This window comes from Nostoc sp., assembly GCF_036919895.1.
Lineage (GTDB): Bacteria > Cyanobacteriota > Cyanobacteriia > Cyanobacteriales > Nostocaceae > Nostoc.
The window spans coordinates 1-41357 of record NZ_JBALBW010000057.1 but is presented as its reverse complement, the minus strand read 5'-3'; the positions used below and the strand labels follow the sequence as shown (position 1 = coordinate 41357).

At 41.2% G+C, this 41357-nt stretch carries 32 protein-coding genes, 1 tRNA gene, 1 pseudogene and 1 riboswitch; of the genes and pseudogenes, 17 read left to right on the top strand and 17 right to left on the bottom strand.

Annotated features, from left to right (window positions below; translation table 11 throughout):
- Positions 1–45: 45 nt before the first annotated feature.
- On the bottom strand, positions 46–954 hold the full coding sequence (gene rnhA, locus V7K55_RS10705) for a ribonuclease HI (RefSeq protein ID WP_334830970.1): 909 nt from the start codon (positions 952–954) through the stop codon (positions 46–48).
- A gap of 427 nt (positions 955–1381) precedes the next feature.
- Between rnhA and V7K55_RS10700 the strand changes: the two genes are divergently transcribed.
- From V7K55_RS10700 to V7K55_RS10665, 8 genes are all read left to right on the top strand, one after another.
- Complete coding sequence (locus tag V7K55_RS10700; protein ID WP_334830968.1) at positions 1382–2566, top strand: esterase-like activity of phytase family protein; 1185 nt, start codon at positions 1382–1384, stop codon at positions 2564–2566.
- Positions 2567–2852: 286 nt separating this feature from the next.
- Complete coding sequence (locus tag V7K55_RS10695) at positions 2853–4475, top strand: serine/threonine protein kinase (protein WP_442949083.1); 1623 nt, start codon at positions 2853–2855, stop codon at positions 4473–4475.
- 102 nt (positions 4476–4577) lie between these two features.
- Positions 4578–6101 carry a serine/threonine protein kinase gene (locus V7K55_RS10690; protein ID WP_334830964.1) on the top strand — a complete coding sequence of 508 codons (1524 nt, stop codon included), beginning with the start codon at positions 4578–4580 and terminating at the stop codon, positions 6099–6101.
- A 110-nt stretch (positions 6102–6211) separates the two neighbouring features.
- A tRNA-Asp gene (locus V7K55_RS10685) sits at positions 6212–6285 on the top strand.
- Positions 6286–6420: 135 nt separating this feature from the next.
- On the top strand, positions 6421–7866 hold the full coding sequence (gltX, locus tag V7K55_RS10680; RefSeq protein WP_334830962.1) for a glutamate--tRNA ligase: 1446 nt from the start codon (positions 6421–6423) through the stop codon (positions 7864–7866).
- 220 nt (positions 7867–8086) lie between these two features.
- Complete coding sequence (locus tag V7K55_RS10675) at positions 8087–8581, top strand: hypothetical protein (RefSeq protein WP_334830960.1); 495 nt, start codon at positions 8087–8089, stop codon at positions 8579–8581.
- Between the two features lie 368 nt (positions 8582–8949).
- Positions 8950–10836, top strand: a complete 1887-nt coding sequence (gene ftsH2, locus V7K55_RS10670; RefSeq protein ID WP_334830958.1) for an ATP-dependent zinc metalloprotease FtsH2 — start codon at positions 8950–8952, stop codon at positions 10834–10836.
- A gap of 209 nt (positions 10837–11045) precedes the next feature.
- The gene (locus V7K55_RS10665; RefSeq protein WP_334830956.1) at positions 11046–11336 is read left to right on the top strand and encodes a hypothetical protein; all 291 of its coding nucleotides are present in this window, start codon (positions 11046–11048) and stop codon (positions 11334–11336) included.
- 167 nt (positions 11337–11503) lie between these two features.
- Here V7K55_RS10665 and V7K55_RS10660 read toward each other — a convergent pair whose 3' ends face one another.
- Positions 11504–12814, bottom strand: coding sequence for an aminopeptidase P N-terminal domain-containing protein (locus V7K55_RS10660; protein WP_334830954.1), 1311 nt, complete (start codon positions 12812–12814; stop codon positions 11504–11506).
- 939 nt (positions 12815–13753) lie between these two features.
- On the opposite strand from V7K55_RS10660, the gene V7K55_RS10655 reads away from it, so the two are divergent.
- Positions 13754–14995 carry an FG-GAP repeat domain-containing protein gene (locus V7K55_RS10655; protein WP_334830951.1) on the top strand — a complete coding sequence of 414 codons (1242 nt, stop codon included), beginning with the start codon at positions 13754–13756 and terminating at the stop codon, positions 14993–14995.
- Between the two features lie 68 nt (positions 14996–15063).
- Here V7K55_RS10655 and V7K55_RS10650 read toward each other — a convergent pair whose 3' ends face one another.
- The 13 genes from V7K55_RS10650 to V7K55_RS10595 all read right to left on the bottom strand — a co-directional run bounded on the left by V7K55_RS10650 (position 15064) and on the right by V7K55_RS10595 (position 30135).
- Entirely contained in the window at positions 15064–15831 is a 768-nt protein-coding gene (locus V7K55_RS10650; RefSeq protein WP_334830949.1) for an MBL fold metallo-hydrolase, read from the bottom strand.
- A 3-nt stretch (positions 15832–15834) separates the two neighbouring features.
- Positions 15835–16434 carry an anthranilate synthase component II gene (locus tag V7K55_RS10645; protein WP_334830947.1) on the bottom strand — a complete coding sequence of 200 codons (600 nt, stop codon included), beginning with the start codon at positions 16432–16434 and terminating at the stop codon, positions 15835–15837.
- Between the two features lie 237 nt (positions 16435–16671).
- Entirely contained in the window at positions 16672–17127 is a 456-nt protein-coding gene (locus V7K55_RS10640; protein WP_334830945.1) for a diacylglycerol kinase family protein, read from the bottom strand.
- 152 nt (positions 17128–17279) lie between these two features.
- A complete protein-coding gene (ybeY, locus tag V7K55_RS10635) occupies positions 17280–17807 on the bottom strand; it encodes an rRNA maturation RNase YbeY (protein WP_334830974.1) in 528 nt (175 codons plus the stop codon).
- Between the two features lie 113 nt (positions 17808–17920).
- The gene (locus V7K55_RS10630; protein ID WP_094329633.1) at positions 17921–18076 is read right to left on the bottom strand and encodes a DUF3285 domain-containing protein; all 156 of its coding nucleotides are present in this window, start codon (positions 18074–18076) and stop codon (positions 17921–17923) included.
- A 229-nt stretch (positions 18077–18305) separates the two neighbouring features.
- Positions 18306–19428, bottom strand: a protein-coding gene (prfB, locus tag V7K55_RS10625) for a peptide chain release factor 2 (RefSeq protein WP_334830943.1) whose coding sequence is annotated in 2 segments (ribosomal slippage) — positions 18306–19355 and positions 19357–19428 — 1122 coding nt in all. Because the reading frame shifts where the segments join, the coding sequence is not laid out codon by codon here.
- A gap of 126 nt (positions 19429–19554) precedes the next feature.
- On the bottom strand, positions 19555–20565 hold the full coding sequence (locus V7K55_RS10620) for a PCRF domain-containing protein (protein ID WP_334830941.1): 1011 nt from the start codon (positions 20563–20565) through the stop codon (positions 19555–19557).
- A gap of 9 nt (positions 20566–20574) precedes the next feature.
- The gene (locus V7K55_RS10615) at positions 20575–21216 is read right to left on the bottom strand and encodes a transposase (protein ID WP_334830939.1); all 642 of its coding nucleotides are present in this window, start codon (positions 21214–21216) and stop codon (positions 20575–20577) included.
- Complete coding sequence (locus V7K55_RS27520) at positions 21135–21521, bottom strand: helix-turn-helix domain-containing protein (RefSeq protein ID WP_442949082.1); 387 nt, start codon at positions 21519–21521, stop codon at positions 21135–21137. Before V7K55_RS27520 ends, V7K55_RS10615 begins: the two co-directional genes overlap by 82 nt.
- Before the next feature lie 343 nt (positions 21522–21864).
- Positions 21865–22593, bottom strand: a complete 729-nt coding sequence (locus V7K55_RS10610) for a Bax inhibitor-1/YccA family protein (protein WP_334830936.1) — start codon at positions 22591–22593, stop codon at positions 21865–21867.
- Positions 22594–22704: 111 nt separating this feature from the next.
- A complete protein-coding gene (locus V7K55_RS10605) occupies positions 22705–25464 on the bottom strand; it encodes a pPIWI_RE module domain-containing protein (RefSeq protein WP_334830934.1) in 2760 nt (919 codons plus the stop codon).
- On the bottom strand, positions 25457–28933 hold the full coding sequence (locus V7K55_RS10600; protein WP_334830932.1) for a hypothetical protein: 3477 nt from the start codon (positions 28931–28933) through the stop codon (positions 25457–25459). Before V7K55_RS10600 ends, V7K55_RS10605 begins: the two co-directional genes overlap by 8 nt.
- Entirely contained in the window at positions 28933–30135 is a 1203-nt protein-coding gene (locus tag V7K55_RS10595) for a restriction endonuclease-related protein (RefSeq protein WP_334830929.1), read from the bottom strand. The genes V7K55_RS10600 and V7K55_RS10595 overlap by 1 nt, the downstream gene beginning before the upstream one ends.
- Positions 30136–30847: 712 nt before the next feature.
- On the opposite strand from V7K55_RS10595, the gene V7K55_RS10590 reads away from it, so the two are divergent.
- The gene (locus V7K55_RS10590) at positions 30848–31633 is read left to right on the top strand and encodes an RNA polymerase sigma factor SigF (RefSeq protein ID WP_334830927.1); all 786 of its coding nucleotides are present in this window, start codon (positions 30848–30850) and stop codon (positions 31631–31633) included.
- Positions 31634–31666: 33 nt separating this feature from the next.
- Here the strand turns inward: V7K55_RS10590 and bchD are convergent, their stop codons facing one another.
- Positions 31667–33703, bottom strand: coding sequence for a magnesium chelatase ATPase subunit D (gene bchD / locus V7K55_RS10585; RefSeq protein ID WP_334830926.1), 2037 nt, complete (start codon positions 33701–33703; stop codon positions 31667–31669).
- Positions 33704–33794: 91 nt separating this feature from the next.
- On the opposite strand from bchD, the gene V7K55_RS10580 reads away from it, so the two are divergent.
- From V7K55_RS10580 to rnc, 3 genes are all read left to right on the top strand, one after another.
- The gene (locus V7K55_RS10580) at positions 33795–34382 is read left to right on the top strand and encodes a Uma2 family endonuclease (RefSeq protein ID WP_334830925.1); all 588 of its coding nucleotides are present in this window, start codon (positions 33795–33797) and stop codon (positions 34380–34382) included.
- Between the two features lie 41 nt (positions 34383–34423).
- Positions 34424–35032, top strand: coding sequence for a hypothetical protein (locus V7K55_RS10575; protein ID WP_334830923.1), 609 nt, complete (start codon positions 34424–34426; stop codon positions 35030–35032).
- A 73-nt stretch (positions 35033–35105) separates the two neighbouring features.
- Positions 35106–36299, top strand: a complete 1194-nt coding sequence (gene rnc, locus V7K55_RS10570) for a ribonuclease III (protein ID WP_334830921.1) — start codon at positions 35106–35108, stop codon at positions 36297–36299.
- A 58-nt stretch (positions 36300–36357) separates the two neighbouring features.
- Here rnc and V7K55_RS10565 read toward each other — a convergent pair whose 3' ends face one another.
- On the bottom strand, positions 36358–37548 hold the full coding sequence (locus V7K55_RS10565; protein WP_334830919.1) for a sensor histidine kinase: 1191 nt from the start codon (positions 37546–37548) through the stop codon (positions 36358–36360).
- Between the two features lie 403 nt (positions 37549–37951).
- Here V7K55_RS10565 and V7K55_RS10560 point away from each other — a divergent pair.
- The 4 genes and pseudogenes from V7K55_RS10560 to V7K55_RS10545 form a co-directional block, all read left to right on the top strand.
- Positions 37952–38263, top strand: a pseudogene (locus V7K55_RS10560) (ABC transporter ATP-binding protein); the annotation flags it as partial.
- 17 nt (positions 38264–38280) lie between these two features.
- Positions 38281–38416: riboswitch (cyclic di-AMP (ydaO/yuaA leader) on the top strand.
- A 176-nt stretch (positions 38417–38592) separates the two neighbouring features.
- Entirely contained in the window at positions 38593–39213 is a 621-nt protein-coding gene (locus V7K55_RS10555; protein WP_334830972.1) for a universal stress protein, read from the top strand.
- A gap of 222 nt (positions 39214–39435) precedes the next feature.
- Entirely contained in the window at positions 39436–40749 is a 1314-nt protein-coding gene (locus V7K55_RS10550) for an amino acid permease (RefSeq protein ID WP_334830917.1), read from the top strand.
- A 61-nt stretch (positions 40750–40810) separates the two neighbouring features.
- Positions 40811–41284 (top strand): RNA 2'-phosphotransferase, encoded by a 474-nt coding sequence (locus tag V7K55_RS10545; protein WP_334830915.1) that lies wholly within the window; start codon positions 40811–40813, stop codon positions 41282–41284.
- Positions 41285–41357 lie beyond the last annotated feature (73 nt).

The window sequence follows — 41357 nt, the reverse complement described above, 5'->3', positions numbered from 1 at the left end:
AATTCAGTCCCCAGTCCCCAGTCCCCAGTCCCCAGTCCCCATTTTCTACTCCTCTTCACCTCCTACTTGATCCCCACGTTCCAGTTCCCAAAGAATTTGATTTCCTTCACGGCGTACCCGTGACACTATCCAGTTTCGCCAGCGCCATTGATCTCCCCGACTGGTAACAGCGCTGGCGTGGACATCCATCAAGTCTGCTAACTCAGAACTGGTGATTAAGTAGCCTTTTTCTGAAATTTCGTCAGCGATATGCAGAGTTTCGACCAAGCTGCGGAGTTGCAAAACCCTCATTTCTGGAGGTTTTTCTTCGATTGCGGCCGCACTTGGCCCAGTTGATGGTTCCATAACGGTTATTTGTGGTGCAGAAGTACTGATTTCTTGCAGATTTTGGTTAATTATTCGAGACTTTTTTTCATAATCAGCTACTTTTGCTACATTTAGTTCATTTGTGGAAGGTAAAGATTGATAAAAATTTGCAGGAGTTAGTTGTTGTAGGGAAGGGATTTTGCCACTGGCATAAGTGCGAGCGATCGCATCACAACGTTCGTTACCTATGTTACCAGAATGTCCCCGGACGTGTTGCCATTTTACCTGTTGGGTATTGAGTTCATCAAGAGTTTCCAAAAGCTCTTGGTTTTGGACGGGTTTACCATCTGACTTTTTCCAGCCTTTCTTTTTCCAGCCTTTCACCCACTTGGTAACGCAGTTAATCAGGTATTCACTATCGGTATGGAGCGTAATTGGTTCAGCTTGTTGAGATGTTTGCAGGAATTGGAGGGCTGCGATCGCAGCTTGCATTTCCATTTTATTATTGGTGCTATGAGAGGATGCATCGCCCATTTCGTGGATTGAGCCATCGCTGAAGTAGACGACAACTCCCCAACCGCCAGGGCCAGGGTTCCCGGTACAAGCGCCATCGGTATATATGCTTTGGATTATAGGTTGAGTGGACATGGTTTAGAATATCGAACCGCAAAGGACGCTAAGGCAAGAGTGATTAGCTGCGAATTTTTTAAAGAATATCCAGGCTATTATACCGATTCGCACTCCAGCAACAACGCTCCATTAGAAGGCTGTTGTGACGAAAAATGGTGTTTGGCTATTGTAGTGGGTATTGAGCAACCAACACTGAAGATCCTATTTGGCTGGCTACTAACCCCATATCTGCGTTACTGATGAATGTTTTCTATGTTGCGATCGCTTTTTGCTTGGCAAGTGTGAATACTACCTTAAATTGCACTAATTAAATTTTGCTTTGCAGTCGGGTTAAGTAGGGGCTAAGGTTGATGTAATCTGTTTATATTTGCATGATTCCTATAGCACTCCTCTTCTGTTACGACACTAAAATCAAGATTGTATTCAAACTTTAACAAAAACATCTATGCAAATAATTAAAAAAATCTCCCCTATTCTACGAATATTTTTATTATCAGTTATAGTTTTAGGCATCATTTTTTTATTTAATAAATTATCGTTAAATTCTGTTGAAATTAGTAGCATAGAGTTTATTGGTGAAGCCACTTTGCCCAAAGGTTTAATTTTAAAAAAAACTGAATTAGGCGGTTTATCTGGAATTACATATAATGCAAAAAATAACCTTTATTATGCTATTTCTGACGATCGGGGACAAAAAGCTGCTGCCCGTTTCTACACCCTGAAAATAGACTTAAGTAAGGGTTATCTGCAAAAAGGTGGAGTTATTCCTGTCAATGTTACCACATTATTAAATGACAAGGGTCAAATATTTCGCCCTGGTGAAACTGATACAGAAGGTATTGCCTTAACTAATAAATCAACTGTATTTATTTCTTCTGAAGGAGATGCAGCAAAACTAATTAATCCTTTTATTAAAGAGTTTTCACTATCTTCTGGCAAAGAAATTACAACATTTACCATCCCAAACAAATTTTTGCCAGATAAAAGTGGTAAACAAGGTATCCGCAACAATTTAGCTTTTGAAAGCCTTACTATCACACCCGATAAAAACCATCTATTTACAGCCACTGAAAATGCTTTAATTCAAGATGGTATTGCCGCCAAACCTCACATCGGTAGTCCTTGCCGCATTTTGCAATATAACTTGCTTAATAACCAGCCAGAAAAAGAATTCCTTTACCAAACAGAAGCCGTATCACCATTTTTAAATCTGACTGGCAAATTCGCTAGTGGATTACCTGATTTACTTGCTCTCGATAATCAAGGAAACTTCGTAACTTTAGAACGGTCTTTTACTGGTTTAGGATTTGCTATTTCCTTGTTTCAAGTTTCTTTAGAAGGATCTGATGATATTCACAATATTGATAGCCTTTTAGCAGTTGACTCGAAAAATATTAAACCAGTTCATAAAAAACTACTGTTAGATTTGAGAAGCCTAGATGTACTGCTAGACAACATTGAAGGCTTAACTCTTGGCCCCAAACTACCCGATGGTCAACAATCATTAATTCTTGTCAGTGATAACAATTTTAACTCACTGCAACGAACTCAAATACTAGCCTTCAAAATGAAAATTGAAACACCACTGAGTAGATTAATTCGGCGATTACTACCGAATCTCAACCGCTAACTGTACAGAGATATCGCACCTTTAATACTATTTACTTATTCTCCTGTGTATTCACGGAATCTATTAGGCAACTTTATCTAGCCTATTCATAGTTTCCGTGTAATTTCTCAGCCGTATTCCTTAATAAATATGTTACATAATGTTTAGGAAATTTTGCAGACAGATTAACCTTGATGGTGGTGGATGATTAATCTCCTACAAATTATGATATTTTTTAGATTTAAATTAGTGCCTAACTATACTTATTAAAGTAATTTGCCAACAATATTTTTCATAAATGATTTTTATGCCACAAAAAAAAACTGAGAATATGGTAGGGCAAAAAGCAGAATTAGACGATTATATTGGGCAATTTTTAAATAATCGCTATTTAATCAGGGATTTGATCGGTAAAGGGGGGATGGGGAGAGTTTATTTAGCAGAAGATAGTGCTAAAGGTGCTATGCCGATCGCAATCAAAATTTTATCACTCAGTTTGGCAAATCAGCAAATGTCCCAACGCTTTGCCAGAGAAATTTTTATTGGCGCTCAATTGGGGCGTAAAAGTAAACATATTGTTCGCATTTTAAGTTATGGCGTTACTGAAGATAAAACCCCTTTTTTTGTAATGGAATACCTTCAAGGAAAAAATCTCAAACAAATTCTCAAAATTAAACCCTTAACAATACCCAAGTTTTTGGAGATTTGTAATCAAATTTGTTTAGGCTTACAATGCGCCCACCAAGGTATCAGCCTCAAAGGAGAGATTTATCCCATTGTTCACAGAGATATAAAACCCGAAAATATATTCCTTAGCGAAGATAGTAAACAAGGAGAAATTGTTAAAATACTAGATTTTGGCATTGCCAAATTTTTAACAGAACGAAGTGGGATGACTCTGACAGATTCTTTTATTGGCAGTTTACCTTACTGTTCTCCAGAACACATGGAAGGGCGTAAATTGCTAGATGTACGCTCTGATATTTATAGTTTGGGAGTACTAATGTTTGAAATGCTGACAGGAAAACATCCATTTCAGACAAAAAGTAACTCTTTTGGTACTTGGTATCAAGCGCATCGCTTTCAACTGCCACCTACAGTTGAAGAAGTGAATCCGCAAGTTAAAATACCGCAAGGATTAGAAAAATTATTGATGAGTTGTTTAGCGAAAGAAGTAAGCGATCGCCCGCAAAATATTAACCAAATATTAGAAGAATTAGAAAAGGTTAATAATCAGATTAAGGATGTTATTCCTAACAAGAGTAGTGAGATTATTAAACTCTCACTTCCGGTTCAATTAGTCCCTGCAACTTTATTGTCAGAACAAGAGTGTTTGCAGAAAAACTGGCCTAAAAATAAGCCAATTGGTGCGATTGGTTTTCCCCATTTACTACAAACTCCTCAAAGACCTATACCAACTTTTTGGGCAATGTTGCCCAAACAAGAAATTACAAAATTTTTGGATAAAGTACATGGCACTGAATTTATTAGTCAAATTAACGTGTACCCGATGCTATTGTGGGTAACAGTCCTATACAATGCCCAGCCTTCTATGACTAAGTGGCTACCTTATTTTCTAGATTTGAAAGATAATAAAGGGCAGAACATAGCACGAAGTTTAGCAGAGGTAGGATATTATCATCTACTATTTTTTCCCCTAGAAGATCCAAACCGTTGCTCTCATGTAACGACTTTAAGCCTCACAGCCAATCAGCGCCAGCAACTTCTAGATTGGCTAGATATGAGTCAACAGTCAAATGAATTAATTTTGTCTAATCAAGCTAAAACTCTTCTAAAAACAGAGTACGACAAATTGAAATTAGACATTTTACAAAAGTTAGCCGCAGATCAAAAAGCTGAGAAAGAAGGTTTAAAAAATTGGATGGCTAAATTTTTGGAGATTTTTTTTAAGCTTTTATCACATTCTTGAAAGTTTGCGGCTCAAAATCAAAAAGCTTACCACCATTACCTAAGCATATTCTTATGTGTGTATTGCTATCTTTAAATAGACTCAGTAGCAGAGGTGAATAAAGTGAATCAAAGCCCATTTATATCTCCAAATAGTACGGGCTTGCTTGCTAATCGTTATCAACTCAAGCAATTAATTGGTAGCGGTGGTATGGGTGAAGTTTTCTTAGCAAATGATATTTTGTTAGGAGGTATACCAGTTGCTATCAAGTTTTTGACTCAGACTGTTGTCGATAGCAAGATGCAACAAGATTTTGCTCGTGAAGCTTTAATGAGTGCGGCTTTGAGTCAAAAGAGCTTACATATAGTGCGGGCGTATGATTATGGTGTAAATGAAAAAGGAAAACCATATTATGTCATGGAATATCTAAGTGGTAAGAGTTTAAAAGATTTAATTCCGCTACCATTATCGATGTTTTTGACTCTCTCTCGCCAAATTTGTTTAGGCTTACAGTGCGCCCATCAAGGTATTAATATTGATGGAAAAATTTGTCCGTTAGTTCATCGAGATATAAAGCCTGCCAATATATTAGTTATTCCCGATCCAATATTGGGTCAGTTAGTTAAAATCCTCGATTTTGGAATTGCTAGATTTTTAAATTACGCATCAACAGCCAGCACAAGTAGAGGATTTAATGGCACTTTGCCTTACTGTTCTCCAGAACAGCTAGATGGGGAAAAATTAGATAGTCGTTCTGATATTTACAGTCTGGGTGCAATGATGTTTGAAATGCTCACAGGGAAAAAACCCTGGGAACCCGAAACGGATTACTTTGGTGCTTGGTATAAAGCACATCACTTTGAAGCACCAAAAACGATCGCAGATGTTAAACCTACTCTGAAAATACCTCAGAAGCTAAATAATTTAATTATGTCTTGTCTTGCAAAAAAGGCAAGCGATCGCCCACAAAATATCGCTCAAATTTTGCAAGTATTAAATAGTTTAGAACAGTCAGATTGTCCTGGCTTACCTACAGATTTAGCTTCTAATTCTATCCTTAGTCGTCCCTTAGATTCGGGATTAGCAATCACAGTAGAACAAAGCTGTCGGCAACTTTTGTGGCCTCAAAATAAACCAACTCAAGAAATTGTTTTTCCCCAGCTTATAGATACTCCACAAGGATCTATAACAGCACTATGGTTAATGTTACCTAAACAAGAAATCAAAAACTATACGGTTTCTAACCGTTATAACCAGTTTATCTTCATGACATCCCCTCACCCAATGCTGTTGTGGGTGACTGTACTCTACAATCGGCAATTGGCTCCTAAGTGGCTACCGTGCTACCTAGATATGCAAAATCCTCAAAATCTTAAACTGGTGAGTTTGCTGGCTGAAAATGAACACTATCCTTTGATTTTCTTTACTCTGCAAGCACCACATTCCTGTACCTGCGTTCTCAGCAGTCCTATTGAACTAACTCAGCGACAAATGTTGAAAACCTGGGTGCAACAGGCTCATTGTCTACCACCAACTTCTCAGCCCCAATTGAGCAAACAGCTATTAAAACAGCAGTATAAACAAATGCAATCCCGGATATTGCAACATCTGGAATCCAAGCCCCAGGTTGTTTTATCAAGGTTTTAACGGTAAATTCGCACCTGAGAGAGACGGGGCAAAAATGATTCTTAATTTCCCACTCAAAAACACTTGACAAGTTAGAAAAAAATAGTGATAATAGCAAAGTTGACAAACAAGGGACTGTAGTTCAATTGGTTAGAGCACCGCCCTGTCACGGCGGAAGTTGCGGGTTCGAGCCCCGTCAGTCCCGTTATAAATTTATAGATAGTGAATCACCGAAATAAACTTCGGTGATTTTGGATTTTGAATTCAAAGGGATTGACTCAGAATTCAGGGTTTGAATATAAGCTACATTTATCATGCTTTGCAAAAGAGAGAATTAACTGTGACTGTTAGAGTCCGTATTGCGCCGAGTCCAACCGGAAATTTACATATTGGTACAGCTAGAACGGCTGTATTTAACTGGCTATTTGCCCGTCACCACGGCGGGAAATTTATTCTGCGAATAGAAGATACAGACCTAGAGCGATCGCGTCCCGAATACACCGACAATATTCTTGAAGGATTGCGTTGGCTGGGACTGAACTGGGATGAAGGGCCATTTTTCCAATCTCAACGCCTGGATCTTTATAAAGAAGCAGTACAAAAACTGCTAAATCAAGGATTAGCCTATCGCTGCTACACTACTTCCGAAGAACTAGATGCGCTAAGAGAAGCCCAAAAAGCTAGAGGCGAAGCTCCCCGCTACGATAACCGTCACCGCAACCTCACCCCAGAACAACGCGCAGCTTTTGAAGCAGAAGGTCGTTCTTCTGTAATTCGCTTCAAAATCGAAGATGGGCGGGAAATTGTCTGGAACGACCTAGTAAGAGGAAAAATGTCTTGGCGAGGTAGCGATTTAGGTGGTGATATGGTTATCGCCCGCGCCTCAGAAGAGGGTAGCGGTCAACCTCTATACAACTTTGTCGTTGTAGTGGATGACATCGACATGCAAATCACTCATGTCATTCGCGGAGAAGATCACATCGCCAATACCGCCAAGCAAATTCTGCTGTATGAAGCAATGGGTGCAATAATCCCAGAGTTTTCCCACACACCGCTAATTTTGAATATGGAAGGACGCAAGCTTTCTAAGCGAGATGGTGTTACTTCTATTTCTGAATTTCAGAAAATGGGCTTTACTCCTGAAGGCTTGGTGAATTACATGACATTGCTCGGTTGGTCGCCACCAGATTCAACTCAAGAAATATTTACCTTAGAAACAGCAGCTAAGGAGTTTGGCTTTGAACGGGTAAATAAAGCGGGTGCAAAGTTTGACTGGGACAAGCTAGATTGGTTGAACAGTCAGTATCTCCACAATACGCCAGTAGATAAACTCACAGATTTACTCATACCCTTTTGGGAAGCGGGTGGGTATAAATTTGATGGTGGAAGAGATCGCGCCTGGTTAGAACAGCTTGTAACTTTAATTAGCCAGAGTTTGACTCGTTTAGTAGATGCAGTAGCTCAAAGCCAACTGTTTTTTAGCGACACGGTTGAATTTAGCGAAGAAGGTAGTACGCAACTGAAACAAGAAGGTTCTACTGCTGTCCTTGAGGCGATTGTTACAGCTTTAGAAAATCAGCCGCAACTGTCGGAAGCCGCCGCCCAGGATATTATTAAACAAGTGGTGAAAGAGCAAAAAGTCAAAAAAGGCTTGGTGATGCGATCGCTCCGAGCAGCCTTAACTGGAGATGTTCATGGCCCCGACCTCATTCAATCTTGGTTACTACTAAATCAGATTGGTTTAGACAAGTCGCGTTTGAATAGAGCAATAACAGAAGCTAATTAGCAATTACCTCCAGATTTTAGAAATATTTTATTTAGGGGCGCACAAACCTGCGCCCCTATCCATAAGCTAGAGCAACTATAAGAACAAAAAATCATTGACTAATTACTAATGAATTATCCTTAATTTTAAATCTAAAATAGGTAGTCAATTCTCCTCATGTTGGGAACTTGGTGTGTAAAATTCATGTCTTCAGAAACACTTAGAAGCGAACGTAATTACAATGCCGACAAAAGCGCTCAATAGAGGGATGAGATTATCGTTGATGATAGTTACGCTCTTCATCACATCGACAGTTAACGCTGTGACGGATGCTCAGGAAACGCCAACGATATTTGGAGATGTCACCATTAGCCCTCAGTTTTCGCCAGACCCCTTGACAGTTCGCGGGATGAGTGGTGGTTCAATATCTGGGAGTAAAGTCGGTGGGAGAATCGAAACAGCCACTGGCCCTTGTACCGGATTTGTTGATGAAACACCAGACCACACATTAGCACTAACAAGTAAATTTGACTACCTGAAGTTGCAAGTCCAAAGTCCTGAAGACACCACGATCGTTATTAAGGGGCCGGGTGGTACTTGGTGCAATGATGATTTTGATGGCAAAAATGCTGGCATTATTGGTGAATGGCTGGCTGGAAGTTACCAAATTTGGGTTGGTTCCTACGAAAAAGGTAAGTACCTTCCTTACACTCTAAAAATTACAGAAGTTAAGTAGGGAATGGGGAATAGGGCAATAATCAATTGCTTCTGTAGAAACGCGATTAATCGCGTCTCTACCCCTAAATATGATGATTGTGAGGGGTTGAAAGGACATGAGGAGCCTTCTGGATAAATTCTCTGTGGCTTTGCATCCTGTTGCGCTCCCTTTTCTCGTGCGATATTGTATTAAAATTAAGTTAACTTTGATTAAGATTCTTGTTGGCATTGCCATAATGCTCTTATTGCCTTATGGCAGTGCATATAAGAGATCAAATTAAACAAAATGGATTTATAGGCATCCGTTTAACAGCTTAGAGTGACAGAGTGATTAACATTCGGTTGCTCAGGCTAACGAGTTGTATAGGCATCTAGAGGCAAATTAAGATGAAATTCTCTTGGAAAGTCGTAGTACTCTGGACATTGCCGGCTTTGGTAATTGGCTTTTTCTTCTGGCAGGGGGCTTTTGCAGGCGCTCCTACTGACATGAACAAGAATACAGCCAATACCCGCATGACTTATGGTCGCTTTCTAGAATACTTGGACGGCGATCGCGTCAGCAGTGTAGATCTGTACGAAGGTGGTAGAACAGCTATTATCGAAGCCCGCGATCCAGATATCGAAAATCGTGTCCAAAGGTGGCGGGTAGATTTGCCTATTAACGCTCCTGAGTTAATTAGCAAGCTCAAAGAAAAAGATATTAGTTTTGATGCTCACCCCATGCGGAATGATGGCGCAATCTGGGGATTGTTGGGTAATCTCGTGTTTCCAGTTTTATTGATTACCGGGCTGTTCTTTTTGTTCCGGCGTTCTAGCAACCTCCCTGGCGGGCCAGGTCAAGCAATGAACTTCGGCAAATCCAAGGCGCGTTTCCAAATGGAAGCGAAAACCGGAGTCAAATTTGATGACGTAGCCGGGATTGAAGAAGCTAAGGAAGAACTACAAGAAGTTGTCACCTTCCTGAAGCAGCCAGAAAGATTTACTGCTGTAGGCGCACGGATTCCCAAGGGAGTGCTGTTAGTTGGGCCTCCAGGAACTGGTAAAACTTTACTAGCAAAAGCGATCGCTGGCGAAGCAGGCGTACCTTTCTTTAGTATTTCCGGTTCGGAATTTGTAGAAATGTTCGTTGGTGTGGGTGCATCCCGCGTCCGTGATTTGTTCAAGAAAGCCAAAGACAACGCCCCTTGTATTATCTTCATCGATGAAATCGATGCAGTAGGACGGCAACGGGGCGCTGGTATCGGTGGCGGTAACGACGAGAGAGAGCAAACCCTCAACCAGTTGCTTACCGAGATGGACGGGTTTGAAGGTAACACAGGCATCATTATTATTGCTGCTACCAACCGTCCCGACGTACTAGACTCAGCTTTGTTGCGTCCCGGTCGCTTTGACAGACAAGTAACAGTCGATGCACCCGATATCAAAGGGCGTTTGGAAATCTTGCAAGTCCATGCGCGGAACAAGAAACTAGACGCTAGTGTATCTCTTGATGCGATCGCTCGCCGCACTCCTGGATTTACTGGTGCTGATTTAGCCAACTTGCTCAACGAAGCGGCAATTTTGACTGCTAGAAGACGCAAAGAAGCTATCACCCTCCGCGAAGTTGATGATGCGGTGGATCGGGTAGTTGCTGGTATGGAAGGCACTCCTTTGGTAGATAGCAAGAGCAAGCGCTTAATTGCCTACCATGAAATCGGACACGCTTTAGTTGGGACTTTGTTAAAAGACCATGACCCAGTGCAGAAAGTTACCTTAATTCCACGGGGACAAGCACAGGGTTTGACTTGGTTTACTCCCAACGAAGAACAAGGCTTAATTTCTCGTTCTCAGTTGAAAGCTAGGATTACTGGTGCTTTGGGTGGTCGCGCCGCCGAAGAGGTGATTTTTGGGGCTGCTGAAGTTACAACTGGCGCTGGCGGAGACTTGCAGCAGTTATCAGGAATGGCACGGCAGATGGTAACTCGGTTCGGGATGTCCGATTTAGGGCCACTTTCATTGGAAAGCCAGCAGGGTGAAGTTTTCTTGGGTCGTGACTGGACAACCCGATCTGAGTATTCTGAATCCATCGCTTCTCGCATTGATGGACAAGTTAGAGCGATCGTGGAAGAATGCTACGAAAACGCGAAGAAGATTGTCCGCGAGCATCGCACTGTCACCGATCGCTTAGTCGATTTGCTCATCGAAAAAGAAACCATCGACGGCGAAGAATTCCGTCAGATTGTGGCTGAGTACGCTGAAGTTCCTGAGAAGCAGCAGTATGTACCGCAACTGTAGTAACTGAATTATTTCCAGCCTTTTGTCTGGGAATGAGAAAATAAGTAAAAAATAAATGAGGATGGTGTGTATCATCCTCATTTTTTATGTGAAATTTTGTAGTTTATGAAATAAGAAAAGTTCAAATTGCGTCATGCTAAGTAAAAATCTCTAGTATGTACGAATGCTACTATGTTAAGCCACAAAACCAACCCAAAAATCTTTCTTTCATGGTTACAAAAGGTCGCATTTCTAGAGTCGATGTGCAGCAAAATACCCAGATTACTACCCTCAAAGGTGCAAAAATTGGTGACACCGAAGCGCAAATCAAGTCTCTCTATTCAGGACAAATTAAAGTCACACCTCATAAATACGTCCAAGGTGGACATTACTTAACATTTATCCCGAAAGACCGTGCCGATCGGAACTATCGCCTTGTCTTCGAGACTGATGGTAAGCTTGTGACTGAGTTTCGCTCAGGTAAACTACCTGAAGTTGAATATGTCGAGGGTTGTTCTTGATTTAATAACTTTCAGCTATTGATCCTAGTGCCAAAAGTGACGAGCGCACAGATTAAGCCCGATTTTCAATTACATAAACTACCCCAACTTACTTTGTTGAAGCCGAGTTTTCTAACATCTCCCAATCTGAGAGAGAGGTTTTGAAATTAGCTCCTCTTTCCCCTTTTTTATCTTTCCACTTCATCTACTGCCTTGGGAACCCCCGCAGTTAATACTTCATGTCCATCAGATGTAACTAACACATCATCCTCAATGCGAATACCAATGCCAACCCATCGAGAATCAGTCTCTGGCTGGTCTTCTGCTAGTTTGGTATCTGGCACAATATATAGTCCCGGTTCCACTGTCAAAATTTGACCTGGTTGTAAAATCTGTGGTTTATCTTCACCGTGCTGGTAAACTCCCACATCATGAACATCCAAACCTAACCAATGACTGGTGCGGTGCATATAATATGGTTTATATTTCTCTTCTTCAATTAACTTATCAATTTCACCTTTGAGGATGCCAAGTTCAATTAAACCTTCAGTGATAACACGCACTGCTGTATCGTGAACTAATTTAAAGGGATTACCTGGTTTAATTTGAGCGATCGCTTGTTTTTGCGCCTCTAAAACAATCTCATACAGTGTCTTCTGTTCAGGCGTAAATTTACCCCCCACAGGAAATGTCCTGGTAATATCTGAGTTGTAATAACCGTAAGCACAACCGGCATCAATTAGTAGTAATTCTCCATCCTGCATTTGACGATTATTTTCAATGTAGTGGAGTACGCAAGCATTCACTCCAGAAGCCACAATCGAAGGATAAGCTGGCCCCATTCCACCCCGGACTCGAAATATGCGTTCCATCTCCGCTTGAATTTCATACTCATAACGTCCAGGTGCGGCGATTTCTTGAGCATAATTGTGTGCTTCGACTGCGATCGCCACCGCTTGACGCATTAACCCCAATTCAGCTTCACTTTTAATTAGTCTCATGCTGTTGAGGACAGGGCCAGTATCTTCAATAGCGATCGGCCCAGTACCGCGTTTAGGGTAAGTCCGCAGTAAACTTTGGTAATGTGTAAGGATTTGGTCGTTGAAACTGCGATCGCGTCCTAAGTGATAGTAAATGCGGCTGGCTTTTTCTAAATACTGAGGCAACTTTTCATCTAACTCATTAATGGGGTACGCTTCATCAGCACCATACATTTCCTTGGCTGCATCTACCCCAGAAAGATAACCAGTCCATACTTCCTTTTCGCGATCCTTCGGTTGGACAAACAGCACAAACCGATGTTCTGAATGATGCGGCGCTAACACTGCTACTGCCTCTGGTTCGTTAAAACCAGTCAGGTAGAAAAAATCACTGTCTTGGCGATAAACATACTCGACATCGTTGTGCATCACTGCCATTGGCGCACTGCGAAAAATAGCTGTGCCATCACCAATTTTTGCCATTAACTGCTCACGACGCTGCCGATATTCTGCTTGCATAGCTGATGTATGTATTAAAGTATTGTGTTATTTTACACTTTTGGCAACCAGCGATCGCACAGTTTGGGCTTTTCGGTAGTTGCTAATCTAAGTTATTCTAACCAATATTTGTTTCCACTCAAATTATAAATCATTGAAAAATAATCAATTCTCTTGAAAAACTCAGATTTTCTCAGTTTTAAATAACTCAAAAATCTTGTTGTTATCGAATATTTTACGATATTCATAAAATAATTTTTTACTCGTCTATCTTATTTAAATTATGTTAGTTAATAAATTCAAAAACACACTGTAAAAACTATGTCTACTCAACCCCCAACAAAAAACGATCGCTTATGTAACCAATAGATAGTTAGTGTAGATGTTGTTCGTATGACTACTTAACTATATTTAAATATCACAAAACATCGATATCATGACTGAAATATCTACAAATCATCATATATGACTTGGTTGGATTTAAGGAACTTATTTAGAGAAAGTATTTAATATTTTAGTCTCAACATGCTTATTAGAAACAAAACTATAGGAATCCGGTTTGATTTCTGAAAAGATAAGTAGGGGAGCCAGTCGCGTGGGCGGGTTTCCTGACTTGAGCGACCTGGCGTTGTGTTAGCGCACCAAACCGTTGATAGTGGTGCGTTAGGAACTTCGTTATAACACACCCTACATACCTAACTTTGTTCAAAAATCAAATAGGACTCCTATAGATTTATATGTACATAAAATACAGTAAAACATTTTTTAATTGTTTATATAAGACTGGAAAATTTATTAGCATCGTTTTAAAAAAACATATATTTATCTTAAAAGACTGACATTTATAAAAAATAAATGGTTATAAATAAATATTGAAAAATTAGTAAATGTTATTTCGTTACAGAAAAGTATTTCAAAAAAAAGTTAAAAGAATATGACAACCAATCATAAAAATACACCATGCCTGCAAATACAAATTCCTCACCCTTATCTTTAAATACATCTGGATGGGCATCAGACTCTTTCAAAAAATCAGAAATCTTGACATCTTCTTTTGAGAATTTAAATTATGATTTGGGATTTGGGGGTAAGAGTTCCTCCTATGCACTACAAAATCAACCAGCTACCCAGCCTGTCAAAACATCATCAAATCCCAATCCTAATCCTTACCTAACCAGTGCAGCGATTACTCCTGACTTCAATGGTGATGGCAAAACAGATAAAGTCTGGGTCGATTCTACAACCGGTGAGATTATCATTCGGTTGATGGATGGCACAAAAGTTCTTGAACAGGGTTCTCTGGGTCAATATGACCTATCAGCCTATGATTACAAAATTGCTGACTTTAACGCTGATGGCAAAACCGACTTCTTATTACGGAATAAGACAACCGGTGAGAATAGCATTGTGCTGATGGATGGAACCAAAGTTGCGACTGCGGCTGCTCTAACTAGCGTTGATCCAGCTTGGACTCCTCAGATTGGGGATTTTAACGGCGATCGCAAAACCGATATCTTCTGGCATAATAGTACGACCGGTGAGAACGCTATTTGGGAGATGGATGGTACTACAGTTCTGAGTGCAACTGTTCTAGATACTACAGACGCAGCACTAACTCCTACCATTGTTGATTTCGACGGCAATGGCAAGAGTGATATCTTCTGGCGCAATGCCACAACTGGCGATAACACCGCTTGGTTTATGGATGGTACGCAAAAGACTGAGTTTGCCCTCCAATCACAAGATGCAGCCTGGACTGCTAGCCTTGGTGATTTCAACGGCGACTATAAGACCGACATTCTGTGGAGAAACGCTCAAACCGGTGAGAACAAGGTTTGGACGATGAATGGGATCTTAGTCACAGAAGGGGCTTTAGGAACACTTGACTCATCCTGGACTTCCAAAATTGGTGATTTCAACGGTGATGGTAAGACTGATATCTTCTGGCACAATGGCACAACTGGTGCAAACACCGCTTGGTTGATGGATGGTACAACAGTTGCTACTGAAGCTTTCTTACCAACTAATAATGCGGCCTTGACACCATCCCTTGGCGACTTCAACGGCGATGGTAAGACCGATATCTACTGGCGCGATCAGACAGCAGGTTCAGACAAAATTTGGACTATAGATGGGACAACAGCAATTAGGAATCCCATCGGCGACGCAGATAAGCTTGGTGGACAGTGGTATACGTTCTAAAAGTTAGAAGTAGGAGTTAGGAGTTAGGAGTTAGGAGTTCTTTCTCCTGCTCCCTCGTCTCCTAACAATTAAAACTTGTAAGTCAAAACCTGAATTTCCACATTTTCTGGCAATTTACCAGAGCTAATGGAAATACTATCTCCACTGCTACGCCGGACTGGCGTACCTTGCATTAAGGTTAAAAAATCATCAAGTGGTGAAATATCGCACTTAGCAGCATCAGCCGCCTGTGTCCGATAATGGGTTGGAATCACCAGCTTGGGATTTAATACTTGAATAGCCTGCTTTGCTTCCTGAGCATTGTAGGCTTTTCCACTGCCTCCCACTGGAACAAATACTACATCGGGCCGTCCCATCAAGATTTTTTGCTCGATGGAAATGGGTGCAGCAGCTCCGCCTAAATGTAGGATATTAATTCCGGCTTGCTTCCAACTCCAAGCAGTATTTGAACCAAACTGCTTACCACCTTTGCGATCGTGGTCTATAGCAATTCCTTGGAACTTTATACCTTTAAACTCGTAAACTCCCGGTTCGTAGATAAGTTTTGCATTTCCTGGTAGTACGTCTACAGCACCTTCATCCAGCAGTTGACTGCTAATCAGTACCAAATCTGCTGCAACTTTTGGTGGACGATACTTAGCAGTACAGCCAACCGTCCGAAATGGATTGACAAGAATTTTTGCACCACCACCAGTAAAAAGAAAGCAAGTATGACCCAACCACTGAACTGATAAACTGCTAGATTGTGCGTCAGCTTGAGATTCAGAACTCAAGGTAGTAAGTAAAGCTGTGGCCAACCCCGCCCCAGCATAGCCCATCAATTGTCGTCGTTTCATTAATTATGTTCTCGACTGTAACTGTTCCAGAAAATTTCGCAATAACTGTTTTCCTGAAGATGTCAGGACACTCTCTGGGTGAAACTGGACTCCCTGAATGTGAGGATAGTTCCGGTGTCGCACTCCCATAATGGTGTTATCTTCAACCCAAGCGGTGATTTCTAACACATCTGGGCAAGTCTCACGTTCGATGACCAAACTATGATACCTGGTGGCGGTTAGAGGATTTTCTAATCCCCGGAAAACCCCCACTCCAGTATGAGATACCTGAGAGGTTTTGCCATGCATCAATTCTGGAGCAGGAATTATTTTACCACCGAATACTTGACCAATGCTTTGATGTCCTAAACAGACACCCAAGATTGGCAATTCTTGGCCTAGCTGTTTAATCAATTCTAAGGAAATACCAGCATCTTCTGGGCGACCTGGCCCTGGAGAAATAACCACTGCTTCCGGTTTCAATGCCCGAATCTCATCTATTGATATCTTGTCATTACGAAAAACTTTAATATCATCTGCTACTGAGAATTCTGCTGCCAATTCTCCCAGATACTGCACTAAGTTATATGTAAAACTGTCGTAATTGTCGATAACTATAATCAAAGCTCATCACTCCTGGTTTTTAGCACTCATAAGATTACTCGTGCTATTTGTTCGCTAGGTCTAGAAATAATGCTGATGTAGACGTATAAATATGAAGCTGCTACTCTACGATCAGCCACTTCTCAAACTTTGAATTGCTTATAGTGTCTTCTCCAAAGTGGATTGGGTAGAGTGCGATTTATCTTACCAAGTCACTTGGTGATGCCTACGGTTTTTGCTATCCGACGCAAATCATATTTACAAAGTCGATACAATTAACTTTACCAAAGGAGGGAGCAATAGCGTACCAGCTACCAGCACCGCTACCAAGGCAGAGATAAGGACTGCACCAGCCGCACAATCTTTAGCAATTTTTGCCAATTCATGGTACGTCTGCTTAACGGTTAAGTCTACAAGGGACTCGATCGCTGTATTTAGTAACTCTAATGCCAAAACTAAACCACTAGTTATACCAATTACCGCTATCTCCACGGCTTGTAGATGCAAAAAAAGGCTTAAACCGATCGCCATTGCACAAACACTTACGTGGATGCGAAAATTCCGTTGAGTCCGAAAACTATAGCTGATTCCAGCCCAGGCATATTTAAAACTAACAAATAAATTAGAGGCTACTTTCCAGGAAAATTCCCGTTCGTTAGACACCAGTGGTTGAAAAGAGGTAGGCGTTGGTGATGGAGAAATTTTTGGGGACATAGACTTAAAAAATACAAAAATAGAGTTGCTACAGTGGGAATATTCGCCGATCTTAATGGCAGAATTAACTTTGAGGCAATCTTTAAGCAATTTTCCACAGAAGTATTATAAAAGTATTACCCAAAATTAACATTAAGGACACATAGGTATTGCTATTCTATGTCAATAGCAATACCTATTGCATTCAGCAATTTTACTTGCTGTTTTAACATTCGCCCCAAACTTTCCTCATCAGGATGATCCCAGCCCAACAGGTGTAATAAACCGTGAGTAGCTAACCAGGCTAGCTCAGTTGATAAGCTGTGTTCCATCTGTTGAGCTTGATGCTGTGCTGTATCTACAGACACGATAATATCACCTAAGTATAATGGCACAGAAGCAAGCATTTCTTTATTTTGCGGAAAATCCACTTCTAAAGCAGCAAAAGCTAAAACGTCTGTGGGCTTATTTTGTTGACGATACTGGGCATTCAGTTCTTGAATTTGCGAGTCATCTGTCAAACGCAAACCAATTTCATAACTTGGCGCTGGCGGAATTTGAGGGTGAAGTATTGTCAACCACTGATTAAACCAATTTTCCCAAGTTTCATGAGGAATTCGGGTATCGGTATCCGCAATTTTTACAGATTTTGTCGAGGATAAATCGTAAAAAGAATCCTCCACATATAATTCAACGCTCAGGGGCACATAGTCTCCTTGTCTGTCGCTAAGACTGTCCTTTGTCATTGGTCATCTGTCCTTTGAAGTATAAATGACTAATGACTAATGACAACCCTCACCAGTTGCGTAATAGCTTAGTGAGTTAAGTAAGCAAGACCAACAAGGAGAGCTAAAAGCCCTACGGCAGTCAACCCAAAATGCTTTAGGGAAGTTGCACCCTTCCGCACCATGTTTCGCATGGCGAGTTTTACGTAGCTAGGTTGAGGTTCTGTTGAAGGAGAGTTGCTCATAGTTATTTGTCTACAGACTCTTTTATAACTGTAACAGTTGGTCTGGGATAGAATGGCGATCGCTTGCATATTGCTAAGGAATTTCTCCGAAAACACTCCAATAAGATGAAATGCTATGCGATGTCTAGGACGGGCTACGCCTGCACGCCAATCTGAAAATACTAGAAATAAGTAACAAGTGCTAAGTAATGTTAAAAATAATTACTTAGCACTTGTAAATAATTCCGATTTATGCAGTAGTGTTTTCTACTAATTTATTCTCTTGGCGGAGATAAGCTTGAATGAATGTATCAAGTTCGCCATTCATCACATCACCAATCGCTGTTGTTTCCGTAGTTGTACGTAAATCTTTCACCATTTGGTAAGGATGAAATACATAGTTACGGATTTGATTTCCCCAGGAAGCCTCCACCATATCGCCACGAATTTCGGCAATTTCTTGGGCGCGTTGCTCCTTGGCGATGACCAAAAGCTTGGCTTTGAGGCGATTTAGAGCTTTTTCTTTATTTTGCAGCTGCGATCGCTCTTCTGTACAGCGCACCGCTAGACCTGTGGGAAGGTGAACAATCCGCACCGCAGTTTCTACTTTGTTGACATTTTGCCCACCTTTACCACCAGACCGAGTTGTGGTGATGTCCAAATCCTTATCTGGAATATCCAATTGCACAGTGTTATCAATCTGTGGCATCACTTCCACCCCTGCAAAACTGGTTTGTCGCTTCCCGTTGGCATTAAAAGGTGAAATCCGCACTAAGCGATGTGTACCCATTTCTGAACGCAAGTAACCATAAGCATAGCGACCAGTAATTTCTAGGGTTGCCGATTTTATTCCGGCTTCATCACCCTCCGACTCTTCAGCTAAAGTTACCTTATAGCCGTGAGCTTCGCCCCAACGGGTGTACATCCGCATCAGCATAAATGCCCAGTCTTGAGCATCTGTGCCACCAGCGCCAGCACTAATTGTCAGTACAGCACCTTCGGCATCATAGGGGCCAGAAAGTAACTGTTGTAACTCCCACTGGTCAAGGTCACGATTCAGTTTGGTGATGGTAGATTCTGCTTCTTGGAGTAGTGCCTCATCGGTTTCTAACTCCAACAACTCAACAACTGCCCTAGTATCTTCTAAATTGGTGTGCCAGCGATCGTATTGCTGAAGATGGGCTTTCAGGTCGTTGAGTTCTTGTAGCGTTTGTTGGGCTTGGGTTTGCTCATTCCAAAATTCTGGCTGCGCTGATATTTTTTCGAGGTCTTGAATTTTTGCTGTCAGTGCAGGTACGTCAAAGATAGTCCTGGGTTTTACCCAGGCGGCTAGACAACGTTTCGATTTCGCGTTTGAGTTCTAGGACATCCATAATGCTTGTTGAATGATAGATAGAGCGCTTTGGATTGAGAAATTGCTCTTTATTCTACTTACGTCTATTAATTTTAGCTGTAGTTTGGCAATTTTTCTCCGCACCACTGATATTAAGTTACAAAAATTACTTGAAATTATCAAGCGCTTCTTTGTCCACTGAAGTAGTGTGATTTAGCTGTTGCAGATAGGCTTTGATGAACAAATCAATATCGCCGTCCAAAACATCTGCAACAGAAGTCATATCTACGTTGGTACGTAAATCTTTCACCTTGGTGTAAGGATGCAAGATATATTCACGGATTAGGTTGCTGGATAGAGGTTTGATGAGTCGGGGTTTAATTTTGTCAAGCTGGACACCTTGGGCTAGTGCGTAGGCGTAGCCAGTTGTAGGCATCGCAAACAGTTTACTTTTGAGAATAGCTAAGGCTTTCTCTTTGTTTTGCATCTGACTGCGCTGCTCGCTACAAGATACACTAATCCCAGTAGGAATATGAACCATCTTTACCCATGTTTCTGTGCGGTTGACATTCCCCCGATGGCGATAAAAAGTAATTTCCAAATCCTTCTCTGGAATCTCAAAATCAATAGACTCATCTAAGATAGGGCTGACTTCCACAGTAGCTAGGCAAGTATGCTGCTTGCGGCGGTTGCTGCTAAAGGGAGAAATTCTTATTAAGCGATGGGTTCCTTGTTCTGATTTAAGGAGACCATAGGCGTAGCGACCGATAATTTCTAAGGTGGCATAATTGAACCCTATTAAATCACCCCGTGACTCTCCCAATAGATATACTTTATAATTATGATTTACTGCCCAACGGTAATACAGATGCAATAACATAGATGACCAATCTTCAGCATCTACGCCACCAACACCAGCATTAATAGTGAGAAATGCACCTTTTTGGTCGCAGGGGTTGGACAGTAATAGTTGTATTTCTAATGTTTCAAGTTCTTGCTGGAGTTGGCTAAGGTTGGTTTGCACCTCTTGCAACAATTCTTCATCAGCAGACAATTCTAGTAGTTCTAGTGCAGCATTGATTTCTTCTAGAATAAAGTGCGATCGCTGATATTGTTCCTTTTTAACCTTGAGGGATTCAATTTCTTGAAGTGTCTGATAGAAATTGACATACAGCACTTCCGGCTGTTATGAGGTACAGTAGCAGCAACTAGCAAACCAGTTTCTTAAATGTTGAGGATTGATTAAATCGAGTGCAACTGAGATTAATTTATCAACCATTTCTGTTGTAGTCGGAGCAAAACTGCGTAAAAAAGATTTAAGTTGTGACCACCATAATTCAATTGGATTAAAATCGGGGGAGTATGAGGATAAACAAATAACTTTCGCACCTACAGTTTCAATCATTGGCACAATTGAATCTAGTTTATGTGCGGATAAATTATCCATTACTACCACTGCTCCTGACCATAAACTTGGCACTAAAAACTTCTCAACAAATAATTCAAACGCCATGCCATCCATTGAACCATTCATTGTCATTAATGCAACTACTTTTTTAAGACTAATTGCTCCAATTACTGTAACTTTTGAGCCTCTATAAAAGGGGTTAAGAGAGTAAGCTCTTGTTCCCATTTGTGAACGGGCATGAGTCCTCATTAACCCGAGCAGGACACCAGTTTCATCCAAAAATACTAAATTTTCTAGCTCTATATGTTTGACCTTTTCCCAATAATCTAATCTTAAATTCAGGACTCGCTCTGTGCCTGCTTGGGTACTCCGCTTCGTTTTTTTTTTCGATTTAATCCTAATTTCTGTAACGCCCGACACATTGCACTTTGACCTACCCAATTGCCAGTCTTGTCTGCAAATAATTCACACAACTCTATCAATGTTGCATCTGAATGTGCTTCAACTAATTCTCTTAATTCTATGTCCGCATTTGTCAGATGACTAAATTGTGGTTTTCCTCGCGGCTTGGGTTGTAAGTTTCCTTCAAGTTTTTGTTGCTTTACAAGCTTTTGCACTAAACTCTTTGAGACGGAAAATATGTTAGCTACTTTCCTGATTGAGATGTTTTTCTGAATATGTGCTGCAACTATTTTTTCTCGAAGCTCGACAGAGTATGACTTCATTTAAAAGGATTTATATTTTAATCTAGTGTACCTCATAACAGACGCAATTGCTGTAATTATCCCCGAAAGTAGATTGAGAAATTAATTGATTCAAGTCATCAATTCTTGCACTCAGTTCTAGAACGTCAAAGACAGCCTTCAGCCTTAGCCAAGATATTTGATAACCTTTCTACTTCGCGTTTGATGTTCAAGAGTTCCAGCATGGTTTTACTCACTGGGGTTCATAACTATACTAGATAGTATATTACTACAAATTGCTCTAGTTTTTCATCCCACAAAAAACCGTGGCTGCTAATGCTTGACCACGGTTGATAATTTGTTAAGTTTTTATACTTACGAGAGCTTAATCGCGGCCATTTATGGCAATTAGCAACCGTAAGATAAAGACAAACAAGTTGATGTAGGTTAAGTACATCGACAAAGCAGCAGGTAAATATTGGTCATCGCTGTAAGTGCGGGGCAAGATGTAAAAATCGACAACAGAAACCCCAATAAACAGAAATACCCCTAAACCCGAGATGGCAATTTCTAGCCAATTTGGCGTGTAAACACCAAACATAGCAAACCCAAATTGGACAAGGCACACAACCACCAAGGCGATAACGCCGAGATTGATGGTTTTCGTCAAAGCCATCCCATCTTGTTCAGAGAGATTTGAACCAATTTGACGGGCGAAAATAAAGGTAACGCCACAACCAAGGGCAGCTAAACCAATGCCTTGAATACCAACACCTTGGGATCTCAAAGCGACATACACCAAGCCACTGAGAGTATATCCAGACAAAAGGCTGTAGGTTGCCAACAGGGGTAGCGCAAGTCCCTTGTTACCTTTTTGGGCAACATTTTGGGCAACAAAGAATAAAATTAACTCCAAAATCACCGCACCGATGAAGGTGGGAAAGAATATTTCGGGGTTAGTACGGATAACTCCTAAACCTCCGTAGGTTCCTAATGCCGTTAGCACCAATCCACCACCGACGTAGGGTAGGGCGTTGGCAATCACGTTTGGGCCAACGAGGGCGTGAGATTTAGCCTCACGGATAGCTTCACGAAAATTACTGGTATTGCTCATATTGAAAAACTGTTTTTTAGGAAAACGTTCTGCTATTCCTATTGTTACCAATCTTTGCTGTTAACAGCCAAGGATTTAGATCGTTGCAAAATCTGAAGGGCGGCTTTGTTCTTAAAGATTAGAGTCGTCAGTCTCCGAGGATTCCACAGGATCTTTCGTACTGACAGCATACTCTTTAGCCTTGATTGCAAAGGGAAAAGGCAATGGTAGAACAACATCATTTGCAAAATAAGGCCAGCGACTCCTGAGAGAATGAACAAAGTGGGCTAGCTTGTCACCTGCAATTTCTGGATGGTGAATAAGGACTATTTCTAATATTCTGGCTTTTCCTGCTTGCCTACTACCACTATCAAGGCGAGACTGCTTCTGTTGTAGGATTTTTGTACCTTGTTCGGTGTTTAAAGGCTTTCTAACGCTTAGGTAAAGCGATCGCTCTCCATCATCACACACACCCTGCCATCGGTAAACACCACTGGTTCGACTCCCAGGAGAATCTTTAACAATCGCATCTGGTACTTCACCATTATCTGCAACTCGTAAGCGCACAACCCACAGACGATTGATTTGTTCTTGTGAAAGGTACTGTTTTAGTGCTTGTAGTGGGTCATTAGTTAGTAGATTTTGATTTTGTAACCAGCTCAGCATTTTGCGGGCATTTTGTGCTTCTGCCATAAACAGCACACGTGGGGGTTTTTTATCAGTAATTGGAGTATTTAAGCACTCATGTAAACATTCAGCAACAAATTTATTTATTAACCGTTGTTCTTGTGTTTGCTCGTGGCGCTTTTTTGCATCATCAACTTCTTCATTGCTTTCATCAAAAGAGTTTGGATTCCAGTCTTCATCCGACAGGTGTGCGAGTCCAACAGGATATGATACCCAGCCTTTTTTATTAAATAAACTAGGTGTTGTTAACTCTACTTTTGCTGTGATTGGATTAACTCTGATCGTCAAAACAACAGTTTTAGGAATGTTTTCGGCATTTGTTTTGCGGGTGCGGCGTAGGACATAAAAGCACGTTAACCAGACATCAGAATCAATACCATCTTTTTTGGAATCAATTAAAGGAGTATCAGGTAAAATTCCGAATTGTCTTAGTAAGTCTGATACTGCTCGTTTGACTGGTTCTAAACCAGATTTCTTCAGCTTCTCTGCATCAGTTTGGGTGGTTATTCGGTGAATGTGTTGATTGAGATAACCTGCTTTCATTGCCCCAATTCGCCACGCTAGCTTGGGATCAGCCTCGGATATAGGAGGTTTACGTCTAATTTCGATTAATGCCCCACTTAATTCTTTAGTTTGGGGTAGAAACGCGGTAATTTGATTAATTCGCTCTACTAATAAAGCAGGGCGTTGCTGTTGATAAGTTTTCTTCGCTTCAGAAAAATTTTTAATTTCCAGATTTCCTGTGAGGTCGCCAACGTGTTGAGTCTTAATACACAGACAACCGTAGAAACCCTGATAGATATTTTCTACTTTTGTGGGTGATAAATACAGTAACTGGCAAATTTCAGCAATCAGTGCATCACGACATTGTGGAGTTTCCCACAAAATAAGTATGGTGTGAAGAGGATTTTCAGCTTCACGAAATACTGCTGGTGCTGCTAATTTTGGTCGCAGCATTGGGGTGTGTGAATGATTAGGATCGTCAGATTTCTTGGCTTTTTTAGGCTTGGTAGATTGGTTATCTTCGTCAGCGAGCAGAGGAATAATTTTCTGTTTGGGTTTTTCTAAAGGCCAGAAAATAAAAACGTTACCTGTCACTCTCTCAGCGTCACCAACTCTTTGAACAGGGAGACGTGCTTCAATAGCTCGATCTAAACTAGCCAAATCTTGTGGACTGACACCAGCAAAGCAGGGTGGTTCCCCTAATTTAGAAGTATATGCGATCGCAGCTTGGATACCACAAGGAATTGTGTTGACACCTGACCAGTTGTGATTTGGGTTAGAAACAAAGTTATTTGCGTCAGGAAGTTGAGAGTTATTGAGAGAAAAAAGATTGCTGATAGCTTGAGGCCATTTCACTTCCTTTCCATAACGATTCATCATCAGTGGAATAAAGCAAAAGGGTTGGCGTTGACCATCTAACCACCGATGGTTATCACCAATATGAACTTTCAGGCCTGGGTAAGGTACATATTTCAGAGGTTTAGTCAGCCAACGTCGAATTGATAAATGATGATAAACAATAGGTTTTTCGCGCCAGGGAACGGTTTGCAAAACAAACTCAAGGACAAATGAGATGTATGCTGTTTCTGTTGTTTCCTTTCCTGTTGTTACCGTAACTTGACTGGGAGGCCATGACATCAACTCAGCACCTTGAAGACTGACCACTCGGTAAAATGTCAGTTGATACTGCTCATCGACACCAAAGGAAACTGTTGGGTTTTGGAGAAACTCCCCGGCAAGGTAATCTGGAATTGCTTGGTAAAGGTTGCCTGTTTCAATTTTGTTTTCAGGATGGAGTAATTCATAAGTTTGTGAATCTTCCCATTGCCAATCATCATTATTCAGATTTGTCAGTTGTGACTCGACATCCTTTAAGGAACTAAATTCTTCTATCAACCAATCTTTGATCGAGTTACCCAAGTCAGAAATATCTGTGGTTTCTGTTGCTAACAACCAAGGTACATTGTCTTTTTGCCAGCCATTACGCACAGTCTTGATAATTTGGGGAAAACTACCAACTATCAGGGGATCGAGGGAATAAACTGGTACAGCCCGATAACTTTTACCTTGGAGTTTGGCACGCTGTTGAGCAAGGTTGTTGCCGACTTGTCGCCATTTAGTAGGAACATAGATTGCAGAGAGTTTGTATGTTGGATTCGTTGCAGTAAGTTCCCAAGCACCAGGAAGAATAATTTTAGTCATAGTTTAAATTTCTTTCTCTCATTTGTTTCAATGCGTTCAAAAAAGGGCCATAAAGCGATCGCGCCAGCACATCCTCACCTTCTACATAGGGTTCCAACACTTTGATAATGGCAACCAAAAGTGAAGTAAATTCGCTGTCTTGTTCGCCAATGGCTGAATTTGGGGCAAATTTAACATCTATAAAATGGACTACTGCTGGTACACCACCACGCACCAAACGCCCAATAATTTGCCAAATACTGACTAACTGAGTCCAGCAAAGTACCGATCGCTCGTCTTGTGTTAATTGCTTAAAAGCCCATGCGGTGTAATTCAGGTTGACCATCTCGCCAACAGCATTCTGGTAGAAGATATCTGCAACCTGAGTTAGGGTTAGGTTTCCCAATATTGCTTGAGCTTCTTCGTACAGGGTGGAATCTTTTTCGTGCTTCAGCGCCCAAGCGTTGAGTTGCTGAACAGTAGATTGCCAGTTATCGGGGATTGGCATAGGTCTGTTGAGGAACAACACCGCACCAAATGCAGCTTTGCCTTGAGCATTCAAGATGTTGTGACCCCGCTCTAGAGCCATCAAAGGAGCAACTACAAGCTGGGTGGGTAAATGTTGTAAATTTCGGATTTCGCTTCGCAGAATACCATGAAGATGAGTTGGAGCATTGTCACGGCGGAGGGTGGCAATACCGTCATCGTTAATGTTTACATCGAAGCGGTAGCGCGATTGTAAAATAGATGCTACCCATTCGGACTCGTCATAGCTACCCACGACAATCAAGATGCGATCGCGATCGCTCCACCATTCAGGTTGCTGTTGTTTTCGCTGTGCTAAATCCTGAAATACCCCATCTAGAAAATTCTCTCCACCTCTTACTGAGTGGCACATAGCCTCGACCATTTCTTGGGCAGCAAGTTTGCGTCTTGCAGGTGGCAATCCTGATAAAGCAATATAGTTTGCTTGCCGATTCTGTTTGGGACTAAAGAAAAATTGACTCTCAGCTATACCTGCCTCGCCAGTTCTAGGTTGCAGCAACACCGTAGGTTTTACATTGATATGATAGGCTGGCGAACCAGGAGCATAGCTAGTACCTGAGATCAGAATAGTATGCGGGCCATCCCAATCGTCAACTGCAAACAGTTTTGGGAAATTTAACAGCAAAGCACGACCTACGCCCACATAGCGGAAGTAGTCCAACTTGCCAGCTTTTTTAGCGCTACGTTCTTGCTTATACAAAAAACCTAAAATATTCCCCACTGGCGATTCTGGTAAAACTGGGAGAAAATCAGGCGGCGGGCGGTGCAAGAAGTCTTGGTTCAAGTCGTGTAGGTTCATTACCCGACCAAGATCGCTCAGATTATCAACTAAAAAGCCTAGTTGGTTATCGAGTATAGTAACTAAAATCGCAAACTGAATATTTCGCGTTAGTTCCTCAAATTGAGTCTCATCTGGTAGGGAAAGATTGTGGATTTCTATCCACATTTTGCACCAAGGAGCAATTTCAACTAAGGCTTGACGATCGCTTTCCGCAGTTAGTATTGTCAACGCCAAATCTGAAAGTTCGCCACCACGACGGCGGTTAAGCGGATGTTGCAAAAATCCGTCGAGTTCGTCCATCATTTGTTTGCGGCGGCGACGTTGCTCTGTGGGAGCCAAGTCTGCTTCAATGATGCGTTTACGCCGTTCTTCCATGATTTGTTGGCGAGTTAGTTTTGGTTTCGCTGAGACAGTAATCTCAGGTGGATCAACCAGATCGCGGATAATCCGAGCAAATAGAGAACGACCCGTAAAAGGAAGTGGCCCCAACCAGGCAACCAGTTTAGGGTGGGTGAGGAGTAGGTGATAGATGCGGTTAGTAGCATTTTGGGTATGGTAATGGGCGCTTGTCCAAGCAAGAAAGCGATCGCCTGCCATGTCACCGCGATCGGAATTGTAAATCGTGGCTGAATTCAATCCGAGTTTATTTAAAAATGAGTTTCCAGAAGCATCGACTAAGACTTCATCCGGGGCAAACTCTCCATCAAACTGAATCTGGACGCGATCGGCTTCGTCAACAAATAGAAACTTACATTCTCGATAAACAGCCTCAGCAAAGGTCAAGTCTTGTTCAAATCCCTGGCGAGGTACACGAGTATGAATAAAACTAGCAGGAGTGAAAATCCAGACTAAAGCTGTAGCAATATCGTGTTCTAAATGGTGACGTGGGCATTTGTAATAAAAGGGACAAGTGTATTTTTCATCACTTTCCTGTCTATCTTCATCATCAAAATCATCATTATCAGCTACGAGAACTTTTTGATAAAGCTTGTGACAAGGTTCATTGCCAAATTCCCACTTATCTTCTGATTGCACTAAAGCTAAAAGTGGGCAAACTGGGCTGAACCAACGCCAAGCTGGGTGCATTCCTCCCTTAGTAATTTCCTTACCCTCACTTTTGAGAATTGGTTCGTAGACTTTTGCCAGTTGATCTTGGCGTTTACTACCCAACACTGGTGCAGCAGGAATTCCTAATTTGTGGCAGAACAAAGAAGCGAGGCGCACTGCTGTAGCGACATCATTCACCATCAATCCACAGCGATGTCCCTGTTTAGCGAAGAAGTAAATCAGAATTTCTAACAGGGTAGACTTGCCCACATTCAAAAGCCCAACAATGTGGATAAGCCCCTCAAAATTCAGATGATTACCTTGATGGAAATTATCTGATTCAGCATCGTATAGCTGGAAGAGGATGTTTTCTAACCGGTTACGATAATTTTCTTGTTGCCCAAACTGGGACAATTTATCGTCCATTTCTTGGGCAGCTAGTATTAATTCTTCATGGGTAACGCTACACTGTGAATTCTGCTCAGTCCGTGTGTGATGAAGGGATACCGTAGACGAGGGTGCTATATTAGCAACTTCCTTGGGAATCTCAATAGGAACTTCAACTGGGGAATGACCCTTTTGAGAAATCTTGGCATACCACTGCCCCTCAGTTGCTAATTTAATTTTTCTTTGTCTATGCTCTGGGGTTGTCAATAAGGTTGGAAGATATACCTTCTCTAAACGAGTTGGGTAGGTACTGGATGGAATAATTTGAGGAACATCCCTTGTCTCTTCAAGACTGTAAATTCTAATAATTTCAGGTAAGGTGATGTACTCCTGAAGAACTCGCAGCCATTGTCTGCCTTTGCGCTTAATCAAATAAAAACGAGCATTTTGCATGAGTTTCCAGTTGCGATCGCTTTGTAGTTGTTCAACTGGAAAGCGATATCCTTTGAGCAAAGCTTCCACAGAAGTTGCAGGTTCTTCAGGTGCTACTTCCTTAAGTAGGGTTAATCCCAATTCCACATCAGCAATGAGTTGGGCAAGACGCTTAAGTTCTCGCTGTTGTACCTGAGTATCTGCATTAACTAAACTAGATACTATAGACTGTTTTAATTCATCCGAGTTGCGGAGTTTTTTACACAGATCCTTACGCCAGCTAATGGTGTCACGCATTATTTTTTATTCCCTAAAATTGCTTGAGCCTCGGTGATAATTTCGCTAAATAGGCGCAAGCGCACACCCTCCAGTTCAGGCTCTAGTTGTTTGCGTACAACCTTTATCCGTAATATTTCTTCGCGTTCATCGGGAAAAACTACAAAGGTTTCCGTTGCATCACGCCGATACTGCACCTTTCGCAAACGTTCCTCATCCAATGATGACCAATCTTTGAGATCAATTGCCCAACGGACTTTGCGCGGGAACTCTACGAGTAAGTCAAATTCATCTATAAAAGGCCAGAGAGTGACGCGCAAACCCAATTGTGTGAGTTCTTCTTTGAGTTGAATTTCCCAAATTCCCGGCAGTGTACCGTACAAATGTACGCCAGGGGTAACAGCTTTCCAGTCCTCTGCTTTTTCTTTAGGAATAGGTGGCAATACTTGGAGGTTGCTAGTTGCACAAAGTCTTTCACACCAAGGGTTACGGCAGGTATATGTACCATCAGGGCGTTGACGTTGCACATACTTGCAGCGCGGACACAGATGATAGACGCTACCTTCTGCCAACTTATCCATATCGACATAGATTTCTAACCGTGACAATAACTCGCGTAGTGGTCTAAGTTCGGGTAAACGTAGATGTTGCCGATATTCTGAGTAATGAAGAGTGGGTTTAGAAATGATTAGTAGTCGAAAAGCGCGATAGCCATCTTCTAGCTGATTTCCCCGACAGTATTCCAGTACGTCTTTCAGTACTGACTCTTGTACCTGCGCCACTACATCATTACCCGAAACTTGCCATTCTCTAGCAAAATCGGAAACTACTCCGTCTTCTATAAAGCTGACATCTGGTGAAAGATATTTAATCTCTTGGGCTGGTTTCCAAGAAGTAATTGATGTTTCCGCCCAATCAAAAAATTGGGGTAGGTTCTCTGGGGCTTGTTCTCCCCGCAGTAAAGAAGTTAAGTACATACGGGACATCCCAATGCGAAGGGCTTCTGGTACTTGACTTCGCTTTTCTAGATCCAGTTTTTCCCACTGCACCACGCCAGTAGCCATATACCGCACAGTGTCGGTAACAGATAGCTGTAAGGAAGGTTTTTTTGGTTCAGATGTGAGGAGGCGATAACTGCGGGCGCTGTGGTCATCCCATTCCACATCAATACCTCGCATAGTCTGTAACCAACGCTGAACTGTTGCTTTCTGACGTGGTTGCATTCCCAGTTCTTGACACAACTCTTCTAAGGTTGGCCCTTGTTTATGGATGCTAAACTATTGCTGAAGTGCATCGAGAATTTTCTGCCGATGTTTGGTGATTTTCATTGTTCACTCTCCTGTTTAGCAGAAGTGTGACACCCAGCAAACTGGCATGTCAATCACCTGTTTCTATGTTTCCACTAAGTTTCTAAAGTTTCCATCTTACCAAGATTGAATAGAAATGTACCTCAAGACCCAACTAAGTACAAATCCTTATAAAAATGAGTCGGAATTCTGTTTTTTGTAGCTTAGGTTTTGTTATTCCACCCAACTTTCAATTTGGATTTTCGACCTTTATTAATAACGGTGCGTACTAAAAGATAAAATTACCCAGTCTCTTTTGCGATTAATTCAGTACCGATCCACTTGCGCTCAGTATGACAGATGGCTATTAGGTCAGTTATGCATTGTTCCGCATAAATAGCTAGTTTTTGTTGCAAAAGCTAAAGATTATGTGCCATTCAAGAGTTATGTAAAAAACAAAAATAACCTGCAACAGAGGGGTTCGCAAAATCATGCGTACAAATACTGAATTATGGAGTTAGAGCCCTAACAAGTTCAGTGAAACGACGATAGCTTATTCTTCCCTGACTCAGCAAAATAATAACAGCTTAGAAGAAAATATACGCAACTCCATTTTCTCAGGAATAGGAGTTTCAACAAGGGAATGTATATGGCAACAAGTGAGTCCTCTTTACGAACTGATGGTATAGAATTATTACACTTGTACCACCAGAATCCTTCTATTAAACTTCGTAATAAACTTGTACAGTTACATACTGGCTTAGTACGGAAGATGGCTCATAAGTTTAGCCATCAATGTAATGAACCTTATGAAGATTTAGAACAAATCGGTTATTTTGGTTTAATTAGGGCTATTGAACGCTTCGATCCTAGCCAAGGATATGCTTTTAGTTCCTTTGCAGTGCCATACATTCGCGGTGAGATGCTGCACTTTTTGCGCGATCGCAGTACTCTATTAAAAATTCCCCGTCGTTGGCAAGAATTATACAATGAAGGGCAAAAGATTCGCAAGGACTTGTCAATCTCTTTAGGTCGCCAGCCCAAGGATGCTGAAATTGCCAGCCAACTCCGGGTATCTGTGCAAGAATGGCAAGAAACCAAGTTAGCTGCTCAAAATCGGATGCCTTTGAGTTTAGATGCAACCGCAGTTAACTATGTTGATTGCCAAATAACCTTGGGTGAAGCACTTCCTTGTCCTCGTTCTCATGTTCTTCTGCAACAAGAAGAAGAACGCCAACAACTGCAAGGTGCAATCAATATGTTAGAAGAAAAGCCCCGCATGGCAGTTGAAATGGTGTTTTTGAAGGAACTTTCTCGTAAGGATGCTGCTAAAAACATTGGTACTAGTCCAATGACAGTAACGCGCTATCTACAAAAAGGAATCCAAGATTTGATTTTCTATTTACAACCACAGGTAATGCCAACAGGGTCTTAGTCCAAAAAACAATGACTAATGACCAATAACTAATTATCTAGATTTTAAATCAGCGATCGCACCTTTGGTCATAGCAGCAATAGCTTGATCTGTAGCTTTCGGCAAATGATAATATTTACCGCCTGCTGTTTGCGATAATTCTTTAGCAAAACCAGTAGACACAAATTTACTTTCCGTATCAATTACTAATAGTTGCATCCCCAGAGCACGGATTCTCGCAGCAATTTCTAATAATTCTCCTTTGATATCTGGCTTTTCTCCTGGTTCTAGCTGTTCACCCAAAGAACGCGCTAAGGGAATATTACCCCGCCCATCGGTGATTGCTACAAGGACAACTTGCCCAATATCTCCACTCATCTGAGCATTTAAGCCGACGCGCACAGCTTGAGTTAAACCATGCGCTAAGGGCGAACCCCCACCACAGGGCAACCTTTCTAAACGGTTACGCGCCAAAGCAATCGAACGTGTTGGAGGCAATAATACCTCTGCTTGTTCTCCCCGGAAGGGAATTAATGCTATTTGGTCGCGATTTTGATAAGCTTCTGTTAACAGTTGCATTACCGCACCTTTAGCCGATTGCATTCGATTTAATGCCATTGAACCAGAAGCATCTACCACAAACACTACCAACGCCCCTGCTTTCCGTACCAGGCGTTTCGAGCGAATATCAGCCTGTTCGACAATAACTTTTTTATCTGGTTGTCTTTCTCTTCGTGATTTTTGATAAGGAGCCGCAGCTCTGAGCGTGGCATCTACTGCAATGCGTCGCGCTTTCCCCTTGGGCAACATGGGCTTAATGTAGCGTCCCCTGTCATCGGAAAATATGACGCTGCGACTACCAGATTTACCTTGCCGCTTCGCCATTTGAGTAAAGTACAGCACGTTATCATCAAGAATTACCCCTTCTGGATCGAAGATAAACTCTTCCGGGATGCTAGGGGGTTCTTGCTCTTGATTTTCTTCCTGTTCTTCTTGTTCTTCCTCTTCTTCCTCTTCAGATTCGTCCTGGGGTTCTTCTTGATTCTGTTGCGGCGGCGGTGGAGGCGGTGGCGGTGCTTGATCTGGTGGTGGTGTCTGCACAACAGTGGCGCGTGGTACAATTACCAGTTCCACGGCACGGCGTAAATCTTCAGCATTAACTGTTGTTCTTCCTTCCAAAGCCGCCGCAGCTTTGGCCACCCGCGTGGCGAATAACTCGGCGCGATGTCCCTGAACTCCTCCGCGAATGGCCTCATCCACTAGGTAGGCAATTTGTTCATGGGTGATGATTACTTCTTTCAACCATTCCCGCGCCAAGATGATTTGGGTTTTGAGGGAGTCTAAATCTTCGTTGTACTGTTTGAGGAAATCTTGGGGGGATTTAGAATAAGCGATCGCTTGCTCTACTGCTTCTACTCTTTGATCTAAGCCGAGTACACCGTCAGCAGAAAGTGCGATCGCAATTCTATCTAACAAATGCTCCCGCAATCCGCCTTCTTCTGGATTATAGGTAGCAATAAATAAGGATTTGCACGGATGCTGAAAACTAATCCCTTCCCGTTCTATCTGGTTGCGTCCATCAGATAATACTGTTAAAAGCTGATTTGATATTTGGTCATCTAATAAATTAATTTCATCTACGTACAGTACACCACGGTTTGCTGTAGCAAGTAATCCCGGCTGAAAAATCGTATCACCTTGTTTTACCGACTTTTCCACATCCACTGAACCCAGTAGTCGGTCTTCTGTGATACCTAGAGGTATTTGCAAAAAAGGCGCGGGGATAATTTCTACTGGTACATTTTGAATATCTTTGTCTGCGTACTCCGCCAAAAGTTGATCGTCCCATTCTTCTGGGTGATTGGGGTCACAATTACTGATTGAACCTTTGACAACTTCAATGGGCGGTAGTAGAGCATGGATAGCACGAGCCATTACAGATTTTGCCGTACCGCGACGACCTGCGATCGCTACTCCTCCCAAACCAGGATCGACTGCGGCTAACAGCAAGGCTAATTTAATTGCTTCTTGACCGACTACGGCTGTCAAGGGAAAAGCAGTGATTGTGGGATTAATAGTAGGCGCAGGCATTGTTTGCTTTCATAGCGAGTCTCGGCCTTTAGCATACCAATTTCTGACACATTTAGAATAAGTATTATGGCAATGAGAGAAAGGTAAGGTTATGAGTATTGCTCAGGCTAAACGCTTCACACTGGATGAATACCACAGGCTTGGAGAATTGGGCTTTTTCCATGAAGATGACCACATTGAATTAATCAACGGGGAAATTATTGAAATGGCATCCAAAGGTAAAGCTCATGAAACTTGTTTAAGGAATTTGTGGAAGCAACTCCCAAAAATTGTAGGAGATAGGGCAACTTTGCAATCTCAAGCCCCGATTACTTTGCCACCTAAGAGCGAACCTGAACCGGATTTTGCGATTGTTCAAAACCGAGATGATAATTATCTCTCGTCTCACCCTAAACCAGATGATGTGTTATTGGTGATGGAAGTTTCCGATTCTTCTTTAGCTTATGACCAAGATGTGAAAATCCCTCTCTATGCTCAAGCAGGTATTACTGATTATTGGATATTCAATTTATTCGATAATTATTTGGAAGCTTACAGTCAACCATATCAGGATAATCAAGGCAGATATGGCTATTCAAATAAGCGAATTTTATTGTCAAATGAGGTAATAAATTTTCCCTGCTTCCCTGATTTATCCCTTGATTTAGCTAGGGTGTTTCCGCCGAAGCTTAATTTTTAAACTTTGTTATAGATCAGTCATAAGACAAAGGAGCAAGTTTTATGGCTTATAGTGATTTCAAACTTATTGAAGTTATTGATTCTTTTGGGTTAGTTATCCACGAATCATCTGGACTATTCGCAAATGTACAGGAGCAAGAATGTAGTGATTTATTATCTACTATTCTTAGAGAAAACGTTGATTTAGCAGTAGCTATAAGTTCAGAGAAAGCTCGAAGTGAAATGATAATAAGTCCAATTTTATTAGAAATTAGACGCAAATTCAATTATGAAATCAGCTTTTTTTCGGGAGTTGATTTTACTGTTGATAGCCAGCGAGGATTAAACGGCTTTTGTGATTTTATTTTGAGTCTTTCTTCGGAGCAGTTGCTTGTACGTAGTCCGGTGATTGTCTTAGTAGAAAGTAAAAATGAGAATTTGAGGTCTGGTTTAGCCCAATGTATTGCCGAAATGATAGCTGCACAGTTATTTAACGAGAGAGGCGGAAATAAAATTAAAGCTATATATGGTGCTGTTACTATCGGTACGATCTGGCAATTTCTCAAACTTGAAGGTAATGTAGTTTCGATTGATTTGAGTGAATATTATATTAAGGATATTAAGAAAATTTTAGGTATTTTATATAGTGCGATCGCGCAAAATAAGGTATAAATTATTTATTAGTTTGAATATTGTTGACACAGCTATTTAATTATCGTGGAAATCATACAAATAAAATACCTCAATGGCTATTAGTAATCGCAACAGAATCGAGACTGCTTTAATTTACTTAAATCAAGGTCTACACCCTTATGTTGAGAAAGAAATGCGGACAGTCCACGGTGAACGCTGGCTGAAAATAGCAACATCTTATCTATCTGATAATCAAAGTCTAAAGCGTGACCCAGAAGATATTCTGCGCGACGATATTTCTGAATTACTAAAAGTAATAATTGGACAGTGGAGTCAGGTTTTTAAAAGAAAACTGGGTCATGGAGAACGTGCCTTAATTAGCGAAATTATTGAAGTTCGTAATAAATGGGCGCATGAAATTAATGGAAAGCGTTTCTCTACTGATGATACTTATCGCGCACTTGATAGTATTGCTCGACTTCTCAAAGCCATTTCAGCATCAGAAGCAGATATTGTAGAAAAGCACAAGCAAGAAGTTTTGCGATCTCTTTCTCCAAAACAAGCCGAAGAAGCACGCATCAGAGAAAGCTTGGATGAATTACTAAAACAATTGCCTTTTCAAGATGCTTCTCTCCTGCTTCGCGCACTGACTCACACATCGTATATGCATGAAAATCCTAATTCAGGTGAAGATAATGAGCGACTTGAGTTTCTGGGTGATGCGTTACTCAATTTTTTAAGTGGCGAGTATCTTTATCGTCGCTATCCTGATAAAAAAGAGGGCGAACTAACACCTTTGCGTTCTCGGTTAGTCGATAAGCCACAGTTAGCAAAATTTGCTGTTAGTTTAGACTTGGGTAAATGGATGCGGCTAGGTAATGGTGCAGAAAGAGATGGAGGACGTACACAATCTAGATTGCTCAGTAATACTTTTGAAGCAATTATCGGCGCATATTTTCTAGATTCTGGAACTGAGTTAGTACGAGATTTTGTAGAACCATTGTTTGATTCAGTGATAGCTGAAAACCTATCTATTTCTCAAAAATCTGATACTAACTACAACAATTTTGTAGTTGTAGACTCAAAAAATCGCTTTCAAGAATGGGTGCAACGTAACATTACTCCAAATCCCCCCAAATATTTCACAGAACAAGTAGGAGGCCCTTCTCACGCGCCAGAATTCATCGCAAAAGTATTGGTAGATGAAAAAATTTACGGCGAAGGGAAGGGACGCAATAAGAAAGATGCTGAAAAAGCTGCTGCTGAGGATGCGCTAGCTAAGTTGAAAAAACAGGGTTTGTTGTAAAAATGTTTTTTGATTTCACGCAGAGGCGTAGAGAATAATTTTACATCTTGGCGCGAAATTAACTCTCTATTTGTAAGGGCAAAATTACGGTGAAGGTAGAACCCACTCCCACCTCAGAAACTAAGTTAATTGTACCTTGGAGGAGTTTTACCAACCGCGAAACGATCGCTAGCCCTAATCCTGTACTATCAGGAAGGTAGGGACGATCGCTAGAACTAACCCGAAAGTAGGGTTCAAATATCTGGGCTTGGTCTTCTAGCGCAATGCCAATTCCAGTGTCAGAAACTGCGATCGCACATCTCTGGTTCTCCAACATCTGACACATTATAATAATAGTCCCCGAATCTGTATAGCGAATCGCATTACTAATAAGATTTGTAATAATTTGTTGATATTGAAAAGGATCTGTGAAAAATTCTTTGGGAGCGCGATCGCAATCTACTATGACTTTTAAATTTTTCCCAGTAGCTAAAGGTTCCAACATTTCACAGATATTATTGATTAATTCACGCACATCGGTAGGCGCTAGTTGGAGTTTTATCTGCCCTGCTTCATATCGTGAAAGTTCTAATACATCGTTAATCAGGTGGAGTAATTGTCTACCGTTACGTAGTACCCGCTCAATATGTTCTAAATTGGCTGCGGTATCTTTTATCCGTGTCTTTCGTCGTTGTTGGCGTAAAAACAGATCCGAGTAGCCAATAATGGAAGTTAAAGGATGTTTCAATTCATGGGCTAGTTGCGAAAGATACTCTTGATTAGCGCTAATTAAGCGCCTGAGTTCATCATTATGGAGTGTTAGTGATGACTGTAACTGCTGTAATTCTCGTAAGCGCTCCTCAACATAACTCTTAAAGCACCGACCGATCGCTTCGTCTATAATAGCGTCAATCAAACGTATGGAACGAATTATCTCTACAGGTGTTCCCCCTAATAAATCTGCTTGTAGAGCATCAAATATTACTGTTCGCAGCAGATGATATTCTCTGGCAATTTCTGCTGGATCGAAGCCTTGTTCGGCTCGAATAGCTCCATGCTGAAAACTAGCAGCAACTATTGACTGAATATCATTATCTTCAGATTTTGAAAGCACTCTTACCATTGCTCGTAAAACATCAGGAATGTGATCCTTTACTGCTGTATAAGATAGGTCATCAGCACTTTCAATCCGTCTATCCTTGCGAACTACTGCAACCCATTTCTCAATGATGGTGTCAGTTTTTTCAGCCAGTACTTGACTAAAATCCATTATGTTAAATTCAGCTAGGAGATAGATGAGCAAACTTCCATATTCAATTAGTTTAGCGAGTGCAGTGGATTTTTACCAAGTTTAGGAATTTAATTCACCTACCAAAAGTAATAGATTCTACATATTCATTTTTTTGTTGATTAACTCTCGGCATCTAAAATTTTCCCAGCGGACAATATTTTTATTAAAAAATATTAAGTAAGCAGGTAACAATATTTATGCTTGACTCGACTAGATTATTTCGCTTTCTGTACAAGTAATTCACTTACAAGACAGCCAAATTCAGCGTGTCACAGTGCATAAAGCTGGAGCAAAGGAACCAAATTGTGGGGCGTATCTCGTCGAAAGTGAGGAGTTAGAAGTTACTAATATTTAACTCATAACTCATAACTCATAACTCAGGGCACTAGATGCGCTAACTCGTGGCAAATGGGAATGGCAGGTATTGGATATTTGGGAAAATAATCGTCAAGCCGTGATGATGATTGCCCACGCTGTAGATGAGGCAATTTATATGTCCGATCGCACAGTCTTGATGACCAATGGCCCAACTGCTAGTGTCGGAGAGATTTTAGAGGTTCCTTTTGAGCATCCACGCGTTAGCAAAGCTCCTCTGAAAGAGGCTCGCGCCGCCATGCGAAACTCAAGAGAATATTTTGAACTCCGCAACCATGCCTTAAATTTTCTCGATCGCTATTTTGCCCAAGACGAGTAAATTAGATTATCATTTTTTTTAGTGGGTAGCCTAATTCAAATTCATGAAAGCTGGATTTGGAACGGAGGAACCAATGTTTGGGGCTAATCTTACGAGAGACACCTTCCAGTCTTAGCCCGTCAGCTAACTCCGTAGGCAATGGAAGGAACCCCCAAGATTCTGGCTGTAATACAGTTATTATTGGGGTTTCCTTGACTGATTTCAGATTTGCAATTTTGGTTATCGTCACTCAATCTAAAATCCAAAATCTAAAAATCTAAAATTTGTCCCCCTGCTTCTCATTGTTAATTCATTTCGTTGGGAGAAGTAAAGCTGTGCAAATCAAGCCAATGCTAGCACGTCTGCAAAGTGCCACAGGTCGAGATGACTTAATTGAACAAATGTTACTGCTGTCAGAACCAAAAAAACCTTTTTCTAAAAAACCTCAAGAAGCAAAAGCAGTTAATTTAATTGTTGCTTATGACGCATCTCCTAACAGCCATACGGCACTAGATATTGCTTTCTGGATTGCCCATCAAACCCGTTTAGCTACTAATGCAGAAGTCACCGTTCAAGCTGTTTATGTGTTAGAAGATAATCAAAGCAATCAATGTCCAAATATTTTGAGCTTTCCAACACAACAGCCTTCATTAGAATGTCAAATCAGTGAAGTATCAAACTCTATCACACAGGTATTAACTCAACCCAAATTGCAGACAGTGGTAACTCCCCTACAACAAGCAGATATAATTCTCTGGCAAGCTCGGAGTCTGGCTGAAGAATGGCAGGGTTCTTTCAAATCTCATTTGCGGTTTGGCTGCATTTCTACAGAACTTCACAAAGTTGTTGAATCCGAAGCTGCCGATATTCTGTTTCTAGGTTGCAACTCTGTTAATCATCCGATGATTGAAGCGTTAGGTTCTAATTTTCCCTGTGCTGTTTTAGGTATTCCCAGTTGCATTGATGAATAATCGCTGTTTAAAATTACGGTAATTTTAGTCATAGAAAAGTCACCTAAAAGTAGGTGGCTTTTTTAGATTCTACATTCAGCAGGTTGCTCAACAAAGTAGATAATATTTCTGACAAGCAGAACCAAGAAACCGCCTGAAATACTGACAAAACCTAAAATCAGGGTTTTTGTGAAGAATATTTATGTATGTTAACATTGCTTGGTTTAGATACAGATATTCAGTATGGTTCCGATAAAGACTGTTCTCAAGGATTCAGAGGAAGTCACTCGGTTGTTTTCTCATCTCGAATTTGATGGAAAAAAGCTCAGTCATCAACCTGGTAGTGTATTGGGAAGTACTGCATTAATTGCGGGAACCACAGTTGGGGCAGGAATTCTCGCCCTACCAGCCGTTACCCTGCCATCTGGGATTGTGCCATCCACATCTGGACTGATTGCTGTTTGGCTCTACGCTTTAGTTTCCGGGTTACTAGTTGCAGATGTTACCTTAAACACGATGCGAACAGAAGGGCGTGCGAGTATCGGTTTTATGGGAGTTGTTGAAAAAATCCTTGGTAAATTGGGAGCGCGACTTACAGGCGGCGCATATTTATTTATGCACTATGCTCTCTTGGTGGCATATATCACCGAAGGTGGAGAAATTTTAGCTTATGCGGCGGCAAAAATTGGGGGTGTGCAGATATTGCCTACATGGGTGGGCACTACGACTTTCACGCTTTTATTTGGTGGCATTATGTATCTTGGGCGAGAAAAGTTTATTGAAAAATTAAACAGCGCCTTTGTCGGAATTGTCATCGTTTCCTTCTTGGGACTATTATTTCTGGTGGGAGGACATATTCAGAGTACCTTACTGTTATTTCAGAATTGGAGTACCCTTGGTAGTGCCATTTCAGTGATGTCTGTAGCGCTATTTTTTCAAAATGTTGTACCTCTGGTTGTAACGCAACTTGAAGGAGATGCTCACAAAATTCGTCAGTCTATCTTTATGGGTTCTGTAATTCCTCTAATTATGTTCTTGGCGTGGAACGCCGTAATTTTAGGAAGCGTCACTCCCGATATGCTACATGGCACATCTGACGGTAGAACTGTTCTCGATCCATTACAAATTCTCCGAGCAGGTGGAGCGGGAGAATGTTTAGGAGTACTAGTATCCATCTTTTCAGAGTTTGCGATCGCTACATCATTCATTGGATTTGTGTATGGTTTGCTGGATTTTTTCAAAGATATTTTCTCCATTACACAGGGCAAATTTTCTAGTCGCCTCCCTCTATATTCCCTAGTTCTTTTTCCTCCGATGACTCTCGGAACGCTCAATCCCAGCATCTTTTTTACTGCCCTAGATTACACTGGAACATTCAGTATCTCAGTTCTAGGTGGAATTATTCCGGCGTTAATGAGTTGGAAGCAACGTCAAGAACAAAAAAACTCCTCAGATAGCATAAATCAACCACTCGTCCCTGGTGGGAAGGTGACGCTGATTGTGATGATTGGAGTGGCATTAGCCATGATGGGAAGACAAATTCTGTCAATTTCATAAAAATCTTGGTGTAGTATTGCAAGTATGCATTTGTAGCATAAGTCCTGCCAACCACAATCTTATGAGTGATACTCGCCTCGCCCAAATCAGCAAATATCTCAGCAAATATCTGCGACATACACCAGATGCAATTGGAATTAAACTTGCTCTCGGTGGTTGGATTGCTGTTGATGAACTACTTAGCGCTTGTACTAAAAACAAGTTTCCGATTACCCGTCAGGAATTAGAGGTGGTAGTTGAATACAACGAAAAACAACGCTTTTCTTTTGATTCTACAGGTACTCTAATTCGTGCTAACCAAGGACATAGTGTAAAAATTGATTTACAGTTAGAACCTGTTACTCCCCCAGATCGGCTTTATCACGGTACGGGACGCAAATCTGTAGAGTCAATTTTGCAAACGGGACTTTGCAAAATGTCACGACATCATGTCCATTTATCGAAGGATATTACAACAGCACAAACTGTTGGTGCAAGACATGGAAAATTTTATTCAGAATACCCGGAAAGTGATAGAAGAGGGATAACTAAATGAAAGAGTGAAAGTCCAAAAAAATAATACAAACTAAAAGCCTCCTCATTTTCAATATGAGGAGGCTTTTAGTTTG

Excerpts from the sequence above, each read along its gene's own strand:
- rnhA (WP_334830970.1), bottom strand. The coding sequence starts at position 954 with ATGTCCACTCAACCTATAATCCAAAGCATATATACCGATGGCGCTTGT.
- V7K55_RS10700 (WP_334830968.1), top strand. The coding sequence starts at position 1,382 with ATGCAAATAATTAAAAAAATCTCCCCTATTCTACGAATATTTTTATTA.
- V7K55_RS10695 (WP_442949083.1), top strand. The coding sequence starts at position 2,853 with ATGCCACAAAAAAAAACTGAGAATATGGTAGGGCAAAAAGCAGAATTA.
- V7K55_RS10675 (WP_334830960.1), top strand. The coding sequence starts at position 8,087 with ATGCCGACAAAAGCGCTCAATAGAGGGATGAGATTATCGTTGATGATA.
- ftsH2 (WP_334830958.1), top strand. The coding sequence starts at position 8,950 with ATGAAATTCTCTTGGAAAGTCGTAGTACTCTGGACATTGCCGGCTTTG.
- V7K55_RS10665 (WP_334830956.1), top strand. The coding sequence starts at position 11,046 with ATGGTTACAAAAGGTCGCATTTCTAGAGTCGATGTGCAGCAAAATACC.
- V7K55_RS10660 (WP_334830954.1), bottom strand. The coding sequence starts at position 12,814 with ATGCAAGCAGAATATCGGCAGCGTCGTGAGCAGTTAATGGCAAAAATT.
- V7K55_RS10655 (WP_334830951.1), top strand. The coding sequence starts at position 13,754 with ATGCCTGCAAATACAAATTCCTCACCCTTATCTTTAAATACATCTGGA.
- V7K55_RS10650 (WP_334830949.1), bottom strand. The coding sequence starts at position 15,831 with ATGAAACGACGACAATTGATGGGCTATGCTGGGGCGGGGTTGGCCACA.
- V7K55_RS10640 (WP_334830945.1), bottom strand. The coding sequence starts at position 17,127 with ATGTCCCCAAAAATTTCTCCATCACCAACGCCTACCTCTTTTCAACCA.
- V7K55_RS10630 (WP_094329633.1), bottom strand. The coding sequence starts at position 18,076 with ATGAGCAACTCTCCTTCAACAGAACCTCAACCTAGCTACGTAAAACTC.
- V7K55_RS27520 (WP_442949082.1), bottom strand. The coding sequence starts at position 21,521 with ATGAAGTCATACTCTGTCGAGCTTCGAGAAAAAATAGTTGCAGCACAT.
- V7K55_RS10610 (WP_334830936.1), bottom strand. The coding sequence starts at position 22,593 with ATGAGCAATACCAGTAATTTTCGTGAAGCTATCCGTGAGGCTAAATCT.
- V7K55_RS10605 (WP_334830934.1), bottom strand. The coding sequence starts at position 25,464 with ATGACTAAAATTATTCTTCCTGGTGCTTGGGAACTTACTGCAACGAAT.
- V7K55_RS10600 (WP_334830932.1), bottom strand. The coding sequence starts at position 28,933 with ATGCGTGACACCATTAGCTGGCGTAAGGATCTGTGTAAAAAACTCCGC.
- V7K55_RS10595 (WP_334830929.1), bottom strand. The coding sequence starts at position 30,135 with ATGCAACCACGTCAGAAAGCAACAGTTCAGCGTTGGTTACAGACTATG.
- V7K55_RS10590 (WP_334830927.1), top strand. The coding sequence starts at position 30,848 with ATGGCAACAAGTGAGTCCTCTTTACGAACTGATGGTATAGAATTATTA.
- bchD (WP_334830926.1), bottom strand. The coding sequence starts at position 33,703 with ATGCCTGCGCCTACTATTAATCCCACAATCACTGCTTTTCCCTTGACA.
- V7K55_RS10580 (WP_334830925.1), top strand. The coding sequence starts at position 33,795 with ATGAGTATTGCTCAGGCTAAACGCTTCACACTGGATGAATACCACAGG.
- V7K55_RS10575 (WP_334830923.1), top strand. The coding sequence starts at position 34,424 with ATGGCTTATAGTGATTTCAAACTTATTGAAGTTATTGATTCTTTTGGG.
- rnc (WP_334830921.1), top strand. The coding sequence starts at position 35,106 with ATGGCTATTAGTAATCGCAACAGAATCGAGACTGCTTTAATTTACTTA.
- V7K55_RS10565 (WP_334830919.1), bottom strand. The coding sequence starts at position 37,548 with ATGGATTTTAGTCAAGTACTGGCTGAAAAAACTGACACCATCATTGAG.
- V7K55_RS10555 (WP_334830972.1), top strand. The coding sequence starts at position 38,593 with ATGCTAGCACGTCTGCAAAGTGCCACAGGTCGAGATGACTTAATTGAA.
- V7K55_RS10550 (WP_334830917.1), top strand. The coding sequence starts at position 39,436 with ATGGTTCCGATAAAGACTGTTCTCAAGGATTCAGAGGAAGTCACTCGG.
- V7K55_RS10545 (WP_334830915.1), top strand. The coding sequence starts at position 40,811 with ATGAGTGATACTCGCCTCGCCCAAATCAGCAAATATCTCAGCAAATAT.